Here is a 41,801-nt window from a genome sequence, read left to right on the forward strand (position 1 = left end):
TGTCTCTTCCCTGTCGATGAGCTGGATGCGACCGTCCTCCAGCATCGGGATGCCCAACTCGCCCTCGACGCTGTCGATGGTGATGCGGTAATCGTCGTCTCTCCCACCAGTCTCGCAACCGGCTACATGCTTGGAAGTCACCCAGTGACGGTGATCCGTGTCGACAGTCTCCCTGGCGACATTACTGCCACACTTGACGCCGCTGTTGAAGACGACATCGAGACCTTCGATCTCATTCAGATCGGAAAGTGGAACCACAGCAGTCCCAACCACTCGCTTGCTGAGTTCACCGACGCGTAGGCCGGCTACCCTTCCCACTACAGTCCACAATGCCCGAGACCCTTGCCGACGAGTACCCGGAAGCAGCCCCATTCATTGCCGAAGCTGTCGAAGATCACGGTGAGGAATGGGTCCTAGAAAACTACTACTCTGAGCTCTATCCGCTCAGCCAAGTGATGGCGATGCCGGAGAAAGAGGAACTTCCGTTCTTCGACCCGGACACCGATGAGACAATGTCGAAAAACGAGCAGATCGAAATGTACGAAGCGTGGGCTGAGTACCGCGAGAATCTGCGAACCGGGACGAAGCCGGACAAGTGATCGAGGTTAATGGGCTTGATAGCCAGAGGACCCGGCCATATCTATGTAACCAACAAAGGGAGTCTTCAGAGGATATTGTTGGTTAAACAGAGCAGATTTCTTGTGTTACTGCCCGCAGAACGAGTCAAATTCAAGTAGCCTGTATAGGTCGATAGGCTCTGTTGAAATCCTTAAGATCTGATAGAATCGGCGTGCGAGATACAGAGGTTGAGTTCAGCAAACCACGCCCGAAAGCGAGACATATTGCTTCTCACAGGCCTTGCCAGGCGTCAATTCCGAGTGGCGGGCATCGTGGTTCGCTGGTTGGAGCAGGAACGGGAGGTGATCGACGAAGAGCGTGAGCTGTCTGATGCTATCGCCGAATGAGTTCACAATAGCGATGATGCCCAAGTTTTAATTCAGTCAAAGTGTCTTGGTTGCTATGGCGTCTGGGTCGGCTGGTGGCGAAACTACGGAGAAACTTGAGAACACTGATTATACCGTCGGTGAACTGTTTGATGGGAGTGTTTTCCATATCCCCGACTATCAGCGGTTCTACTCATGGGAACAATCCGAGTGGTCCGATCTGTGGCAAGATTTGTTTAATATCCTCGATACAGACAAGGGTCACTATTTGGGGACGGTCATCTGTAGAGCCGAGCAGCGCTCTGTCCGAACGGGAGATGATACACCGAACTATCGTGGCTATGGAATCGTTGATGGTCAACAGCGGCTCACGACACTCGTCTTACTGGTCCGTGCGATCGGATCCGTCTACGCGGATATTGACGAAACAGAACTCGCTACAGAAGCGAGGGAACTCTATGATGCGATTCCTGTCGAGGAGCACAGGCGGCGGTTTGTTATCGATCAACGGATCGAGGAAGTCAGGAGCCAGAACCAGTTCAAACTCCATCTTCAGGACGACGACGATGAGGTCTTCCGAAGTGTCCTCAAGGAGGACGTCGATGAAACGGCGGTTCAAACGCCATCACAAAGGCGGCTGATTGAGGCCTACCGATATTACCGTGAGACGCTCGAACAGAGACAGACAGAATCTTCGCTGGAAGAGTTCCTACACGAACTCTCGGCGCTTCTTAGGACGATTCAATCCCTCCGATTGATCGTGTACACCGTCGATAAGCCCGAAGAAGCGACGCTAATATTTGAGTCAGTCAACGATCGAGGGATCGGCCTAAGTAACTTGGACAAGACGAAGAGCTTCCTGATGCATAGCGTATATGTAGCTGACTCACCGGTAGATCCTCTTAACTTCTCTATTGATACCGTCCAACAGCGATTCGGGCAGATATATCGATGGATGCAGGACATCTCCGAGACTGACCGAGTTGCTGACCTCAGCGAGGACCAGATTCAGCGTTATCATTACATCTCGAACATTGACCAGTCCCTCAACGCCAGTTACCTCCGATCGGAAACCACACGGCGGAATAAGACCCTCCGCTCCGGCGCGCCGGTCTACCTAGGCGCAATCAAGTGGCATTTTACCAATCTCCGTACCGGTAAGCGTCCCGACCTGTACAAGGACTATCCGCGAGGTTGTATTAAGGAAATTGACGAATACACGGACACACTCACACGATACTACTCCCATATGGAGACGATTGGGTCGTATGGGAGGTCTGGCGACTATGACCCGGCACTCAACTGGGAGTTACAGAAAATCTTTGCCCTGGATCGGCTTGGAAACTTCTACCCACTTTTGCTGACCGTCTGGGACGAACACGGGGATGGCGACCTCTCGCGTGATTCGCTACATAAAATCCTTCAGTTGATCGAGGTCGCTTCGTTTAGAATCTACACGACGGTCAGCCGGTCCGACACCGGACGTGGGACGTTCTACACGCTAGCGAACGATATCGCCACTGGCGATCCAAGTGCCGACTGGATAATCGGGAGACTCAAAAAGCACATCCAGTCGAAGCAGAATGACTTCGAGGCACTGTTACGAAATCCGAATGCCTACGAGCGTATCCGGTACAAAGACCTCCGGTATCTCCTGTTTTCGTATGAGCTCTATCTCCGACATAGGGACGGCGGTGGTGGTGAAACGAGCATCCAGAAGGCTGCCGAAAACGCGGGGAACGACTACACGTTAGACCACATCTGGCCACAGGATACGAGCAAGTTACAACTCTCGGAACCAAAGGAAGAAATTCACGAGGAGACCAAACACAGTCTCGGTAATCTGACGCTGACGACTGGGCCACGGAATTCCTCGTGGAAGAATCGACCCTACCACGAGAAGAAAGACCGGATTGATGAGGGTGAATCGGGGTATCTGAATTCTGATTTCACCATGACCCGAGCAATAGCGCGGAGGTACGACGAGTGGGGCCAAACCCAGATCGAAGAGAGACTTGACGATATCGTTGATTTCGCACAGAAACGATGGAGTTTGGATTCCTCTGTCCGCCGACCAAAAGCCGATATTCGACCCTCGGAGGTTGAATGACCGACTCGCGCGCTATATTCAGTAGGTCTCCAAGAATATATCACTGATTGTGGATTTCAACAGAGCCAAATTCACTTCAGTTCCTTCCGCATCGGATTCTCCTTGGCATCTTGTACGTTCTCCTCATCGACCATCTCACTCGCACTCTTATCTCCGTGCTTCTGAACCGTGTTCCGAATCCGCTCCTTCGTCTGTCGGAAGGACTCGTCTAGACGTATTTTCGCTCGCTCGTACCCACTCATGTATCGCTGCCCTTTCGCGGTCTGTTCGACCTCGTGAGGCTCTTCATCTTCTTCGACGTCCACTAACCCAAGGTCAATGTACCGCTGCATTGCCTGCGAGAGCCCCGGATCATACGGTCCGCGCTCCTCCCGAACGAACGTCAGGGTGGTTTCATCTGCTTCCTCGTCCGCATAATTGAACAGCAGTTTATGATACTTCGCCCGCCCCTCGATATGGCCATCGGCCTCGTCTAGCAGAACCAGACGAGGATGATGCGTTTCGTCGTCAGTCATCGGCTGCTAGCTCCTCTATTTCATCTAGCGTGTATTGGATGTACATCCGATTCAAGGATTTCACTTGGTCAGGATTGAAGCGCTGCGTCAAGTCTCCGTTGGACGTAGTGATGATGAACTGGATAATAGATTCACGTAACACCTCAATAGTGTTCTCCCGGAGCTCTTCGTCAATGTTTGCGAACGGTTCGTCCATCGCCACTAACTCCAAATTATGTCCCTGGGTCTCCCTTTCGGTCGCCTCCTGTACTAGTGTGAATACGAAGGAGATGTTCAGCAGGCGGACCTCACCGGTACTCAGTTCGCCGTACTCTCGTGGCCCATCATTGCCAGGCAAGATAATCGTCCCATCCGGTCGTAGGTTGATTTCCACAGCCAGGTCCGGGGCCATCAACTGGTAGTTCTCCGACCACTGCTCGCGGAAGGAGACGATAATCTCCTCAAAGCTCTCTTGCGACAGTTCCTGAATCCGAGATTCCGTCTCCGTTAGTGCGTCGTCTAACTCCGATAGTTGCTCTTCGATTTCCTCTATCTCCGTCTCCAATTGGTCCTTCTGAGTGGAGAGTTCCTCGATAGTCGTACGGTGTTGCTCCAGTCTTTCCTGAGTCTCCTCCGCGACAGCGTCGATGTCGTAATCGTTGTCTTTGAGCGTGTGTATGGTGAGATCACTCAAATCGGACAGATCGGGAACCGAATCTTGGAGAGACTGTATTTCGTTTTCGATCTCCTCTTTCTCGCCTCGCAGCTCTTCGATATCAGACTCAAGCGCTTCAATCTCCTCATCAGCTGAATCAATCTTTGAGCGAAGATCGAGTTTCAACTCCTCAAGTGAACGATCGCGGCCGCACTGGGGACACCGTCCGTTCCGTAACCGTTGTTCGGCTGTTTGTTCCCGAACAATCTGGTCACAGACAGGGCATGTGAGTTCGGAGATGGCATCAAGAATAATCTCATTGACTTCGTCGGTGTATCGCCGCCGATCGCGTAGTTTTCGTTTCTTTTTGCGTAGGTCCTGGTTGATAGCGTGCCGACGGTCATCAAGCTCTTCTAGGCGGTCACGGAGGTCTTCATTATCCAGAAGACGTTGCTTGATGGTCTCAATTCGACCGGAGTCGATGAGAGACTGTAATCGCTCGATCTTCTCTAGCCGTGATTCATAGCGCGGGATATCGATATCATCGAGCTCTTCACGGCGTGGCCGGAGATCCGTCCGTTCGATACTCTCAATATCTGCTTCAAGATCGTCTCGTTGTTCTCTCAGTTGTTCAATCTCGTCTTCGAGTTCACTATCCATTACACGCCGGATCAAGGATAGCCGATCGCTTTCGGAGAGTGTTGCCAAGGGGAGTTCATCGATTTCGGAGGGAATGAACTGGTGGGAGACGATCTCTTTAGCTCCGATAAATTCTTCGATAGCTTCGTCTGCATCGTCTGTCTCAAAGGTATCATCACCATGCGAGTACGAGCGACCGCTTCCCCCTCTAATCAATCTGTCACCGTTGTCGAAGACGAAACGGACCTCACTGGTGCGCCCGGGAGAGACACCATATGTTGCTCTTGGCCCATAAAGACCGTAGAGCAGAGCGTTGAAGGTCAGTGTCTTTCCGGATCGGTTCCCCCCGACGAGGAGGAGGTCGTCTCCACCGACGTGATCTTCGCTAAGCGTCGGGAATTCGTCTCTGGCGAATTGCTCGATGTGGAGTCTACTGATTTTCATATTTGGCTGTGTATGGCTTAGAGACATTCTGGGCCAGCGTGTTGAGCTGTTGAACGCTTTGACGGGACAGCAGTTGGGCAGCGAGTACGGCTATACATAGTCCGACGGTGACACCGATCATACCTCTCAGGTAGAATCCAACAACAGGAACCGTAACGGAAATCACGGCGCCTGCAAGAACTGAGATATTGTTCTGATAGGCACGACGGTCAAGGTCATCGATACGGGATTGTAGTTCCTCGCTTGCGGATTCGTAGAAATCATTTCCATCAGTTATCTGTTCAACCTGTTCGGTCGATCGTTGGAGTTCGCCGCCGGCAAAGAAGTGGATGAGTTGGAAGTTGTATCGGTCGGCGATGAACATCACCAAGATGGTTGGTAGAAAGGCTACAGGTTTCATTAGAAGTTGATGTGGGGCAAGAAGATGGACGACGAGGAGGGCGTATGTGGTAAGGAGGATGGCTCCCCAGCCACTATCCCAGATTCTGGTAGCGATCCGCATATGTTAGTTGAGACTTCATCTAATCTTCAGACTCTTCTGACATAAAAGGTGTGGGACGGTTACTACCCACATGATTCGTAGCAATTGAATTCTATTTGACATACACTGTGGAACCCACAGAAAGAGTCGAGATTGGGTGATTCTACACTAGACTAATGAGCGCTGTAGATAGAATTTGTGAGGGAATTGTGGCTGAAGAGGAAGAAGGTCGAGATCGTCAAGTAAATCGAACAAACACTCCGAAGACAAAGAGCGAAATAATCGCTCCCTCTGCGGTTGTGATCCCTATGCTGTCAGCTGATTCAACAGAACCCACCTGAGCGATTTGCGTTCTATATTCAGCAACCAGTTCCGATCAGCCACTAAGAATTTCAACAGAGTTGGATCCATGAAAAACCGGACCCACGCGCCACTACGTCCGACGCAGCGCACGCCACTTCGCGGCGACGAACTTGAGACAAGTACCGGACTCCGACAGAGCCAATAAACTAAACCACCCGACATCATAGGCCGATTCGAATGGCCGTCGACGACGATACCGGAAGTGGGCACGTGGAGATGGATGAACCGGCCTGGTCTGTGTCTCGACTCAACAACGAAATTGCTGCCACTTTGGAATCCGCCGCGGAGCGGTTTCCGACATACGTTGTCGGTGAAGTATCCGATGCGACAGCGAAGGGCTACGGGACGTTCTTTACACTCCGAGACGTCGACGGCGAGGAAACAATCCAGTGTATTGTGTGGTCGTCTTATCGCGACCGCATCGACGAACCCATCACCGAAGGCGAGGAGGTGATCGTCCGGGCAAACGTCGATTTCTACGCCGAAGGCGGCCGGACACAACTCAACGTCAAAAACTACTGGCCAGTCGGCGACTCCGATCGATCACAGGAATTGGAGGCATTGCGTGCCGAACTCAATGAGGAGGGCCTCTTCGATGCCGACCGAAAACAGTCACTTTCACCGTTTCCCTCAAACATCGGTGTCATCACCTCATTGACTGGATCGGCTCGAGAAGACTTCCGTGAGTCCGCCTGGGGACGCTCACCCGGAGTGACGCTCACGTTCTTTGGAGCGACCGTTCAGGGCAAAAACGCCACAGCATCGATCGTCGGGGCGCTCCAACAGGCAGATCGAGATCCGGACATCGACACCATCGTTGTAACGCGTGGTGGCGGCGCAGACGACACGCTATGGTGTTTCAACGAGGAGCCCGTCGTCCGAGCAATCGCGGACTGTGTGACCCCAACAGTCGTCGCTGTGGGCCACGAAGACGATGAGACCCTCGCCGAAGCGGTCGCTGACAAGGCAGCAATGACACCGACAGACGCGGGGATCGTGGCGACACCTGAGATGAGCACCATCCGAGAGCGAGTCGAGACCATCGAACGTCGGCTCCAAATGGGGTACGAAACAGTCGTCAGCGAGCAGCTTGACGCGCTCAATCGACGGATCGAAAACGCCGTTGTGAGACTCGAACGGGCAGCAGAAACTCGGCAAGCACGTATCCAGCGAGCAGCCGATCTCGAACAGCGGATCGATACCGCCTACACGACACTTACAGGGTCACGCCTCGATGCGGTCGACGACAGGATCGAGACAGCACTCCAGGAGATCGAACACGCCGCGGAGACAGAGGCTGTCACGGTACGGGCAGCTCGGGGACGCATTGGCGGACTTGAGAGCCGTATTGATCGGGCGTACGAGACACACATCTCCCAAGAGACCGAAGCACTTGAGCGCCGGATCGAAAGCGCGTATCGAGACATCGAGACGGATACGGACGTCCAAGAAGCTAAGCAGGAAGCCCGCCAGCTTCGGATAGTCATCCTGGTCCTCGTTGGGTTGCTACTGCTCGGTGTCGCGCTATGGGCAGGCGGAATTCTGTGAGCATAACAGGGTATTCAAGGACACTCCAAGTGACTATCAAGTATGAGTGAGACTGAGGTTGACATCGCCGAGACAATCGATCGACTTGAAGAGATTGCCGAAACACTCGAAGATGGAGAGGTTGATCTCACCACTGCGAAGGAGCTCCGCGAGGAGGCAGACGACCATCTTGAGACCCTTCGTGACGCGCTGGACGTCGGCGACGGTGATATCATCGAGATCGACGGTGAGGACGCCGAGCTAGAACGCGCCGAGTGAGTTTTCGGACGTTTCCGGAAACGATGCGTTTCCACAATCAGAATCGGGAGACAGCGACACTATAGAAGAAGCACTTCAACAGCGATGAGGAGCTTTCTGGAACTGACCCGGTGAAGTTTTTATAACCTGACCGGAAATTACTCTGGCAGAAACAAATGATCCGTGATGCTCGCGTCCTCCGCGCCGGGTTCGTCCCTCGAGAAGTCGAGCATCGCGACGCCGAAGTTAACCACCTCTCGAGCGTTCTCGAACCGATCACGAACGGCGAGCCGGCTGACACGGCCATCGTCACCGGCCCGAGCGGTGTCGGTAAAACCTGTGTCTCGAAGTTTGTTACCGAACGGCTCCGCGAGGAAGTGCTCGACGTCGAGGCCACCTACGTCAACTGCTGGCGAAACTACAGCCGCTTCCGAACGCTGTACCAGATCCTCGACGACATCGGCGCGACGATAGACATCCATCGCCAGTCGACACCCCACGACGAGCTCATTGATCGCCTCCAACAGTACGACGGTCCTCGAACCGTCGTCATCCTCGACGAGGTCGACCAACTCGAAGACCCGAGTCTCATCTACGACCTCCACAGTATGGAGCAGTTCGCGGTGATCTGTATCGCGAACAAAGAAGAAGAACTGTTCAGCCGCGTCGACGATCGTCTTGTGAGCCGGCTGCGCTCCAGCGAACACGTCCGGATGGACAAGTACCACAACGAGCAACTCTACGACATTCTGAGTGCTCGAACGAAGTGGGGGCTTGAAAACGGCGTCATCACCGACGATCAGCTCTATCAGATCGCTGATGCCGCTGCTGGTGATGCCCGTCTCGCGATCGGGATGCTTCGCAGCGCAGCCAGCACGGCTGACCGCGAAAATCACGAGGAGGTCACCAACGAGATCCTTCTAGACGCTGCTGAAGATGCTCGTGCTCAAATTAAGCAGAAAAGTCTCGACTCGCTCACGCCGCACCAGCGGGTCGTGTACGATATTGTTCGCGACCACGGCCCGCTTGGACCCAGCGAGATTCACGACCGCTATACTGAGGCGGTCGACGATCCGCGGACGAAGCGCACGGTCCGGACCTACCTTTCGAAGATGGCCCAGTACAATCTGCTTGAGGCAGAAGGGACGAGTCGGGACCGGGAGTACTCGCTCGTCGACTCAGCAAATGCGTCGCCGGTTTCGTAATTTGGCCGGTTCACCACCTGAGTTGTCACACTGTTTCCTAATAGGAATCATATTCCTAATGAGAAAGAGTAATTCTGTTGAAATTCTCAGTAGATGATATGTTGTTGGAGCTGTGCTGAATACAGCGCGCAAGTCGGTCATCGGACAACGCCGAAATCCGAATACATAATCTGAACTTCTATTGGCTCCAAGACTGAATCTGAAATCAGTATGAGTCCGTTAATTGTCGGGATCATCACTGCATTGGTTTCAGCGACATTCGGAACAGTATCCAGTCTGATAGTCTACCAAGTCAAATTCAGCCAAGAAGAGGAGCGCTACAGAGAAAGGAAGATAGAGCGATGGGAAGATGAAGCCCTACAGGAATTAGAAAGCGCACGACAAATATTGATTGACATTACAGCACGTCGTCCGCACAATCTTAGTAGTAGTGAATACGACGACATCCCGCCTGATGAAGTAGCTCAGCAAGAAAGCTCACCTGAATTTGACAGAATAGACGGCCATATAAATCGTATTGAGGAGCTTATAGGACGAATGCCAGATAAACATGATAACTTAGGGTACTATTTTACTGAAATTAGCAGACAATATCGAGGTACCCCCGCATCTGATATAGATCAGAGTCAGTATGATCGATGGAAGAATATCAGAAGTTTTGTTACTAATGCAAAAGAGGAATTGGAAGAAAATAGACAATCTGATTAAGAGTATGGTTCAGACCGGCTCTGTTGAAGACCTATTTTTCGATACCTTCCTACCAAAATAGTCGTTATACAGGTGTGGGACTTCTCGTTAGAGAAATTGTCAATTTTGAAGGATGCGTATGTGAGTGTGCCACATACAGCGCGCGAGTCTCGTAATAAGTCTCTCTCAGATCCGGTCAGGCCGGATCGCTCAGTACAGAGGGCCCATACAGCATTCAAAACGGGGTTTCACGTCAGTTCGCACGGAGCAGCTAGTTAGCGGCGAGACTTACGCATCGCTATTGGGATCAGGCGGATCATTAGTGATGTCGAATGATCCCGTCTCTACCGTCTCATCAACGTCCCCTTCAATAGTCATCTCATATGAAATATCTCTGACCGGATCTCCAATGGGAAGATCCATTCCACTGAGCCGGACACTCACCGAAGCGTAATTAGTGCCGGGATCTGGCACCAATTTGATCGAAATTGTCCCTTCATCAATTGATAGGCTGTCAAGAGTTGCACCTACCACCCTCGATTCATTCGATGGACCCCTTTTGTTCAATGGCTCGATTACTGACTCACCAATTGTTCCGTATTTATTAAGTACCGAGATATCTATCTCGATTACTACCTCGTCAGCTTCTGGGGTCAGCCACTCGATATCGAGATTCTGGTGGCTCCCACGATAGGCATTGATTGGGCTTGGGCACAATGTTGGTGAGAGCAACTGAGGGTCTACAAGTGTGAACTCTCCGTCCGTAGAACGGGTGAACCCGCACTTGCTCCCGCTTTGAGGACCGCCGAAACTGCCATGGCTAATTTCAACATGGTCCTCAGGGGATTGAACATCATACTGAATTTCGGTCACTGATTCGACATTTGTGAACTGATAGCCCGTCAGCTTCAACGCGATCGGGTCTGTCTCCGACACGTCTTCCGACGTTAGTATCAAAAGCTCAATTACTCCGTCAGTGATGTCTACGCTATCGACATTATTATTGTAGGCATCCGAAGGTCCTAATCCGTATTTCCCTTGCGTGGTTTCTACAGAGAGGTCTTCTATGTTTACTCCATACTGCTCTAACGTGGAAACGTCTATCCTAATGTGATGCTCCTGATTCTCATCAGGAAGTTGCCTTCCCATCAGGTTGCTGGGATTTATGAATACCTCGAAGATCTGTTCGGTATCGAAGCCAACTCTGATATTCTCCGCGACGACGGACGCAGTCACCCACGGCTTATCCTCATTTTCTCTTAGTGGGAAGTTCAGACAGCCAGAACTGGCCGTAGTAAGAGAGATACATCCTGTAGCGATGAGATCTCGACGTTTCACGCGGAAACAGTGTCAACAGATATGTATAGGCTTTCTGTGAATCTATTGCTCAGTATTCTCATTTAGGTCGTAGTGTCTCGGATTGGTGGGATTCTAGCCGGTCAATTCGCAAGCGCATTCTATCGGTTGATTCAGGATCAAGATAGAGAAAATAACGCAGTTCTCGTGTTGACTACATCCTCTGTATCTCGCACACCGATCCTATCAGTTCCAAATGTTCTCAACAGAGCCGTTGACGACGGATTTCTGGGAGTCCGCATCAAACCCCCACTCTCGGGCCGAGCCCCATTTGTGCCGAGGGAGTTGGGTGAGGCGGTTCACACGAGGGCTGGAGCGACGCCGAGGGCGGCGGTCACGAAAAGGACCGCGACGTATCCGGTAGCGACGAGGAATACCACGCGTCGCGGATGGTCGACGAGTCCCCGACGGTGTCCAACTGCCGCGAGGTAGCCAGTCAGCGGCAACAGCTGTAGGGCGTGGAGGCCGACGAAGTGCGCTAGGCGGAAGTCTCCGACGAGCTGCCAGCCGACGACCGGGACCGTCGGCTCCGCCGTCTCGACGACTCGAGACTGGATCGCGATCATCGCCGCTCCTTCGAACGCGCCAACGACGAACCAGCCGATGCCGAGGAGAATGCTTGCGGCGAACGCTGGGTGGACGTCGAACTCGTTGCCGCGCGCCCGAACCGCCAGCGCAGCGATCGCGACGGTGACGACGACAATTGTGACGCCCATGACGGCCCCGATAGCCCTGTCGAGGACCGTTGCCCGATTGAAGTGAGAACCGACACCACGTGCAGCCTGTCCGCCGATAAGGACGATTTCTATGAGGAGACCGGTGCCGACGATCCGGGAGACACGGCGGCGAAAGTCCGGGTCGACCGGGAGGTGGACACCGAGCCAGCCGAGCGTCGCGCACACGAGCGCGATCGAGCCGGCGAACTTCGCTGGCTTGAGCCACGCCGGCTCGCCGTTGACGACCATCGGGTCCAGGACGGTGCCGACGGCGAAGGCACCGAACAGGACAGCGTTGATCGCGGCCACGGCGGACAGAACCGGATCGCGGCGCCGCAACTCTCTGATCGATGTGGCGATCGTTTGCGCCATCGTCCGCAGCGTCGTCCGTCCGCTCGTAGCCGCAGCGGCCGACTCGGAGTTCATACTACAGTGTTGCCGGGCGATTCATGTGTGCGTGACCCCAACATGTTGGTACCTGTCCGAAGCGGCAGTAACCAGCATGATCGACGCCCGATTCCGCATTCGCCTTCCGCCGGACCTGTACATCGCCGACTTGTCGGAGGCGTTCCCCGATGCGACCTTTCGCCTGCTATCCGGCGTCCGCAGCGGCGCCACCGCGAAGGAACTCGGTGAGGTGCTGACTCGAACTCCAGAGTCGGTCGCAGCAGCGTTTCGCGAACACGGGGCGGTCGACGCGTACGAGGTGTTGGAACGTACCGACGACCGACTCCTCGCGACGTACGAGACGACCGACGTGGACCTCTACGCCTTTGTCGAGTCTGGAGGGTTCCCGCCTGAGTTTCCGATCGAAGTTCAGAACGGATTCTATGAGTTCGACCTAACTGGTACTCGCGGGGAGTTCGACCAACTCCGAAAGACGCTGGAATCAAACGGTGCCGAGTACGAACTCCTCTCAAAGGTAAACAAGAAGCAGGCAGATCGACTCCTCACACGTCGACAAGAGGAATTCCTCGCCGCCGGCCTCAGAGAGGGGTACTTCGAGGTCCCGAGAGGGTGTACGCTGGCGGATCTCGCCGACGTAGTTGGTGTGGACAAGTCGACCGCGAGCGGGATCGTCCGGCGGGCGCAGGCTCGGCTTATTGCGTGGTACCTGACCGACGTGAAGGCCGAGTGACGAGCGGGTGGGTTCGTCACAATTCTTTGCGCTGATCTACTCTGTTGAATCCTCAGGAAGCGTCCGAATCGGATTACGCTCCAAGCGCGGCGACGACGTCGTCGATTGTATAGAGACGGATATCGTCGCGCTTGCGGGCGGCGTCGTGGATGCTGTCGGTAAATCCACTCCGGGAGAACAGCGCGTATTCGACGGTTCGCGAGCCACCGCCCGACGGCTGCCACCGGAGTTCCTCGACGTGGGTCTCCAGGGATGCCAGCGCGCCGTAGTCGAGCGGCGATTCCTGATATTTACACTCGCCGACGACGAGCGTGTCTTCGTCAGTGAGCCCGACGACATCGATCTCGTGGTCCTGATACCACCACTGCCCAACATCGACGATCGGCGTCTCGTCGTACAGGGTCCACAGGGCCTCACAACACAACTGCTCGAAAGCAGGAGCGACGAATTCGGCCAGCTCGGGGTCGACGAGTCGGTCGTAGGCCCCCTCACCGAACTGGTCGTAGCGATCCGCACTCCCGTACAAGAATCGGAACCAGAATCGGAACAGGGGATCCCGAAGTCGGTACTGACTCCGCTTGGATCGTTCCGGTTTCTCAGTCACCGGCACATGCCGTTCAATGAGTCGGAGCCGAGAGAGCCGATCTAGATACGTCGACAGCTGGTTGTAGTCGATACCTGTCACGCCAGCAATCTCGTTGCGGCCTGTCGCCCCGCCAGCGACCGCTTCGAGGATCGAGAAGTAGCGCGTCGGCTCCGTTAGTTCCATCCGGAGAACGTACTCCGGCTCGTTACGGAGCGATCCGTGGCGAGTTAACACCGTCTGCTGGATGTTCTCGCCGAGGGACCGATCCGCGTCGAGTTCCTCGAGGTAGTAGGGAACACCACCGAACACGCTCCACGCGCGAACAGCCTCGTCCGCCGCCGCATCGTCCGGCAGAAACTCCGTCGCAGCGTCGAACGAGAGTTCACGGATGTCGAGTGTGAGGGAGGTTCGCCCGTATAGCGGACTGTCTCCGAGCAGCGTTGCTTCCTCCATCATGCTGATCGACGACCCGACCAGCACGAACGTCGTCTCCGACTCGTCGAACTCGTGGTCGAACAGGGCCTGTAACACCGACGGGAGGCTCTCGTCCTGTTCAATCAGGTACGGAAACTCGTCAAGGACGACGATCGCATTCTGGTCGGCTAGATACCGGAACAGGCGCTCCCAATCAGGACGAATGTCTTCGATACCAGGAACCGTGTCGGCCGCAGCTTCGACGAACTGTTCCAGTTGGAGCTCCCGCGTCTTCTGTCGTGCCTGATAGAAGACCGCGTTCTCTCGTCCCTCAAGTGCCTTCTTGACGAGTCTCGTCTTTCCCAGCCGTCGCCGCCCGTACACGACAGCGAGATCCGCGGTCTCCGAGTCAAACAGGCCGTGAAGCCGATCTAACTCCTCCGAGCGGTTCACGAAGTCTGTCATAGCACTGAGTTAGTGGGTACGAAATAAAAATATTCTGAATAATCATATTCTGGAATATCATATCTACAGATATCATCGGCAAGGTGCGGTACAACGATGTTAGCCAGGTTAACCAACAATCTACCGAGAAATACCGAAATGTTGGTTAATCCGATGATCAAGGGCGACGGCCACCTCGGAAAGAGTCCTGGAAACAGTTTACCACTCCTCAAGATCCGGTGACAGAGTTCGAATTGACGTGTTGTAAAGTCCTTTCTGGAAGTCCGGAAGCGCCGCGCCGTCGCTTATTGAGGGCGTGACGAGTTATCCAGTATGGTCGATCACCCACCATCGAACCGAATGGCGGCCGACAAGCCGACACGGGGGGCTGACCGCAATCGGACCTTGGCCGATCAAGCCGACCCAGCCACAGAAGCAATGCTCCTACCGTCACTCGACGACGGCATCACGCTGCTCGACGTTGATCGCGGCCGTGGCGTCCCAATCCTCCAGTCGCTCGTGCTTGACCATCTCCTCCTACACGACGGGGCCGCTTTCTGGGTTGATGCGAACGGCCACGGGACGACGACGACACTAGCTCAGATCACACCGAGCCAGCGGTTGCTCGACCGGATCCACGTCGCACGTGGATTCACCGCGTACCAGCACTACGGCGCTGTCGACAATCTTCCGACGGCAGTAAACCAAGTTATCCAGAAATCGACCACCGTCACCAGCACATCCGGTCGACAGTCATCGGCTCATAGGAGAGACTCGTCTCCACACACCCCGTCGCTCGTCGTCGCGCCGGCCCTCGACGTTCAGTACCGCAGCGACGACACACTCAGCGAGCAGCACGCAGAAATACTCCAAGCGAGAACCCTTGCTCGACTAGCGACGTACGCTGACAGCTACGACGTCCCGGTACTCGTGACCCGGAGTACAATCGATGAGTTCACAGCACCGGTCGCGACGGCCGCCAATCATCATCTTGAGTGTGAGCAAACCCGGATGGGGCCGCGACTCGTCGGTGACGAGTTCGAGACACTCGTCTATCCCGTTGATGACGGTGCGTACTACCAGACCACGTTCGCCTACTGGCGACAGCTGCTCACTACGCGGGCGACACAGGTCGGGCTCGAACCCGCGACACCCCCGTCGTCGACGTCGAGTCCGGCAGGTGTCGGAACAGGCGTGACCGCTGACGGCGAGACGACATCTCTCACCACGAGTCCGCTCCTCGATGCGTGGACAGCACCTGGAGGGCGCTAACAATGGGACGCACGAACCCGACATATCGGGATGCGCTGCGGGCTATCGAAGACCGCTGGGGGGAGTTCCGGCGGGCGCTCCGTCGTCGCGACCAGCCGCGCTTCGACCGGCTGTTCGAGTACGCCCGCGAGCACGCCGACGCGAGCGGGCTGTTGAACCACCAGAATCCACTGGTGCCGGCGCTGTTCAGTATTGATCTCGAACAGGAGGCCACATTGGAAGACCATGAGGAACGCCTCGAAGCGCTCGAACATCGGCTCAACGAACAGCGCACCGATACGCAAGGACCCGATGGGGAAACCAGCGAGGAACCCCAATGAGTACACTCGCGACGATCGCATTCGACATCGAGACGACGGGATTTTCGACGACTGACCAGTTGACCGTCGTCGGCTTCGACGCCGAGATCGGCTCGCGAGTGTTCCTCAATACGGACGGGGGTGCGTGTTCCTCAGATATCGAACAGCGCGTGAACGAGCACCTCACCACGCCAGTGACGCTCTCTGTTCATGACGATGAGGGCGCGCTGTTGGACGCCGTCAAGACGTTCGTCGACACCACGATCGCACAGCGAGATGTCAAGCTCGTTGCCTACAACGGGGAAACCTGGAAAGGTGGATTCGATCTGCCATTTCTTCGAACACGGTTAAGTCATCACGAACGCGAGTGGCCGTTCGCTGAGCTACCGTACATCGACGTGATGGAGATATTCTCTTCACGATTCAATACGAGTGAGAACAGCCTCACTGGAGTGTATGACGAGCTCGTGGCTTCAGGCCACGGTACTGTCGATCCATTTGGGGAGAGCAGCGAAGCCGTCGGCGCGTGGGAGACTGGTGATTTCGGAGCGGTCGTACTCCACAACGTCGCCGATATTCGACGTACACGAGCGCTGATGGACGTCGCAGAACGATACTGCTCGAAATCAGACTTTTCAATGAAGTCACTGGAACCGATAATGGGTGGTCAGTAGTTCGGTTAATACAGATCACTATTGTGTCGTCATCAGTACATACTGCTCTGTTGAATCCGCAGAAGGCGGCGAGATAGCGTCGCTCTGAAGGTGGAAGCGAAGCGGAAGAGCCGAATGTGTCCAAACTCCTCTTCCGCTTCATTAAGCAAGCCGCGTCGCTGGCTCAAAAGCGCTGTGCCGCTAGTCCAACGGCGGTGAGTGATCCGACTGGCCACGGATTTCCCGGGTGGAAGCATGTCACGCTCCACTTTTTGCGGGTTCACATGGATGCGACGTACCGCGAGATCGTGGATTGGGCGAGTGAGATGGATCGCGTTCGTGGTCTGTTACAACTGTCGCGGACGGCATTTCCCGCACCCTCAACGCTGTACCGGTCGTTTGAGAGGGTGCCCATGTCGGTGTGGCGCGGTTTCCTTCGGGAGTCCGCGACCATCTGCGATCCGGGCTCGCACGGTGCCATCGATGCCACATTTTTCGACCGCGAAACGGCATCGAGACACTACCAAAACCGCTCGGATCGCCACATACGCACGCTCAAAACGACGGCGCTCGTCGATACAGACTCGTGTGCCATCCTCGATCTTCACTGCTCGGCACACTGGCCTCACGACACGCAAACTGGCCGTCGAGTCGCCCTTCGTAACACCGAGAAAATCGAGAGTCTCGCCGGCGACAAAGGCTATGACGACCAATCGCTCCGGGACGCCCTCCGATCAGAGGGCGTCCGGCCCCTGCTGCGTCATCGGTTGTTCGCTGCGTACGATCACGCGCACAACGCACGGTTGGACAGCGGGCTATACGGCCAGCGCTGGATGGCCGAGACCGCCTTTTCGGCCATCAAGCGTCGGTTCGGCCCCGCTGTCCACCCTCGCGCGTGGTACCGCGAGTTCCGCGAACTCGTGTTGACCGCCGCAGTCTACAACCTCGAACAGGCTCTCAAACAGTGATCCCCACGCCGTCATCGGATTCAACAAAGCAGTACATACAAAATATGCAGGTTCAACAAGCAGGTAATTCATGTATGTTGATAGGTAAAGAACAATTCTGTCATGATCGTATCCTCCTCTGTATCGGTCAGTTTGCCACTGAAATCCGTCGAAGAGTTTGTTTATGTCCTGCTATACAGATCCCGTATACCTGATTGGTCAGAAAAATAGCACTATGTGATCAGTCGAGTCGGTTATGGATGACTCGGTGCTTCAAATTTTGTTAGGGATCATTTTATATATCCCCTCATTGAACTGTTCGTATTATGTCAACAGGAGACGGCGAACGACAGTACCGGCTGAAATTGAAGGAGGAGGATAAGATCCAGGCAACAGTAACGGGAGTTGGCAGTGGGACACCGGAGGTAGACACATCAAGTTGGACCAATATTGACACTGCGAGTCTAGCGGAAGCCAGCGAAAATACAACCATCGCCCCCGGTTCTCAGATCTATACTAAAGTAGCAGACATCACCGAAAACCATGCACAATTAGTAGCCCAACGAGGCGTGTATCAGCGGAATCACCTCCCAGGTGACGAGATGCGAACTCAAGCAACAAAACAAGTTTCTGCGAGGTTATGCGAGGGGGAGTTGAACCAGGAACGAAATCTCGATTCGCTGTTCATCGTCGGGGTGGCAACTGGTGCTGACGTGACGATAAAAATTGCTAAGATTAGAGGTCGGTCCGCTATCGGTTTACCAGTAACTGTCCACGATCCGGGACTCGCACCAGGTCGCGAAGTACTTGTTGAGACGACAGCCAACTCAACACAGGCAAAGGTGGTCCGGATTGCTGATCAAAACCATGACGGCCAACTTCCGGATGGAGAAGTCCCTATCAAACTATCACAAGTAGCCAAATCCACAGGCAAAGCAACCGTAGAAGTTTCTGGCGTGTCATCTGAAGGGATAACAGGAACAATAGTCGATCTGCCTGCCGAATTGCCAACTGTCGGTGATACATTCCAGACATCCGTGAAGCAAGGCCGCAGACACACGACGGTTTCTTGGAGCGATGCTGATATTGTAGTCGAAGTCGAGTTTGATGACCCCTGTCCAGTAACTGGAACCGTGTCTATTGAATTGACGGAACAGGTGAACGGGAAGTACCGAGGAAACCTCATCACGTATACGTATCCAGATCTATCTGTCGGAGAAACATACACGATATCGGTTTATAAATCGAAAAACGGAGGCACACTCAAAATAGGAAGCCAGTCGATACCCATCAAACTTGTCGACTCAATTGACACAACAGGAGAAGCTACGGTCAAGATTGTCGAAATATCTGGTACAATTTACGGAAAAATAGTTGGGGAAATTAGCCCCCTCAATATTGACGACGCAGAGTCTTCCAGCGTCGATCTGACAAATCTGAGTAAATTATAACCACTCAGTCAAGATGTGACACGAGTTATAACGCAATTTGTAGTTGTCACGGTGGATTTTCTGCGTCATTGAGTCCCTCGAACGTTCCATTCGTATAGGCGTATCGCCACCGCTGGAGAATCGCTCGCGTCACAAGGCTTGTTTCAGACACAGCAATACAAGATGGGTCGACAGGACGGCTCAGAGCATCGGGAGGTGAATGGAAGTGTCGGCGCGGCGCGTCGGGTTTCGGATGACAGTCGAACCGAAAATTTCGGTCTCGGTCATCTGTGTAGTGTGCGGCGTAGTTCCCGGTGAGACTCCACCGGACATCTATCCGCGCTGTTGACGCCGCTCCGACGCCGTCGGATAGTTCAACGGAAAGTGTCTGTGGATTCAGGGGGTCGTCTAATGATGCCGCCTGGACCAGCGGCTCTAGTTCCACGAACAGGTCCCGTATTTCCCGTAGTGCCCCGGCGTCGATAGGACCAAATACCTCAGACTGCTCGTCTGGCTGAATATGGTGAGCGGGGTCTCCGTCGTCGGTCATACCACGATGGATGTATCGCCGTTACCATCGTCATCCGTGTCCGTGCCAGTGAGGTGACCAGTTTGGCTCACCTCACCGATCGCGAGTGTTGCCTGTGCGAGCGCGAGGTTGCGTCGCGTCGTTTGCCATTCTGTGAGGAGCGCACCATGATCGCTGTCGGCGTCCCCGATATCCAGTTCTCGGGCGAATTCCTCGGGTGAATCAACACCGTATTCCTCGCGCCACGCCTGGATCTGCGTCTTCATATCGGCGATGCCGGACGCGATCTCTTCGGGCGTCCGTTCCGCGAGGAGCGACTGGGCGTGTTCGGTGACGATAGCGGTTTCCGACCGTCGGTAGTGCGTCGTCTGACCGTCCTGTGACGTCGTTACCTCACCAGCGCTCTCAAGCGTTCGCAGGTGCTTTCGCGCCGTGGTCGGTGAGACGCGGGCACGCTCGGCGATCTGTGCTGCAGACAGCGGATCGTACACACGAGAGATGACTTCGTACACTCGTTCGAAGGGCGTCGTCTCCTCGATCCATTCCTCTTCGACGACATCGTTCACGTCACGGTGTTCGGTGCCGCCATCCGGGCTCACTCGGTGGGGTGGGGACAGCTCTTCGGACATTATGTGCCAACCAACGGGAGAGCGGTATAATAATCTGTGGGGTAGTATATTGTTCACCGTATTCAAGATATGGAGGACTGTCCACAGCAGTCTTAACCAACAGAGATCTGTAAGACGGTCGTTCTGTTGGTTAACACGCTACCGGATGTTCAGCTAACAAACCCGGAAACGATTCTGGAAGTGGGGTTAACAGAGCGAACCCACGAGAGTACGCTGTTTCTGTCAAGGCGATCTCCATTCCCTGAAATCCGGAACAGACACACCGGCGATTATGCGAGATTTCGGTGTATAGAATGGTAGATGGGTGACTTACGCAAATGACGTTCACGATCGATTTCCTTGACGATGGTCGCGTCCTTGAATGGGAAGCGACCGACGATGGCGCCACCATGACCGAACGCGACGACTACACGCCCCGTTTCTTCGTCGCAGCACGTGACCCTGACACTGACATCGATCTTACACAACTTCATTCACTATACGAACGGCATCCTGACGTCGTCGCGACCGAATCCGTGTCGCGGCGCTCCGGCTTCAGGCGTGACGACGAGCGCGCTCTGGCTGTCGACGTCAACCATGTCGACCGCGTCACACCGCTTGTGCGACAGGCACACCAACTGTCAGCGTACCCCGTTGGAGATCTCGCCTGCTTCAACGTCGATTTCTCACGGGAGTTTCGCTACTGTCTGGAGACGAATTGCGATCCAACGCCGACGGCGGAGCTGTCGACACTCCGGCTTGGTGTTCCAGTCACCGAGATAGGCCAAGACACGTACAGCGAGCTCACAATTGCCGGCGAGACTGTTACCGGGTCAGCAGGAGACATCCTCACCACCGTCCAAGCGGCGATCGAAACACATGATCCAGACATCCTCGTCTGCTCGACGAGCGAGATCGTCCCGACGCTGTACGAGATGGCGACGGCTGCCGGCGTCGACGACTTCTCGCTGAGTCGGTGGCCGGACGTCGACTACCAGCAGCTCGCAAGCCGGTCGACGTACTCGAGCTACGGCCGCGTCGGTCACTCCCCGGCGCGGTACAACGTGCCCGGTCGAGCGATCATCGACGAGTCGAACACGTTCTTCTACGGGGAGACGAACCTCGACGGCGTACTCGACCTCGTGTCGCGCTCGAAAAAGCCTATCCAGGAGCTCGCGTGGGCATCGATCGGGAACGTCCTCACCGCGATCCAGATCTGTGAGGCCCACGACCGCGGCGTCCTCGTCCCGTGGAACTCCTGGCGACACGAGTTCTACAAGCCGATGGGGACGCTCCACGACGCCGACCGCGGCGGCTTTATTTTCGCGCCCGAGGTCGGCCTCCACGAAAACGTCCACGAACTCGACTTCTCCTCGTTGTACCCGAATATCATCTGTACTCGGAATGTGTCACCGGACGTCATCCGGTGTGACTGTCACAGCGACCGCGACGACGTCCCCGGCCTCGGGTACTCAATCTGCGATGATCGAGGCTACCTCGTCGACGTGCTCCAGCCGATCATCGACGCTCGCGACGAGATCAAGGCAGCCATCCGTCGCGAGAAGAAACGAGACGACCCTGACGAGGACCGGCTGTCGGAACTCGAGGGGCGGTCGGGCGCGCTGAAGTGGATCCTGGTGGCTTGCTTCGGATATCAGGGATTCAGCAACGCGAAGTTCGGTCGTATCGAGTGCCACGAGGCAATCAACGCGTTTGCTCGCGAGATTCTGCTGACGGCGAAACAGCAGTTGGAGGACGGCGGCTGGCGTGTCGTCCACGGCATCGTTGACTCTATCTGGGTGACCCCGGACCCCGACGTCGACGACGATGACCGCGAAAACCTCGAAGCGCTCACGACGGCGATCACGGAACGCGTCGAGATTCGGCTCGAACACGAAGCCCACTATGACTGGGTAGCGTTCGTTCCCCAGCGCGAGAGCAACGCCGGCGCACTCACGAAGTATTTCGGCAAGGTGGCTGCCAACGACGAGTTCAAGTTACGCGGTATCGAGGCTCGCCAGCAGTCGACCCCGCCGTTTATCGAGGATGTCCAGCGGGATTGTCTCGAACGGTTCGACGCGACTCGGTCACCGGACGCCGTACTCGACTGTCTCCAAGACGCCATCAAGCGCCTCCACGCTGGAACGGTGCCGATTGACCAACTTGTCGAACGGAATCGAGTCTCCAAGCCGCTGAAAGGGTATACGCAGAACACACAGAACGTGGCGGCACTGAAACGGGCTCGCGATCAGGACCTCGCCATTCATCCAGGACAGGACATCGAGTACGTAGTCGTCGACGACGAGAAAAGCTCGCGAGAACGGGTCGCGTTGACTCACGAGGAGGTCGAGTCGTACGATGCGTCGTACTACGAGACGCAACTCGTCAGAGCTGTCGAGAGTGTGCTGTCACCGTTTGGCTGGGATCGGGCGGAGATTCGTCGAGAACTCACAGAGACGCGGGTCCCGAAGTTGGCAGCGTACGCGAGCACAGAGAACAGTTAACCAACACAGCGGAGTGGGTTTGTTGGTTACCTAAGATCCCTTTAGGGTCGAACCCCCACACCCCGTGTGCGATATGAAATTGCGAAGATGGTGGGGAGGGGTGATCGGGGAGAGAGACCATGAAACATCTGGAATCCGCTATTTTACGGAGGAGAGGTCTCAAAGATAGCGATATCAAGACAGGCTATATTTTGGAAACCTTTACATAGCCGCTCTGTCAACCATAGCCGCAATGGGCCTAAGGTCGGTTGAAACGAAACAGTATGTTTCGTGATATAACCGAACTTGTCCGGGGCTTTATTCCTTCGTGAGCTGAACGTCTCTGTCGGTTTATCGTCTTCTCGTGGACTCTCTCACCGAATTCCGACATCTTTGGATGGTTCGTCCGTGCCTACCTTCTCGTGAAATTCATATCGCACACGGGGTGTGGGGGTGACTTATCGACGAGATCAGACTCTGCTCGGGATATTCAAGAGATATTTTCGGCACATCTGGTCGAGAATATGTCCAGTGTTTCATCTCGCACACGGGGAGTACCTCCGCTGAATTCTTCTGTCTTGCCTCGACATCGACAGCTGTTCGATGGCCTGATCGACATTTCATATCGCACACGGGGGGTCACTACGATCAATTGATTTCGCCCGTGGTTACGGTATTATTTCGTCTACCCATCTAGAAACAGTCTGTATCGGCAGAATTCAGCAAATTTAATCTCGCACACGGTACCCATATTTATTTATAGTTTCGACCTAACTGCGCAAATATGGCTGACGGCGACGATCAACAGTCCCTCTCACAATCTATCAAAGGTCGCCTCCAAGAGGGCGTTCAGAATTCGGTTTTTCGAGATAAGGGTCTTCTTGACCCGGATGCCGTCATCGACGAGGACCGGATCGTCGGTCGTGATGACCAGCTGGACGACATCATCACCTATCTCCGACCGGCATTACAGGGGAACCGCCCGCCCAATATGCTTCTCTACGGCCCATCGGGGACGGGGAAGTCACTCATCATCAATGCGGTCTGTCAGCAGGTTCTTGAACTCGCGAACGCCCAAGATGACCGTTTTGGCGTTATTAAGATCAACTGTCAGACAATCAAATCGCACGATAGGGCTGTCTATCGTCTTGTAGAAAACGCCGCTAATGAAGCCGACGTCGAAGTCGGTGTTCCGCAGAGTGGCGTCTCGACAGACCAGAAACTCAGCCGATTCTATGAGATCCTGAGTAACAATTTCGACTCGGTCATTATCATCTTGGATGAGATTGACCTCCTGGTGGGACGACAGCGGGACCCGAACGAGGAACCAGCTTACTCAAAGCTGCTTTATCAACTCTCTCGGGCATCACAACTTGGTCAAATCGAGGGGCACGTGTCCGTTGCTGCGCTCACGAACGATCCCCGATTCATGGAGAACCTTGACGGCCGGGCTGAGAGCTCGTTCAATCCGCAAGACGTCGTCTTCTCAGACTATGATGCGGACCAACTACAATCTATTCTACGACGACGTCGTGATGCGTATCGGGACGATGTCCTTGAAGACGGTATTATTCCACTTAGCTCAGCGTTTGCGGCACAGGATCACGGCGACGCGCGGAAAGCGATCGATCTATTCCGGAAAGCAGGCGAGATTGCGGACCGAGAGAACGAAGATACGGTTGATGAAGGACACGTTCGCGATGCCCAGAAAGAAGCGGAACGGGATCGGACATTGACTCAAATGCAGGGTCTGTCGACCCAAAAGAAGCTCTCGCTTTACGCTACTGCAATCGTCCCCGTCTACTCACAACGCAACCTGAACGCCGTTCCCAGCACAGTCGCGTACCGTGTGTATCAGTATCTTACTGACTTACTTGATGCCGATACAAAATCGCGCGACTCCTATCTCCGCTATATGAGTGAGGCAGAGACATACAATTTTGTCACATCAGAAAAGCGGGGACGTGGCTACGGGAGTGGCGTTCACAAAGAGTACACGTTCGTTGACAATCCTGGCGTGGTTGCTGAAACCCTTCGAGCAGATATCCGGATCGAGGAAGCAGATAACGAAGGTGATCTTATCAAGTCAGTTGTCAACGCACAGATAGACGACTTCTTTGAGGGAAAGTAACTCGGAGCGACACAGTCGCTGCTATTTGATTCATTTCGCACACGGGGTGTGATTCTGCCAGAAGAAATATTATATATTCTAAGTGTGTCTGACAATCGTACTCATAATTTCATTTCGCACACGGGGTGTCCCCGCACAACTCGTCAACTGATTCATCTCTCACACGGGGTCTACCCCGGTTGAGGGTAGAATCATTTCGCACACGGGGGGTGCCAACGAGATACCTCAAAGAATTTCATTTCGCACACGGGGTGTGTACGCCGCAAGATCGGGCTAGCCATCTGCTCTACTCGTCAGGATTGACCGGTGACTTATACTTGGATTTGACTTGGTCTCCATCCCGCCACTGCCAGTAGTAGTAGCGATTATCGTTGATCTCCTTGATCGTGATCGTCGCTTTGGCCGGGACGTCGTCTGGGAGCTCGTCTGGTTGCTCTTCGACCTCTTCTTGATCTGCCGACTCCTTGAGATGCGCCTCTCGTTCCTTGTGCTTGGCGAGCGCTTCAGTATACGTCGCAACATCTCGGAGCTGTTCCGGGTCCGACTCGTTGAGCATGTTGACGATCTCCGTCGGCAGGTTCGCCGGTGGGTGCGGGGGTTCGTAGGACATCGGCTACTCTCGTGTTAACCAACACGACCCACGAATCCATAGTTTTGTTGGTTAAGACGATAATAACGGCTCTCGTGCTTGCTAGATGTAACACTACTCGAAACTTGTTTATAAATTAGTTTTGTACTATGTCATACTGTGCTTCGGCGCATCGAACTCAAGGTCCTCGCCACGGTCGCTCGCGGCGATACGATCTCCGAGCTCGCGACGAAGCTCGACCATAGCGAGAGCTACCTCTCTCGTGCCGTCGCCGACCTCGTCGAGAAGGGGCTCGTCTACACGGAACACGACGGGCGGCGAAAACGAGTCATCCCGTCGGATGCTCGCGCCGTCGAGCTCTATCAGGACCTCGTCCGTCAGCACTCCCACATTGACTTCCCCGAGCTACTGACCGGCAAGGCACTCGAGGTGCTGTACTACCTCGACCAGCCGCGAACTGTTTCCGAGATCGCCGACCGGAGCGACAACTACCGCAACACAGTCAACCGGGTCCTCAAGCGGTTTCGCGACCGTGGGTTCGTCGGGACGGCCGACGGCCACTATGAGTTCAACGCTGACTTCGACCGCCTCCACGAGTTCGCCCGTGAACTCACACACCATCTACATCGACAGCGCCTCGAAGCCGTCGCCCCGAAGGGCACGATTCTCTGGGAGGACTATGACGAATTCCTCGCTCAAACTGAGACGGAGATAGACGCAGACGGATTCCACGAAACCGGCCTCCCTCGGTTCGCGATGTTTGATCTCCAGTTCCTGCTCACCGGCCACCGCTACTACGTCTACTCCGAGGAACTCGACGCAGTCTCGCCGGCGGAGCTGTGTTGTCACACTCTCTTGATCGACACCGGTAGCCGCTACCGTTCGTACTGTCTCCTCCTGCTCAGCCACGTCGACGTTGACGAAGACGACCTCCGAACGCGATCTGCGAAGTACGACCTCGAAGACGAAATCAACGCCTTGCTCCGCTACCTCGAAACCCACGGCGAGATCCAGGACGATCGTCTCCTCAAGTGGGACGAGTTCCAGAAGCTGGCGGCCGAATACGAAATTGACCTGTGACAAATTTTTGATTTTACATGGATTCGGCTCTGTTGAAATCCTATTCTTCAGACATATTCTCACCTGAAACAGCCGGTCGATGAGAGCTGTGTACTAATCGTTTCAAGGCATCGCGTCTAACGTTGTGGCCACTGCAATAGGTGTTAGAATTGCCAAAAACAGCCACTGATGCTGATTTGTCCATTGTCGGACTCTTGTGGAACGACGGCGTAAGAGAGCAATCAAACTGAACGAGAGAAGCCCAAGCATGCTGACTAGGTTCCCAGTAAGTCCCATCCAGAGTGCAACAGGGAGCGGAAGAACAGTCATAACGCGATCTGCTGTTCTTTCGAAATCCATACTCTCAACTTCTAACACTAAAAAAAATATCTACTGGTCTTAAAGAACGAATCACTCTATTGATATCCTTTGCTGTGCGATTCGTGAGTCCCCTGTACTGACCACACCCGGTCAGAATATATCACTTCCTAAGGATTTCAACAGAGCCATGGATTCAGAGGTATTTCTCGCCCTGGACGCCACACAACTCATAATTAGTGAGAACTCATTTAGAAATTAGGTTAAAGTAGCAACGCCAAGGAATACTTTACAATGAAAACAGATACGAACGGTACCCTTGCTGACGGTATCCAGATATCCATCGACCTACCACTCCAAGATGACCGTTTACTCAGTGGCGATGCGACAGGTGATATTCTTCTCTTTTTAACTCGACACCACGATGAATCGTTTTCGATGACAGACCTTGCTGACGCAATTGGTTACACGCGACCGACGATCACCAAGACGGTTGATACACTTTCTAGGAACGATCTCGTTATCGAAGAACACGACGGACCCCGCCGACTTGTCCAGATCAACCGTGACCGGCTCACCATCCCAGACCATCCATTCCTCGGAATTCCCCAGTCGGAGTTTCACGCGCCGGTACAGGATGCGACTGACCAACTCCGTACTAAACTTGATGACGTCCTCGCTGTCGTTCTGTATGGAAGCGTTGCTCGCGGTGAGGCTGACCGTCGCAGCGATATTGATATCTGGGTGTTGGTTCGTGAAGACCGACCGAGCAATCAACGACAGGCGAACCACATCAGGCAGTCGCTTGAGGAAGACACGTTTGGCGGGGATCGATATGCGTTCGATATTGATGTTGAGTCTCTCCAAGGAATCCCGACGTACGCTGAGGAGCTCCAAGAAATTATTCACGATGGTATCGCAGTCTATCAAACAGATGAATTTGACACCGTCCGTAGTATGATTCTTCACGGTGATGGGTGATTCGGAGGCTCTCTGGGCGAACTCGTTCACTAGAGCTAATTTAAAGTTCAAAGATTTCGTACTAACGAGCATGACTCCCCACCCCGTCACGGAGACACCCCCACATGATCTCGAAACGGGGATCAATCACCTCGCAACCGTCGGGCGGTTATTGGATCATCCAGAACTGGCGCGTGTCTATGTGTACACCTGCTATTACGGGCCGGTCACCCGCCCAGAGATCAAGGCGGCACTGGATATCCCAAAGACCACCGTCTACGATCACGTAGAAACGCTTGAGGCCCTCGGAATTGTCTCTCTGGCGGGAGATCGACCGGTGGAAGTGACCGCAGATCCGGTTCGCATCACCACTAACGATATTGTTGTGACGCCGACGATCCTCCATGCTGTTGCACTCCAAGAAGTCGACGAAGATGTCTCATACTTCGTTGAGCGACACGGTGTTGGTAAACTTGCTGCTGCTGTCCGACAGGCTGGACTCCATTATGCTGGTCAGATCTCCCAGCGAATGGCTGCTGATCCACTTGGTATCCCATCTGGGGAAGCGATCAGTATTGTCCTCGCGCTGAAGCCCGTGCTCGCAGTTGGGCACGAATACGATCCCTACTTCGACGTGATTTTCCCAGAAATTTCGGATGACATCGGATTCGAGAGCGACCATGACGCAGCAGCACCTCGTCAGAATACCGAGTCGTGACTGAGTCCATCACAGCAGTCGACGCAAACGAATTGGGGCATCGAAAAATAGTGCCCGTATCTATCGAATGGCTGTTCTAGACGAGCTCTCGGGATTCGAGTTCGAGGATGTCATAGAGGATGTCTTCCGCAACCTCGGCTACGAGAACGTCCGGCAGGCTGAGAAGACAGCTGACGAGGGACGGGATGTCATCATGGAGGAGGTCGTCGACGGTACACGACGCGCGATTGTCGTTGAGTGTAAACACACGGGGACGGTCGGGCGGCCGGTCGTCCAGAAGCTCCACTCGGCGATCGCGACGTTCGATTTCGATGGCCCGAAGCGGGGGATGGTCGTTACGACCGGCCGGTTTACGAGTCCCGCTCAGGAGTACGCCGACCGTCTCCAACAAAACGACGATCCACACCCAATCGAGTTACTCGGTGGTGAGGACCTTCGAAAGATCGCCGATGAGATCGGCCTCGACCTCTACAACGGTCGCATCGAGATTCTCTGCGACGAGACCCTCCGTCCATACGACCCGGCAGCTGACGTCGACGCGCCCGTCAGGGAGGTGTTTCGTGACATCAAGAATATCGAGGCTACCGGCCTCTCAACACCGCGCTCAGCGGTGACCTTCCGACCGGTGGTCGCGGTTACCGCCGACACGAACGCCGTCTTCGAGACGTCTGTCGGCGTCATCCACCGGATCAACGATCGGACGCGGTTCGTGGTTCATGCTGAACGCGGGCAACCGCAGGTCGTCGACGAAGACGTCGCAACACTGGTCACCGAGAACCTCCATACGAGGATCGAACTCGGCTTGGAACGGTTGGGGGAGGTGTTCGACGACGTTGAGGAGCGCCGATTCGGACAGACCCAGACCGAGTACAAGGAGTGGGCTGTCGAGCGGCTCCAGCAGCACCATACAACGACTGTCACCTACACCGGCGACAACAACGTCACGTACAATAAGACGTGTGAGCCGAATCTCTCGGATATCTCAGTACAATCGATTGAGCCGGTGTATCTTCCTGAGGTTCGGCAGACGACAGAGATACTGGAGTATTCGTATCCCTACGAATACTATGCTGGTGGCCCTTCACGAGTCACTACAGAAGACGGGATTCACCGATGTGTCCACTGCGAGACGAGCGGTGTCGACGAGACCTACACGTATTGTCCGAACTGCGGGGCGATCGCCTGCGACACCCACATCAAGACCGAACGGCTCGAAGGGGAGCCGGTCTGTACAGGCTGTGCGGTGACCGAACGGTTCGCACTAAAGACGAAATACTTCTACGACGAAGAGAATCTCGAGACGTTTCGCGAGGAGTACGCTGGGATGTCGATCCACGAGAAGGCGATGGAGAACAAGCTCTTGGCTGGAGGAAGCGTGGTCGTGACGCTGCTGCTCGTCGTTGGACTCCTTGTCATCGGCGGCATCATCTGAGCGGGATCGGTGTTCACACTGGCTCAGCGACCAGTTCTTCGAGCGGGCAGTCGAGCGACCGAGGCTTTCGAGTGTTCTCTCCCACCGAATCAGATAAAAATCAGTCAACTGTTGCCGCTGATCAGCTCCTCAATGAATCGGAAGCCGTTCACGAACGTCACCGGGTCACCGTACCCCTCGCTCGCGAGCACGGTTTCGGCCCCCTCGCCAGCCACGATATCGGTCGTGTAGATGTACACATCGGTCGCCGTCCCCGCACTGAGGTGCTGGGCAGCTAAAGCGGCGAGGGCGGCGTCGGCACGCTCGACCTCGTCGGCAGGGCGGTCGTCGGCGTTCGCGATGTATCGCTGGACACCGTCCATCACCCGCGAGACGACTGGCTCGGCGAACTCGAGCGACGCCGCGATCGCCGCCCAGCCCTCGTCGATTGCGGTGTCAACCGGCACTTCCTCAATGTTGGGCTCGTTGACGGTCAGCTCCTCGTACACCCGCTCGGGCAGGATGAAGGCGATGTCGTTCCGGCGATCGAACCGCCGAACGGCCTGATAGCGGCTGTTCGAGGGCTGTCCCATCGCGACGAACAGGCCGGTGTCGGCGATGTGGAGCCGACTCACGCGTCGCTAGTTTCGTCGCTGTCGATATCCAACTCATCGAGCCCCGTCCCTGCCTCCTCGATGTCGTAGTGCTCGTGGACCACAGGCCTGAGCGCCTGCAAGATCATCTCCGCGGCTAGCGGTGAGATGTTCAGGTCTTCGGCCATTAGTCGGTGGGTCACTTCGCCGCGTTCACGGGCGACGGCGTAGGTGAGCGCCGTTGCGAGGCCGGCGACGCCGTGGCGGTGGATGTAGGTGTCGATGTCGCCGTCCGTCTCGGCGCGGCCGACGGCGTCGATGAGCGCCGGCGTGATCGTGTACCCTCGGTCACCGGCGGCCGTCGTCACTGTCAAGTCAATCTCCCGGACGGCGTACCGGCGTGGCTGCTCGTCGTCGGTGACGTCGACGACGCCGGCGTCGACGAGCCGGTTGACGTAGCTATAGGCCGTTCCCTGGGCAAGTTCGAGGTCGTCCATCACGTCTTGGACGGTCGCCTCCCGCTCCCGAGCGAGGTACGCGTATAGCTGAGCTAGTTGTGGCTCCTCAAGGAGGTCAGCGACCGAGAGGAAGTCCTGGACGATGTCGCCGTCGGCGCGATTTGAGGTACGTGACACGGGTGGTTCTTGATTACAGTTTACAGTGAAACAGTAAAGAGTGTTTGGGCCACTCCGCCAGCGTCGCGACCAGATGCTCCTCGAGGTCCCGTGTCCAATACGTCGCGAGCCCGGATGGACTACAGCGGGCGCACAGTTACAACGGGCCTTCCAGAAACCCGAGTTCGACCCGGAACCGGGCGAGTGCCGCGAGTGTGTCGACGACCACCCCACAGCCGTCACAGACGAATTGATCGCACCCCTACGACTATTTGAGAGACCGTAAGAAGGGAACTCGAGTGCTTCCTGCTAGACGCTTTCGCTGTCATTTCTATATTGTCTAATTGGTTGTACTGTACGACTATACTAACTAGTTGTACTCAATAGTACAACTAACCATACTAACTGATTTGTCTGACGCAAATTTATGACGAATGGGTCTAACAAGTGAGACATGCTCACGTACACGACATACAGCGAAGCTGGCGGCGTCGGGAAGACGACGCTCGCGTCGAATCTCGCCGACGCGCACGGTCAGCACGATCGTGATGTTCTCGTAATCGATCTTGACCCTCAGAATGGCTCGTTGACGTACTTACTCGGCGTTGACGCTCCACGAGATGATAGTAACGCAGACAACATCGCGCGCCACCTCATCGACCGACCAAAGGGCTCATTCGAGGACCTCATCCTTGAGACGTCATTTGGATTCGACCTTGTTCCAAGCCACAATATGCTAGAAAATCTCGCCGATCTCCTTGCTCGCGCTGCCTCAATGGCAGAAGACCTCGATGAAGAGTTCGAGCGCCACGATCAGCTGCGACAGGTGCTTCTCAACGCGAATATCCCCGAAGAATACGATACGATCGTCGTCGATCCACCGGCAACCGCTGGTCCCCATCTCTACAACGCTATTGGCGCAACCCGTTCGCTGGTGATTCCGCTGGAACCGACAGGGAAAGGGATGCAATCGATAGAGGGGCTACAAGATGTTGTTCAGGGCTTCGAAGACACGGTGGGCGTCACTGTTGGTGTCCTCGCGGTTGTGCCAAACGGCGTTGGACGGACGACGGACCAACAACACTACCTGACCCGTATCCGCGAGTTGGGGTACGACGCGCCAGTCGCAATTGGTGAGCGATCGTCGCTGTTCGAAGGCTGCTGGGACAAGCAGACGACAGCGTTCGCGTACGTCAATGAGTATCGCTCCCGGAAACGTGATCACGAAATGGAGACGCTCGAGCAGTTACATGAACTCGGCAGCCATCTTGAGGAGGTGAGTGCCTAATGCCGAACGGCATGAAGTCCGGCAGCGGCGATGATCCCTTCGCCGAGGACGACGATGTTGAGGATGATCCTGTCGACGACGTCGCGGATGCCGACAAAGCTGCTGGTGATCCGTTCGATGAGCAATCTACAACACCAGATCCTGATCCGACGTCGACGACGCTACCAGGCATTCCTGACCATCCTGCTGACGAATCGTCTCGGCTACCGTGGATCCACCGTCGCGATGGAGTGAAAGACGATCGGGACCACAAGACGATCCACTATACAGAACACACGGTAAAGCGGGAACGTCGGGAGCTCCGGCCTGCGCTTGAGGAACAGCTCGGAGACGATGTCGAACTCACTGACGCCCGAGAGGCGGCATATCTCGTCGGAATGGACCATCTAGACGAGGTCGCCGACGTACTTCGAGAGTGGGGCTACGATATCGAGTGACCGGTATCGGTACGGCCCGTGCTATCCCTTCAGAGGAATATCACCGAGCGCGCCCCAATTAGGGACGCCGAACAGTTCACCTCGCAGGGCCCACAAGATGGAATGTCCCACCGGTGTGTCGTCGATCGGCTTGACAGCGAGCGTGTGCTCGGCGGTATGGCAGTCCGAAAGGACGCAGGGCAGCATGATCACACCAGCGTATAGCGTCGGTGCCGCCGGAGCGCATAGCGGTAGGAACCATACGAAACGCCGCTCGTCAACAGCAGATACGTACCGAAGAGCACGCCGAATACAGGCGTCAACACGACGTTTCCGGTGACTGCGAACCACGTCACGAACAGCCCGAGAGCCGTTCCGCCACCCACGACGAACAGGTACACCATCATGACGAGCGTCGACGGGACGACCGTTTCCGTCCCCCAAAACTCGCGCTCCTCGTAGATTGGGTACGCCGAGCCGATGCCGACCGCGAACATCGCCGCAGCGAGACACATCACAACTCCGACGGCGGCGGTCGCCACCGCCTCAAGCACCGTTATCCCGAAAAGGATCGGGACGAACGAGCTGAGAACAACGACCGGCACTCCAATCGCAACGCCGGCGAGAAGCCGTCCACGGACGAGAGCCGCGGATGATGTCTCGGTGAGAAGGATGAACGGTAGTTGCGGCCGCTCGTCACCGAGCGGGTTCAACCCGAAGGTAGCGCCTGAGAGGTATGTCGCGAGAACGACGCCGCCCCCAGTGATGAGGGGTCCGAGGGCGTCACCCGAAAACTCGAGAAACATCGTCCCGAACGGTGCGATAAAAAAGACGGCAATCAGGAGATGACTCAACTCCGCCGGATCACGGCGACCGCGCACGAGAATCCCCCACGCGATACGACCGGGTTTAGTCCATGCGAACGGTCGTGGGGCAGAGAATCCGCCACTCGATCGCCGCACCTGCGTCGACTCGTTGTTGCCGACCGGATCGGTAAACCACAGCGTAGAAACCTGCCTGGTCGAGACGGCGAGACCGACCGGCGTGAGAGCGATTAAAGCCGCGAGCACCGCCACCGCCCCTAGGGAAGTCGGTCTGGAGACCGGTGTTCCGACGAACGCGAGCGCAACGTATTCCACGAGGGGATCGAACGCTACTGTCGACAACAGCCGCTGCACTGAGAGGTCGGATTCGACGATGAACTGCCCAGCGAACTGCGACGCGACGACGAGTCCGACCATCGCGAGGATACCGACCGCTTTCAGGAGACGGCGAAGGCTGGGGAGTTTCCGCAGGAGTCGCAGCACAGCAATTCCCCCGGCGTACCCCCAGACGGCGGCACAGCAGACGAGCGGCAGCGCGACCGCCCCGCCCGAAGCAACGAGCAGCGGCGAGCCCATTCCGAGTGCGAATGTGACGACCACTGCCCCGACCGGGATCCCGAACCACAGGGAGAGCCGTCCCACCTCCGCTGTGATGAGCCCAATAACGACTGATCGCGGGTGAACCGCCAGCAGAACGAAATCCGCACCGTCAATGTGTCCGAGCCGTTCGAGGGTCCGAAACACCGATATCGACAGGAGACCGAGAGGAACGAGCGTCGCAGCGGGCGCGAAGAACGGGACCGCCGTCACGGAGCGCGCGGTTTGCCCAAGCACATACGCCGTCGGCAGCGCGAACAGGAGCGCGCCGCCGAAGAACAGCGCCGTGAGCAGGAGTCCAAGGACTCGACGGGGGTTTCCGAGGTACCCACGGAGGCTTCGGACGAACTCCGCCCGCCCAATTCGGAGCCCGTGGCGAACGTCCTGTCGGAAGCTCATGCTCTCCGAGAGGCCGCGTCCGTTTCGGGTTCGCTCGTGACGGCGAGGAACGCGTCTTCGAGGGATCCACTTTCGCCAGTCTCCGCACGGGCCTGTACTTCGGTGGGCGTCCCCTCGGTGACGAGTCTCCCGTCAAACAACACCCCGACCTCGTCAGCGACGGCTTCGACCACCGGAAGAATGTGTGTTGAGAGGAACACCGTGGTTCCTGCGTCGGCGAACGTGGTGATCGATTCCCGGATGGTGCGCGCCGCTCGGGGGTCAAGCCCCGATGTCGGTTCGTCTAAATACAGGACGTCCGGTTCGTGCAGGACACTCTGTATGAACGCGGTCTTCTGTTTCATTCCCTTCGAATACCCGTCGATCCGCCTGTCCGCGTCACCGGCTAACCCGAATTGGTCGAGGTACTCGCCGATGCGCTCGCGGGCAACGGACCGCGAAATGTCGCGAAGGTCGGCGACGTATTCGAGCTGTTCGCGGGCGCTGAACTCGTCGTACAGCGGCGGCGTCTCAGGGAGATAGCCGACCCGATCGGCGATCGCACGCCGGTCGCTCGGGTTGACGCCACAGACGCGTACCGATCCGCTGTCCGGATCGCTGAGACCGGTAAGCAGCCGCATCGTCGTCGTCTTCCCCGCACCGTTCGGGCCGAGAAAGCCGTAGACGGTCCCGTGCGGGATGTCGAGTGTGAGACTGCCGAGAGCGACTTCTGAGCCGTAGCTCTTCCGGAGATCGGTCGCCAGAATGGCGGATTCGTCGTGGGTGGAGGGCATACGTAACGGATGTCATTTCCCGAACCGGTCGTCTATGCGTTTCGGAATCATCTTGCGGTCACACGTACGGGGGTGATGCCCATGGGTAGATAGCGACGCGAATAGACAGCGTGATCGCTCCGCCGAACTCTCATTTTGTATAGCGATATATGATACATTACTTCTGGGCATTCTCTGTCCGATAAGTTGCTTATTTCGCGTGTCCCTAACGGACACACGGATAACCAATACTATTATACTACTGTCAGATAGACGCTATCCTATGAGATCACCACACTTAGAATTACCACAGAACACAGCACGAGGGGTTCTCCCCTGGGATTTCCGTGAGTGAGCAAACCTACAATTGGTCGAGGAAATCACTCGACGAACTCGTCGATTTCTACGAGCGCGAAATCGCTCCTGAACGCCGGCAGGGGGGAAATGATCCAGACGAGATCCCCACCTACCAGTGGCTCGTCGATCACGGCTATAGCGGTCTCCAGTACGCTGTCCGGGAGCATCATGACATGACACTCTCCGAGTTCTTCGAACAGGCTGTTGGACTCGGAGACGACACCTCTTCGGAGACGCCATCGTGGCCGATCGATAACGAGCAGATGATCGAGTACCTCGAACAGTACTTTCGGTCACAACAACGGGGGTCGGCTGCGGAGACCACCCTCCAGTCAAAGCGTTCGCGGCTCGGTCAGTTCCTTCGTCATTACGAAGCCCTCCACGGGACGTCCGCTATCGTCGCTCGTATCACCGATGTCGCTGACCAACCTGAAGAGATTCAGCGCGTCACAGCCGTCTTCGACATCCTTGATGACGAGCTCGAGAGCAACGATTCGAAGCGTCGGTACCGGTCTGACATCGACGATCTCTACAGCTGGCTCGTCGATCGCGGCTACGGCGCGTTTAATCCCGTCCGGTACGACCACGAGTGGGATGTTGCCAAACGCGACAACCCCGCCCTTGCGCCTGCTCAGGTCGGAAATCTTGCGGCTGTGACTGAGAACATCGAAGAGCAACTGATTGTCTTGGGACTGTGTGCCTGGGGCCTACGCCGGAGTGAATTAGCAACCCTCCACGTGGAGAATGTTGAGCTTCAAACGGAGTCACCATACCTTTCGTTCGACACGCGGAAGAATGGCCCCGGAACAGTAGCGTTGATCTACGGTCAAGATGTCCTTTCGGACCGGATCGCACAGCTGTCGGAACGGCAGGGATGGGACGGGTATCTGTTCCCCTCATCGGACGCTCGCCGTGAATATGTGACCGGCGAGACGCTTAACCGACGGCTCAAATCGATTGCTACGCGCGCGGATGTGCGTGTTCGCGGTGAGCTTCCAACCTCGAAGATGGGACGTCGATTCTGGTACAGTGCGTACGCTGATGCTGTTGAGATGGTTATTGAACGCCTCCAAAGTGTCGCCCAAGAGCAGGGCAGTAGTGACCCGATGGTCGTGTTTCGGAATTATCTCTCCGAAGAGAAGCGTCGTGAGTACCTTCGCGACGCGATGTATGACCGGCTTGCTGAGGCGTTTGAGGATGCTGCCAATCAATAGTCTGGAGCCACGGTATCATCTTGCCAATTAGGCTCGGCCCGTTGAAATTCACAGCAGTTGGTGGTTTTCCATCTCCAATTTCAGTCTACTCCTTCCAGCGGCAGCAGTTTAGATATAACCTTATGTGCGGAAGTGGATGCTGAAGAACCGTTTTACTATTGTTTGTTTCAGCATCTGTCTCTGATCTGTACAATACTTATTTATTTGTCTGGTTTCCACCTGTAATCGCATTTCTCGCATACAAATTCTGGTGAAGAATTATCCTGTATCTCCAAGCTTACTCCCTCTTCACTACAATCAGGACAAGAAAGCGGTATGACTGTATTAGTTACTAGTTTGAGCTTTTTACGGACTTTCGCTAGTTCGTTCTGAGTTGACCTCCGTTCTGATTTCTCATTGCGAACTGTCTCGATAGTGTCCTCTGAAGCACCTGGATCGTCAGAATAATTGAATCCACAACTTCTACAGATCCATTCGTCACCCATTGAGGACATCATTGACCCGCACTCATCACACGTTTCCATATGCTTGATTATCTAGTAAATGAGTAAAATTTTTTGGGTATAATTGATAACCGCCCTCATGAAATTTTCATTGGCTGATATACGTCCTCCGCTAATATCAATACGGATTTTTCAGCGGTCAGAAATTCTATTTATCTCTAGAGAAAAGGGATTTCGACAACACCTTATTCAGGACGGCTACCCGCTTGCCCTGCTACTGACGTTTCAGCAAATCACAACTCTTCTTTAAGTGCCTTGTGCGCAGTAGATTCTACTGCCGTGGGTTCCGTTCGCTGTAATGAGAGTTGGTGTGGTTGGCCCTCCGTGAGAGACTGTTTGCATCCACCGATTGGAGTGAGTGAATAGCGGATGATCCATCCCATCGCAGAACTCACGCAGACTGATGAAGGCGATGTGGTGTTTACCAAGATCCGGCCTTCGTATTCGCCTACGTCGAAGATCGCTGTTGATAGGACAGCCCAGTACCGAAAGGGAGCAAAGACCGATCTGTTTGCCCGCGATGCTGGCACGGCCGACCAATACGGCCGGCGAGGCGAGCGTGCCGAAGCGTACTACGCCCGTCTCTGGCGGTATCACCACCAGTGGGACGACGATCGACATGGTCGTCGCACATACAAAGATAAAATCGCCGTCACACAGGCACTTGCAGGGGCGCTCCCAGTATCCGTTTATGAACGCCGCGAGGCAGTTGTGTTCGTTTGCTCGCATAGTGGTCGACGGTTTAACCAGTATGGCGGTCTCCCCGCGATGGCACTTGGAGCGTTCGCTGCGATACGTGACGAAGAGATCTCGGCTCGGTCGACACAAGTGAGCGACCAATTGGAAAATCCGCTTGAGCGACGATTGTCGGCGTCTGACTGTTTCATCGATCTGTGTGAACAGCACGATGTTGATTGGTATGCGGCATATACGAAAGCGAAGGAAATTCGAAACCGAGAGTGATTGTTTATAGCTCCCGACTGAAGTGAGGTGGGAGTAACTGGCGTGGCCGCCATGATGACATGGTGAGGCCAGCCTGGCCCACCTCGGATCTCTTGTGTACCTGCTAACCCCAACCCATCAGTGGCGACGCATAGCCAACCGCACGCATCGACAGCCCGATCAGTCCATGGTCTCGCTCCGAGGACCACAATGACTGGGGATGAGGTCCCCGACGACGGAGCGACAGCTCGGGAAGCACTCGAGATGCATCTCGCCCAGGCGCTGACGCGGTGTGAGTCGGCGGCAGTCCGTGATCATCTGGAGGCAGCATTACGGCACTGTCGCGATCTCCCACCGACACCGCTGGTTGAGTGCCCGCTGTGTGGTTGCGTCGGGCTCCCGGAGCGAATCCGGATCCACGACTGTTCAGGGTGTCCCAGCCACGACTGATCACCACTCAGACCACTGGTTTTCAGTCGTCACTCATCCCGTTTCTGGATATATACGGAGCGATACAAGCTACTCAAATATCGCCCCCACCACCGATCGGCGGGACATCCTCGACGAGCAGCCAATCGTTCATAGATGTACTTGAGGCCCTCCCACTTCCAAGCGAGGCCACGGCGTCTGGTCGAACGAAGAGACCGGTCGGCAGTCGTTCGGCGGGACGGGCGGCATCACGGTCGGCGCGGACGTGATGACGGTCGCGCTCGGTGACGCGAACGAGGCGGCAGGCGGGCTGAAGACGACTGACATGGGCATCGAAGGGCAGGTCAGCCGGCGGGAGTCGCGACGCGCGCCGCGTGGGTTCGATGACCCGGAGATGAACCGGGAGTCGTACACGCTCGCGGTCGAAGAGCGAATCGAGGGCGAAGCCGAGGCCGACCGGAAATCGACGGCGCTCGCAGAGCGGTTCGAGAGCATTCGCGCTCAGGCGGCCGAGAAAGGCGAAGTCATCCCGGACCGGGCCGAGCGGTGCCGGGCCGAGGTCACGGCTGACACGCACTACCAGCGGACGACGAGCGAGGAGCCACCCGAGGTCGAGACGATCGAGAACCCGTGGAGCGAGCTCGACCAGTCGCAGGTCGCAGCAGTGAACCAGTCGGCCCAGCGGTTGGCTGACCACTTCGGGCACGAAACGTATATGGGACGCGCGTCGATGGCGCAGTGTCTCGCTCGGCGACTCGCGGACGGCCAGCACATCGCGAACGCGACCATCTCTCTCAAAGAGAGCATCGAGCAGTTCCCGGACGTGAAACAGCCGATTCGGTCGATTGACCCCTTCAAGCAGTACCAGACGACGATCGAAGCGACGGTTGACGTGCTTTGGTCCCCGCGTGGAACGGGCCAGCGCCAAGTCGGGCTGCTTTCGGATGAAAACGGCGACACGGTGAAGGTGGTCGTCTGGCAGAAGTCCGGTCGCAAACCGACGCTCAAGGAGGGCGACCAGGTCCGTATCGAGCGCGGTAAGGTGAACGCCTACCAGCGCAACGGCGAGTGGGAGACGTCGATTGCGGTGGACGCGGAAGCGGAGATCACGCACCTCGCACACGGCGATGGGCCGGGCACCCGGCGCAAGATGGCCGGTGAAGCGCCCTCGCCGCCCGCGTGGGACATGGAGTCGAAGACCCACCAGTGGCTGATCGAGATGAACGCCAACGGGTCGAAAGCCGGGCGTGGCGACATCTCGGATGAACGGATCGACGCGACGAACGATTGGCTGATGGGCCGCATCTCCGACGAGGAGTTCGACGCAGGGCGCGGCGAGTAGGGCCGGGCCGTCGTTGTTTTTTGCCCAGGTGCGAGCGCGCTGAATCGCGACCGGAGGCCGCCCGCCCCTCCGGTCGCTCACGATCCGGACAGCGACGGGGCGATGCGTCCCCTCCGGGGACACGTTCCACCGTGCCTGCCTGCGGTAGCGGGCGGGCGCGGTCCCCGCCTCGGCGGCTGTCACAGCCGACAAACGCCCCGCAGCGAGTTTGTATCTCCCGATTGGGGTAGAAGGAATTCATGAGTGCCCATTCGCCCACCCTCGACCGGACCGATTTCGAAGCGATCACTCCCGAACGCCTGGTTGGCATTGTGGACTACGACATTTTCGACCAGCTCGTCGACTTCGAGCATCGTGGCTGTCGATGTAAGGTCGACCGGCTGATTTCGTATCTCGCTGCTGGCCTTGAAAACCGGGCCATCCTCGTCGGTGAGACCTCCGAGCCCGACCCGCTTTCGGAAGTCGAGGCCGTCAACATCGTGACCTCTGCGCTGTCTGGGCGCTTCCCCACGTGGTTCGGCGACCCGGACGAACTCGCAGACCTCGACATGGCGACCTCTGACCGGCATCTCTCTGAGAGCGATCTTCGCGAGGACTACTGGCAAGACGAGCTCGTCGGCGTCGACATCGACACGACGAACTACGCGAGTGTCAAGCGGGTCGTCATCCCGATCATCGCGATCGCCCTCCACGGCGTCGACGCCCAGAAGGTCGCCGACGAGAAGTTCGCGACCGACAGCGCCCAAGAAGCGATCCGGCGGGCCGTCATGAAAGAAGCGTACCAGCACAGTCTCTCAGATGCCGAAATCGACGAGGCCGTCCAGGACGCAAAGCGAACGCTTCAGAACCACCGGACGCGCAACGACCGATGAGCGAATTCACCGACAAGACCATTGACGTGCCGGGGCTTGGCAACGTTCCGAGTCCTTCCGAACTCGCCGCCCAGAAGCGGTCGAAATACGAAACCGACCACGTAGGCGTCCCCGACCAGTGTCCCGTTCAAGGCTGTACCGCGAACGGCTTTCGCAGTTTCGCACAGCTTCGCGGCCACTTCGGCAGCGCGAGCGACGGCGCACATCGCTCCTACGATCTGAGCATCAACGACTACCGCGACAAAGACGAGTAGGCTGACCTCTCACCGCCTGTATGAACTCGCTTCAGCGCGAGTTTTTATCCACCGGTTAGGGTGGAGTGAGATTGAGAGTGACCTGGACGAAACCACCCCGAGAGACGACGAAAGCATACACAGCCTCCGTGAGCAACCACACCACCACCACCGACATCGACACCATCGCGACCGACGAGTCCGACGCCGAGCGGTCCAGTTTCCGTGCCGTATACACCGCCTTTGACGACGACCTCGAGGTCGACGTCGTCGAGCGCGTCGACGCAGCCTCGAGCCCCCACGAGTACGGCCACGTTCTAATCGACCGCCCTGAGTGGGACGAACCCAAAATCGCCCTCCCACAGAACGTCCGCGTGGACGTCCTCGATACCGAGCCCACGGAGGAGTGACAAACATGGAGAAACACATCGGCTACCCAATTGCCGCACTCTGCTTTCTGTCCAGTGCGCTTCTCACGACCGGCATCTTCGTCTCCCTTCTCGCATAACACTCAGCGTTTTCTTTTTCCGTCTGCCCTCCCCCGTCGCCCGTCAGGGC

At 56.0% G+C, this 41,801-nt stretch carries 41 protein-coding genes and 1 pseudogene (1 of these 42 only partly in view); 27 read left to right on the forward strand and 15 right to left on the reverse strand.

The window, feature by feature from the left end:
* From EXE48_RS14435 to EXE48_RS14445, 3 genes are all read left to right on the forward strand, one after another.
* A protein-coding gene (locus tag EXE48_RS14435; protein ID WP_137711901.1) for a DUF8165 family protein crosses the window boundary here: on the forward strand, positions 1-300 show its 3' portion. 57 nt of this gene lie to the left of the window's left edge; 300 of the gene's 357 nt are visible here — the last part of the coding sequence; its start codon lies off the left edge, out of view; it ends in the stop codon at positions 298-300.
* A gap of 29 nt (positions 301-329) precedes the next feature.
* Positions 330-599 carry a DUF8110 family protein gene (locus EXE48_RS14440; RefSeq protein ID WP_137711902.1) on the forward strand — a complete coding sequence of 90 codons (270 nt, stop codon included), beginning with the start codon at positions 330-332 and terminating at the stop codon, positions 597-599.
* Positions 600-1,020: 421 nt separating this feature from the next.
* On the forward strand, positions 1,021-3,054 hold the full coding sequence (locus tag EXE48_RS14445; protein WP_137711903.1) for a DUF262 domain-containing protein: 2,034 nt from the start codon (positions 1,021-1,023) through the stop codon (positions 3,052-3,054).
* Positions 3,055-3,125: 71 nt separating this feature from the next.
* Here the strand turns inward: EXE48_RS14445 and EXE48_RS14450 are convergent, their stop codons facing one another.
* From EXE48_RS14450 to EXE48_RS14460, 3 genes are read right to left on the reverse strand one after another with little or no spacing between them, the layout of a single operon-like run.
* Complete coding sequence (locus EXE48_RS14450; RefSeq protein WP_137711904.1) at positions 3,126-3,569, reverse strand: hypothetical protein; 444 nt, start codon at positions 3,567-3,569, stop codon at positions 3,126-3,128.
* Positions 3,562-5,286 carry an SbcC/MukB-like Walker B domain-containing protein gene (locus EXE48_RS14455; protein ID WP_137711905.1) on the reverse strand — a complete coding sequence of 575 codons (1,725 nt, stop codon included), beginning with the start codon at positions 5,284-5,286 and terminating at the stop codon, positions 3,562-3,564. The genes EXE48_RS14450 and EXE48_RS14455 overlap by 8 nt, the downstream gene beginning before the upstream one ends.
* Positions 5,273-5,650: a hypothetical protein gene (locus EXE48_RS14460; protein ID WP_199236404.1), complete on the reverse strand. Its 378-nt coding sequence runs from the start codon at positions 5,648-5,650 to the stop codon at positions 5,273-5,275. Before EXE48_RS14460 ends, EXE48_RS14455 begins: the two co-directional genes overlap by 14 nt.
* Before the next feature lie 657 nt (positions 5,651-6,307).
* Here EXE48_RS14460 and xseA point away from each other — a divergent pair.
* The 4 genes from xseA (at position 6,308) to EXE48_RS14480 (ending at position 9,828) form a co-directional block, all read left to right on the forward strand.
* Positions 6,308-7,678: an exodeoxyribonuclease VII large subunit gene (xseA, locus tag EXE48_RS14465; protein ID WP_137711907.1), complete on the forward strand. Its 1,371-nt coding sequence runs from the start codon at positions 6,308-6,310 to the stop codon at positions 7,676-7,678.
* A gap of 42 nt (positions 7,679-7,720) precedes the next feature.
* Positions 7,721-7,936 carry an exodeoxyribonuclease VII small subunit gene (locus tag EXE48_RS14470; protein WP_137711908.1) on the forward strand — a complete coding sequence of 72 codons (216 nt, stop codon included), beginning with the start codon at positions 7,721-7,723 and terminating at the stop codon, positions 7,934-7,936.
* Between the two features lie 155 nt (positions 7,937-8,091).
* Positions 8,092-9,120 (forward strand): Cdc6/Cdc18 family protein, encoded by a 1,029-nt coding sequence (locus EXE48_RS14475; protein WP_137711909.1) that lies wholly within the window; start codon positions 8,092-8,094, stop codon positions 9,118-9,120.
* Between the two features lie 210 nt (positions 9,121-9,330).
* The gene (locus EXE48_RS14480) at positions 9,331-9,828 is read left to right on the forward strand and encodes a hypothetical protein (protein WP_137711910.1); all 498 of its coding nucleotides are present in this window, start codon (positions 9,331-9,333) and stop codon (positions 9,826-9,828) included.
* 267 nt (positions 9,829-10,095) lie between these two features.
* Here the strand turns inward: EXE48_RS14480 and EXE48_RS14485 are convergent, their stop codons facing one another.
* Complete coding sequence (locus tag EXE48_RS14485) at positions 10,096-11,145, reverse strand: hypothetical protein (protein WP_137711911.1); 1,050 nt, start codon at positions 11,143-11,145, stop codon at positions 10,096-10,098.
* A 317-nt stretch (positions 11,146-11,462) separates the two neighbouring features.
* Positions 11,463-12,305, reverse strand: coding sequence for a hypothetical protein (locus tag EXE48_RS14490; RefSeq protein ID WP_241992023.1), 843 nt, complete (start codon positions 12,303-12,305; stop codon positions 11,463-11,465).
* Positions 12,306-12,381: 76 nt separating this feature from the next.
* Between EXE48_RS14490 and EXE48_RS14495 the strand changes: the two genes are divergently transcribed.
* Positions 12,382-13,017 (forward strand): helix-turn-helix domain-containing protein, encoded by a 636-nt coding sequence (locus EXE48_RS14495; protein WP_137711912.1) that lies wholly within the window; start codon positions 12,382-12,384, stop codon positions 13,015-13,017.
* Between the two features lie 73 nt (positions 13,018-13,090).
* Here EXE48_RS14495 and EXE48_RS14500 read toward each other — a convergent pair whose 3' ends face one another.
* Positions 13,091-14,482: an ATP-binding protein gene (locus tag EXE48_RS14500; protein ID WP_137711913.1), complete on the reverse strand. Its 1,392-nt coding sequence runs from the start codon at positions 14,480-14,482 to the stop codon at positions 13,091-13,093.
* 312 nt (positions 14,483-14,794) lie between these two features.
* Here EXE48_RS14500 and EXE48_RS14505 point away from each other — a divergent pair, with 312 nt between their 5' ends.
* From EXE48_RS14505 to EXE48_RS14525, 5 genes are all read left to right on the forward strand, one after another.
* Positions 14,795-15,733 (forward strand): hypothetical protein, encoded by a 939-nt coding sequence (locus EXE48_RS14505; protein WP_137711914.1) that lies wholly within the window; start codon positions 14,795-14,797, stop codon positions 15,731-15,733.
* A gap of 2 nt (positions 15,734-15,735) precedes the next feature.
* Positions 15,736-16,053 (forward strand): DUF8156 family protein, encoded by a 318-nt coding sequence (locus EXE48_RS14510; RefSeq protein WP_137711915.1) that lies wholly within the window; start codon positions 15,736-15,738, stop codon positions 16,051-16,053.
* Positions 16,050-16,706, forward strand: a complete 657-nt coding sequence (locus EXE48_RS14515; protein WP_137711916.1) for a ribonuclease H-like domain-containing protein — start codon at positions 16,050-16,052, stop codon at positions 16,704-16,706. The genes EXE48_RS14510 and EXE48_RS14515 overlap by 4 nt, the downstream gene beginning before the upstream one ends.
* Before the next feature lie 116 nt (positions 16,707-16,822).
* Positions 16,823-17,653 carry an IS5 family transposase gene (locus tag EXE48_RS14520; protein ID WP_137711917.1) on the forward strand — a complete coding sequence of 277 codons (831 nt, stop codon included), beginning with the start codon at positions 16,823-16,825 and terminating at the stop codon, positions 17,651-17,653.
* Between the two features lie 305 nt (positions 17,654-17,958).
* On the forward strand, positions 17,959-19,083 hold the full coding sequence (locus EXE48_RS14525) for a hypothetical protein (protein ID WP_137711918.1): 1,125 nt from the start codon (positions 17,959-17,961) through the stop codon (positions 19,081-19,083).
* A gap of 46 nt (positions 19,084-19,129) precedes the next feature.
* On the opposite strand, the gene EXE48_RS18945 is transcribed toward EXE48_RS14525, so the two are convergent.
* On the reverse strand, positions 19,130-19,612 hold the full coding sequence (locus tag EXE48_RS18945; protein WP_241992024.1) for a toxin-antitoxin system TumE family protein: 483 nt from the start codon (positions 19,610-19,612) through the stop codon (positions 19,130-19,132).
* The gene (locus tag EXE48_RS14535; RefSeq protein ID WP_137711945.1) at positions 19,609-20,157 is read right to left on the reverse strand and encodes a winged helix-turn-helix domain-containing protein; all 549 of its coding nucleotides are present in this window, start codon (positions 20,155-20,157) and stop codon (positions 19,609-19,611) included. Before EXE48_RS14535 ends, EXE48_RS18945 begins: the two co-directional genes overlap by 4 nt.
* Positions 20,158-20,537: 380 nt before the next feature.
* Between EXE48_RS14535 and EXE48_RS14540 the strand changes: the two genes are divergently transcribed.
* Complete coding sequence (locus tag EXE48_RS14540; protein WP_137711919.1) at positions 20,538-22,703, forward strand: type B DNA-directed DNA polymerase; 2,166 nt, start codon at positions 20,538-20,540, stop codon at positions 22,701-22,703.
* A gap of 763 nt (positions 22,704-23,466) precedes the next feature.
* Positions 23,467-24,813 carry an orc1/cdc6 family replication initiation protein gene (locus tag EXE48_RS14545; protein WP_137711920.1) on the forward strand — a complete coding sequence of 449 codons (1,347 nt, stop codon included), beginning with the start codon at positions 23,467-23,469 and terminating at the stop codon, positions 24,811-24,813.
* A 286-nt stretch (positions 24,814-25,099) separates the two neighbouring features.
* Here the strand turns inward: EXE48_RS14545 and EXE48_RS14550 are convergent, their stop codons facing one another.
* Positions 25,100-25,423 carry a DUF6788 family protein gene (locus EXE48_RS14550; protein ID WP_137711921.1) on the reverse strand — a complete coding sequence of 108 codons (324 nt, stop codon included), beginning with the start codon at positions 25,421-25,423 and terminating at the stop codon, positions 25,100-25,102.
* Between the two features lie 138 nt (positions 25,424-25,561).
* Between EXE48_RS14550 and EXE48_RS14555 the strand changes: the two genes are divergently transcribed.
* The 4 genes from EXE48_RS14555 to EXE48_RS14570 all read left to right on the forward strand — a co-directional run bounded on the left by EXE48_RS14555 (position 25,562) and on the right by EXE48_RS14570 (position 29,889).
* Positions 25,562-26,482 carry a MarR family transcriptional regulator gene (locus tag EXE48_RS14555; protein ID WP_137711922.1) on the forward strand — a complete coding sequence of 307 codons (921 nt, stop codon included), beginning with the start codon at positions 25,562-25,564 and terminating at the stop codon, positions 26,480-26,482.
* 591 nt (positions 26,483-27,073) lie between these two features.
* Complete coding sequence (locus EXE48_RS14560) at positions 27,074-27,760, forward strand: nucleotidyltransferase domain-containing protein (protein WP_137711923.1); 687 nt, start codon at positions 27,074-27,076, stop codon at positions 27,758-27,760.
* A complete protein-coding gene (locus EXE48_RS14565; RefSeq protein WP_241992026.1) occupies positions 27,753-28,457 on the forward strand; it encodes a winged helix-turn-helix domain-containing protein in 705 nt (234 codons plus the stop codon). Before EXE48_RS14560 ends, EXE48_RS14565 begins: the two co-directional genes overlap by 8 nt.
* Before the next feature lie 67 nt (positions 28,458-28,524).
* Entirely contained in the window at positions 28,525-29,889 is a 1,365-nt protein-coding gene (locus EXE48_RS14570) for a restriction endonuclease (protein WP_137711924.1), read from the forward strand.
* A gap of 104 nt (positions 29,890-29,993) precedes the next feature.
* On the opposite strand, the gene EXE48_RS14575 is transcribed toward EXE48_RS14570, so the two are convergent.
* From EXE48_RS14575 to EXE48_RS19160, 3 genes and pseudogenes are all read right to left on the reverse strand, one after another.
* A complete protein-coding gene (locus tag EXE48_RS14575; RefSeq protein ID WP_137711925.1) occupies positions 29,994-30,503 on the reverse strand; it encodes a PIN domain-containing protein in 510 nt (169 codons plus the stop codon).
* Complete coding sequence (locus EXE48_RS14580; RefSeq protein WP_137711926.1) at positions 30,500-31,096, reverse strand: DUF7437 domain-containing protein; 597 nt, start codon at positions 31,094-31,096, stop codon at positions 30,500-30,502. The genes EXE48_RS14575 and EXE48_RS14580 overlap by 4 nt, the downstream gene beginning before the upstream one ends.
* 13 nt (positions 31,097-31,109) lie before the next feature.
* Positions 31,110-31,331, reverse strand: a pseudogene (locus EXE48_RS19160) (DUF7558 family protein); the annotation flags it as partial.
* A gap of 198 nt (positions 31,332-31,529) precedes the next feature.
* On the opposite strand from EXE48_RS19160, the gene EXE48_RS14590 reads away from it, so the two are divergent.
* Both EXE48_RS14590 and EXE48_RS14595 read left to right on the forward strand, forming a co-directional pair.
* Positions 31,530-32,363 (forward strand): ParA family protein, encoded by an 834-nt coding sequence (locus EXE48_RS14590; RefSeq protein WP_137711927.1) that lies wholly within the window; start codon positions 31,530-31,532, stop codon positions 32,361-32,363.
* On the forward strand, positions 32,363-32,800 hold the full coding sequence (locus EXE48_RS14595; protein ID WP_241992027.1) for a DUF7970 domain-containing protein: 438 nt from the start codon (positions 32,363-32,365) through the stop codon (positions 32,798-32,800). The genes EXE48_RS14590 and EXE48_RS14595 overlap by 1 nt, the downstream gene beginning before the upstream one ends.
* 188 nt (positions 32,801-32,988) lie before the next feature.
* Here EXE48_RS14595 and EXE48_RS14600 read toward each other — a convergent pair whose 3' ends face one another.
* Positions 32,989-34,599, reverse strand: coding sequence for a hypothetical protein (locus EXE48_RS14600; RefSeq protein ID WP_137711928.1), 1,611 nt, complete (start codon positions 34,597-34,599; stop codon positions 32,989-32,991).
* Positions 34,596-35,372, reverse strand: a complete 777-nt coding sequence (locus EXE48_RS14605) for an ABC transporter ATP-binding protein (RefSeq protein ID WP_137711929.1) — start codon at positions 35,370-35,372, stop codon at positions 34,596-34,598. Before EXE48_RS14605 ends, EXE48_RS14600 begins: the two co-directional genes overlap by 4 nt.
* A 326-nt stretch (positions 35,373-35,698) precedes the next feature.
* Here EXE48_RS14605 and EXE48_RS14610 point away from each other — a divergent pair, with 326 nt between their 5' ends.
* A complete protein-coding gene (locus EXE48_RS14610; protein ID WP_137711930.1) occupies positions 35,699-36,922 on the forward strand; it encodes a tyrosine-type recombinase/integrase in 1,224 nt (407 codons plus the stop codon).
* A 200-nt stretch (positions 36,923-37,122) separates the two neighbouring features.
* Here EXE48_RS14610 and EXE48_RS14615 read toward each other — a convergent pair whose 3' ends face one another.
* On the reverse strand, positions 37,123-37,446 hold the full coding sequence (locus tag EXE48_RS14615; RefSeq protein WP_137711931.1) for a hypothetical protein: 324 nt from the start codon (positions 37,444-37,446) through the stop codon (positions 37,123-37,125).
* A gap of 348 nt (positions 37,447-37,794) precedes the next feature.
* Here EXE48_RS14615 and EXE48_RS14620 point away from each other — a divergent pair, with 348 nt between their 5' ends.
* From EXE48_RS14620 to EXE48_RS14645, 5 genes are all read left to right on the forward strand, one after another.
* Positions 37,795-38,388: a hypothetical protein gene (locus EXE48_RS14620; RefSeq protein WP_137711932.1), complete on the forward strand. Its 594-nt coding sequence runs from the start codon at positions 37,795-37,797 to the stop codon at positions 38,386-38,388.
* 676 nt (positions 38,389-39,064) lie between these two features.
* The gene (locus EXE48_RS14630; RefSeq protein WP_137711933.1) at positions 39,065-40,138 is read left to right on the forward strand and encodes a single stranded DNA-binding domain-containing protein; all 1,074 of its coding nucleotides are present in this window, start codon (positions 39,065-39,067) and stop codon (positions 40,136-40,138) included.
* A gap of 239 nt (positions 40,139-40,377) precedes the next feature.
* Complete coding sequence (locus EXE48_RS14635; protein ID WP_137711934.1) at positions 40,378-41,010, forward strand: hypothetical protein; 633 nt, start codon at positions 40,378-40,380, stop codon at positions 41,008-41,010.
* Complete coding sequence (locus tag EXE48_RS14640) at positions 41,007-41,264, forward strand: hypothetical protein (protein ID WP_137711935.1); 258 nt, start codon at positions 41,007-41,009, stop codon at positions 41,262-41,264. Before EXE48_RS14635 ends, EXE48_RS14640 begins: the two co-directional genes overlap by 4 nt.
* Positions 41,265-41,341: 77 nt before the next feature.
* Positions 41,342-41,653 (forward strand): hypothetical protein, encoded by a 312-nt coding sequence (locus EXE48_RS14645; RefSeq protein WP_137711936.1) that lies wholly within the window; start codon positions 41,342-41,344, stop codon positions 41,651-41,653.
* The last annotated feature ends 148 nt before the right edge of the window (positions 41,654-41,801 follow it).

Source organism: Halorubrum sp. ASP1 (assembly GCF_005435135.1).
In the GTDB taxonomy this organism is placed as follows: domain Archaea; phylum Halobacteriota; class Halobacteria; order Halobacteriales; family Haloferacaceae; genus Halorubrum; species Halorubrum tropicale.

What these genes read in the sequence shown, in the direction of transcription:
- EXE48_RS14515 (WP_137711916.1), top strand. Translation starts at nt 16,050, where the DNA reads ATGAGTACACTCGCGACGATCGCATTCGACATCGAGACGACGGGATTT.
- EXE48_RS14440 (WP_137711902.1), top strand. Translation starts at nt 330, where the DNA reads ATGCCCGAGACCCTTGCCGACGAGTACCCGGAAGCAGCCCCATTCATT.
- EXE48_RS14500 (WP_137711913.1), bottom strand. Translation starts at nt 14,482, where the DNA reads ATGACAGACTTCGTGAACCGCTCGGAGGAGTTAGATCGGCTTCACGGC.
- EXE48_RS14565 (WP_241992026.1), top strand. Translation starts at nt 27,753, where the DNA reads ATGGGTGATTCGGAGGCTCTCTGGGCGAACTCGTTCACTAGAGCTAAT.
- EXE48_RS14510 (WP_137711915.1), top strand. Translation starts at nt 15,736, where the DNA reads ATGGGACGCACGAACCCGACATATCGGGATGCGCTGCGGGCTATCGAA.
- EXE48_RS14450 (WP_137711904.1), bottom strand. Translation starts at nt 3,569, where the DNA reads ATGACTGACGACGAAACGCATCATCCTCGTCTGGTTCTGCTAGACGAG.
- EXE48_RS14460 (WP_199236404.1), bottom strand. Translation starts at nt 5,650, where the DNA reads ATGTTCATCGCCGACCGATACAACTTCCAACTCATCCACTTCTTTGCC.
- EXE48_RS14480 (WP_137711910.1), top strand. Translation starts at nt 9,331, where the DNA reads ATGAGTCCGTTAATTGTCGGGATCATCACTGCATTGGTTTCAGCGACA.
- EXE48_RS18945 (WP_241992024.1), bottom strand. Translation starts at nt 19,612, where the DNA reads ATGACCGACGACGGAGACCCCGCTCACCATATTCAGCCAGACGAGCAG.
- EXE48_RS14605 (WP_137711929.1), bottom strand. Translation starts at nt 35,372, where the DNA reads ATGCCCTCCACCCACGACGAATCCGCCATTCTGGCGACCGATCTCCGG.
- EXE48_RS14640 (WP_137711935.1), top strand. Translation starts at nt 41,007, where the DNA reads ATGAGCGAATTCACCGACAAGACCATTGACGTGCCGGGGCTTGGCAAC.
- EXE48_RS14595 (WP_241992027.1), top strand. Translation starts at nt 32,363, where the DNA reads ATGCCGAACGGCATGAAGTCCGGCAGCGGCGATGATCCCTTCGCCGAG.
- EXE48_RS14620 (WP_137711932.1), top strand. Translation starts at nt 37,795, where the DNA reads ATGATCCATCCCATCGCAGAACTCACGCAGACTGATGAAGGCGATGTG.
- EXE48_RS14615 (WP_137711931.1), bottom strand. Translation starts at nt 37,446, where the DNA reads ATGGAAACGTGTGATGAGTGCGGGTCAATGATGTCCTCAATGGGTGAC.
- EXE48_RS14470 (WP_137711908.1), top strand. Translation starts at nt 7,721, where the DNA reads ATGAGTGAGACTGAGGTTGACATCGCCGAGACAATCGATCGACTTGAA.
- EXE48_RS14550 (WP_137711921.1), bottom strand. Translation starts at nt 25,423, where the DNA reads ATGTCCTACGAACCCCCGCACCCACCGGCGAACCTGCCGACGGAGATC.
- EXE48_RS14635 (WP_137711934.1), top strand. Translation starts at nt 40,378, where the DNA reads ATGAGTGCCCATTCGCCCACCCTCGACCGGACCGATTTCGAAGCGATC.
- EXE48_RS14540 (WP_137711919.1), top strand. Translation starts at nt 20,538, where the DNA reads ATGACGTTCACGATCGATTTCCTTGACGATGGTCGCGTCCTTGAATGG.
- EXE48_RS14525 (WP_137711918.1), top strand. Translation starts at nt 17,959, where the DNA reads ATGTCAACAGGAGACGGCGAACGACAGTACCGGCTGAAATTGAAGGAG.
- EXE48_RS14495 (WP_137711912.1), top strand. Translation starts at nt 12,382, where the DNA reads ATGATCGACGCCCGATTCCGCATTCGCCTTCCGCCGGACCTGTACATC.
- EXE48_RS14590 (WP_137711927.1), top strand. Translation starts at nt 31,530, where the DNA reads ATGCTCACGTACACGACATACAGCGAAGCTGGCGGCGTCGGGAAGACG.
- xseA (WP_137711907.1), top strand. Translation starts at nt 6,308, where the DNA reads ATGGCCGTCGACGACGATACCGGAAGTGGGCACGTGGAGATGGATGAA.
- EXE48_RS14490 (WP_241992023.1), bottom strand. Translation starts at nt 12,305, where the DNA reads ATGAACTCCGAGTCGGCCGCTGCGGCTACGAGCGGACGGACGACGCTG.
- EXE48_RS14445 (WP_137711903.1), top strand. Translation starts at nt 1,021, where the DNA reads ATGGCGTCTGGGTCGGCTGGTGGCGAAACTACGGAGAAACTTGAGAAC.
- EXE48_RS14545 (WP_137711920.1), top strand. Translation starts at nt 23,467, where the DNA reads ATGGCTGACGGCGACGATCAACAGTCCCTCTCACAATCTATCAAAGGT.
- EXE48_RS14630 (WP_137711933.1), top strand. Translation starts at nt 39,065, where the DNA reads ATGACGGTCGCGCTCGGTGACGCGAACGAGGCGGCAGGCGGGCTGAAG.
- EXE48_RS14505 (WP_137711914.1), top strand. Translation starts at nt 14,795, where the DNA reads ATGGTCGATCACCCACCATCGAACCGAATGGCGGCCGACAAGCCGACA.
- EXE48_RS14475 (WP_137711909.1), top strand. Translation starts at nt 8,092, where the DNA reads ATGATCCGTGATGCTCGCGTCCTCCGCGCCGGGTTCGTCCCTCGAGAA.
- EXE48_RS14570 (WP_137711924.1), top strand. Translation starts at nt 28,525, where the DNA reads ATGGCTGTTCTAGACGAGCTCTCGGGATTCGAGTTCGAGGATGTCATA.
- EXE48_RS14560 (WP_137711923.1), top strand. Translation starts at nt 27,074, where the DNA reads ATGAAAACAGATACGAACGGTACCCTTGCTGACGGTATCCAGATATCC.
- EXE48_RS14600 (WP_137711928.1), bottom strand. Translation starts at nt 34,599, where the DNA reads ATGAGCTTCCGACAGGACGTTCGCCACGGGCTCCGAATTGGGCGGGCG.
- EXE48_RS14455 (WP_137711905.1), bottom strand. Translation starts at nt 5,286, where the DNA reads ATGAAAATCAGTAGACTCCACATCGAGCAATTCGCCAGAGACGAATTC.